The organism is Niastella populi, from assembly GCF_002078015.1.
GTDB classification, from domain to species: Bacteria; Bacteroidota; Bacteroidia; order Chitinophagales; family Chitinophagaceae; genus Niastella; species Niastella populi.
This window is the reverse complement of record NZ_LWBP01000189.1, coordinates 1-57,671: the sequence shown is the minus strand read 5'-3', so window position 1 is coordinate 57,671 and position 57,671 is coordinate 1. Positions and strand designations below refer to the sequence as shown.

The 57,671-nt window shown below is 45.8% G+C and carries 46 protein-coding genes and 1 tRNA gene (1 of these 47 running past the window's edge); 23 read left to right on the top strand and 24 right to left on the bottom strand.

Translation table 11 applies throughout. From position 1 onward, the window contains the following. A protein-coding gene (locus A4R26_RS18995; RefSeq protein ID WP_081166517.1) for a RagB/SusD family nutrient uptake outer membrane protein crosses the window boundary here: on the top strand, positions 1 to 806 show its 3' end. The gene continues 1,072 nt to the left of window position 1, outside the view; the window shows 806 of its 1,878 coding nt (coding positions 1,073-1,878); the start codon falls outside the window, past its left edge; its stop codon occupies positions 804 to 806. Between the two features lie 62 nt (positions 807 to 868). Here the strand turns inward: A4R26_RS18995 and A4R26_RS18990 are convergent, their stop codons facing one another. After that, positions 869 to 1,378 carry an anthrone oxygenase family protein gene (locus tag A4R26_RS18990; protein ID WP_081166513.1) on the bottom strand — a complete coding sequence of 170 codons (510 nt, stop codon included), beginning with the start codon at positions 1,376 to 1,378 and terminating at the stop codon, positions 869 to 871. 16 nt (positions 1,379 to 1,394) lie between these two features. Then, complete coding sequence (locus A4R26_RS18985; protein ID WP_133054728.1) at positions 1,395 to 2,372, bottom strand: hypothetical protein; 978 nt, start codon at positions 2,370 to 2,372, stop codon at positions 1,395 to 1,397. A gap of 413 nt (positions 2,373 to 2,785) precedes the next feature. Between A4R26_RS18985 and A4R26_RS18980 the strand changes: the two genes are divergently transcribed. Further along, positions 2,786 to 3,193, top strand: coding sequence for a cupin domain-containing protein (locus tag A4R26_RS18980; protein WP_081166506.1), 408 nt, complete (start codon positions 2,786 to 2,788; stop codon positions 3,191 to 3,193). Positions 3,194 to 3,387: 194 nt separating this feature from the next. Here A4R26_RS18980 and A4R26_RS18975 read toward each other — a convergent pair. Beyond that, positions 3,388 to 3,462: transfer RNA gene (locus tag A4R26_RS18975), tRNA-Val, on the bottom strand. 249 nt (positions 3,463 to 3,711) lie between these two features. On the opposite strand from A4R26_RS18975, the gene A4R26_RS18970 reads away from it, so the two are divergent. The 4 genes from A4R26_RS18970 to aat all read left to right on the top strand — a co-directional run bounded on the left by A4R26_RS18970 (position 3,712) and on the right by aat (position 6,835). Then, entirely contained in the window at positions 3,712 to 4,533 is an 822-nt protein-coding gene (locus tag A4R26_RS18970; RefSeq protein WP_081166502.1) for a helix-turn-helix domain-containing protein, read from the top strand. Positions 4,534 to 4,955: 422 nt separating this feature from the next. Continuing rightward, on the top strand, positions 4,956 to 5,504 hold the full coding sequence (locus A4R26_RS18965; protein ID WP_081166498.1) for a hypothetical protein: 549 nt from the start codon (positions 4,956 to 4,958) through the stop codon (positions 5,502 to 5,504). A 263-nt stretch (positions 5,505 to 5,767) separates the two neighbouring features. Next, complete coding sequence (locus A4R26_RS18955; protein ID WP_081166490.1) at positions 5,768 to 6,064, top strand: ATP-dependent Clp protease adaptor ClpS; 297 nt, start codon at positions 5,768 to 5,770, stop codon at positions 6,062 to 6,064. A 120-nt stretch (positions 6,065 to 6,184) separates the two neighbouring features. Continuing rightward, positions 6,185 to 6,835, top strand: coding sequence for a leucyl/phenylalanyl-tRNA--protein transferase (gene aat / locus A4R26_RS18950; protein WP_081166485.1), 651 nt, complete (start codon positions 6,185 to 6,187; stop codon positions 6,833 to 6,835). A gap of 68 nt (positions 6,836 to 6,903) precedes the next feature. On the opposite strand, the gene A4R26_RS18945 is transcribed toward aat, so the two are convergent. Together A4R26_RS18945 and A4R26_RS18940 are read right to left on the bottom strand one after the other, a co-directional pair. Further along, on the bottom strand, positions 6,904 to 7,398 hold the full coding sequence (locus A4R26_RS18945; protein ID WP_133054727.1) for a hypothetical protein: 495 nt from the start codon (positions 7,396 to 7,398) through the stop codon (positions 6,904 to 6,906). A gap of 288 nt (positions 7,399 to 7,686) precedes the next feature. Next, positions 7,687 to 9,057: an exonuclease domain-containing protein gene (locus A4R26_RS18940; protein WP_081166475.1), complete on the bottom strand. Its 1,371-nt coding sequence runs from the start codon at positions 9,055 to 9,057 to the stop codon at positions 7,687 to 7,689. 1,221 nt (positions 9,058 to 10,278) lie between these two features. Here A4R26_RS18940 and A4R26_RS18935 point away from each other — a divergent pair. Both A4R26_RS18935 and A4R26_RS18930 read left to right on the top strand, forming a co-directional pair. Beyond that, positions 10,279 to 12,957 (top strand): valine--tRNA ligase, encoded by a 2,679-nt coding sequence (locus A4R26_RS18935; protein ID WP_081166471.1) that lies wholly within the window; start codon positions 10,279 to 10,281, stop codon positions 12,955 to 12,957. A 118-nt stretch (positions 12,958 to 13,075) separates the two neighbouring features. Then, positions 13,076 to 13,597, top strand: coding sequence for a phosphatase PAP2 family protein (locus A4R26_RS18930; protein WP_242674954.1), 522 nt, complete (start codon positions 13,076 to 13,078; stop codon positions 13,595 to 13,597). Positions 13,598 to 13,739: 142 nt separating this feature from the next. On the opposite strand, the gene A4R26_RS18925 is transcribed toward A4R26_RS18930, so the two are convergent. Further along, complete coding sequence (locus tag A4R26_RS18925; RefSeq protein WP_081166461.1) at positions 13,740 to 16,556, bottom strand: TolB family protein; 2,817 nt, start codon at positions 16,554 to 16,556, stop codon at positions 13,740 to 13,742. Positions 16,557 to 16,928: 372 nt separating this feature from the next. Here A4R26_RS18925 and A4R26_RS18920 point away from each other — a divergent pair, with 372 nt between their 5' ends. Both A4R26_RS18920 and A4R26_RS18915 read left to right on the top strand, forming a co-directional pair. Continuing rightward, complete coding sequence (locus tag A4R26_RS18920; protein ID WP_081166457.1) at positions 16,929 to 17,666, top strand: PrsW family intramembrane metalloprotease; 738 nt, start codon at positions 16,929 to 16,931, stop codon at positions 17,664 to 17,666. Positions 17,667 to 17,678: 12 nt separating this feature from the next. Further along, a complete protein-coding gene (locus A4R26_RS18915) occupies positions 17,679 to 18,176 on the top strand; it encodes a GNAT family N-acetyltransferase (RefSeq protein ID WP_081166453.1) in 498 nt (165 codons plus the stop codon). 144 nt (positions 18,177 to 18,320) lie between these two features. Here A4R26_RS18915 and A4R26_RS18910 read toward each other — a convergent pair whose 3' ends face one another. Next, the gene (locus tag A4R26_RS18910; RefSeq protein ID WP_081166450.1) at positions 18,321 to 19,094 is read right to left on the bottom strand and encodes a queuosine precursor transporter; all 774 of its coding nucleotides are present in this window, start codon (positions 19,092 to 19,094) and stop codon (positions 18,321 to 18,323) included. 344 nt (positions 19,095 to 19,438) lie between these two features. Between A4R26_RS18910 and A4R26_RS18900 the strand changes: the two genes are divergently transcribed. Both A4R26_RS18900 and A4R26_RS18895 read left to right on the top strand, forming a co-directional pair. Further along, positions 19,439 to 22,075 (top strand): YfhO family protein, encoded by a 2,637-nt coding sequence (locus A4R26_RS18900; RefSeq protein ID WP_081166442.1) that lies wholly within the window; start codon positions 19,439 to 19,441, stop codon positions 22,073 to 22,075. Between the two features lie 49 nt (positions 22,076 to 22,124). After that, complete coding sequence (locus A4R26_RS18895; RefSeq protein WP_081166439.1) at positions 22,125 to 23,246, top strand: glycosyltransferase; 1,122 nt, start codon at positions 22,125 to 22,127, stop codon at positions 23,244 to 23,246. 14 nt (positions 23,247 to 23,260) lie between these two features. On the opposite strand, the gene A4R26_RS18890 is transcribed toward A4R26_RS18895, so the two are convergent. Together A4R26_RS18890 and A4R26_RS18885 are read right to left on the bottom strand one after the other, a co-directional pair. After that, positions 23,261 to 24,010: a LytR/AlgR family response regulator transcription factor gene (locus A4R26_RS18890; protein ID WP_081166436.1), complete on the bottom strand. Its 750-nt coding sequence runs from the start codon at positions 24,008 to 24,010 to the stop codon at positions 23,261 to 23,263. 22 nt (positions 24,011 to 24,032) lie between these two features. Then, the gene (locus A4R26_RS18885) at positions 24,033 to 26,948 is read right to left on the bottom strand and encodes a sensor histidine kinase (protein WP_081166433.1); all 2,916 of its coding nucleotides are present in this window, start codon (positions 26,946 to 26,948) and stop codon (positions 24,033 to 24,035) included. A 202-nt stretch (positions 26,949 to 27,150) separates the two neighbouring features. Here A4R26_RS18885 and A4R26_RS18880 point away from each other — a divergent pair, with 202 nt between their 5' ends. Both A4R26_RS18880 and A4R26_RS18875 read left to right on the top strand, forming a co-directional pair. Next, the gene (locus A4R26_RS18880; protein ID WP_081166430.1) at positions 27,151 to 27,837 is read left to right on the top strand and encodes an NAD-dependent epimerase/dehydratase family protein; all 687 of its coding nucleotides are present in this window, start codon (positions 27,151 to 27,153) and stop codon (positions 27,835 to 27,837) included. Between the two features lie 2 nt (positions 27,838 to 27,839). Further along, on the top strand, positions 27,840 to 29,033 hold the full coding sequence (locus tag A4R26_RS18875) for a glycosyltransferase family 4 protein (protein ID WP_081166427.1): 1,194 nt from the start codon (positions 27,840 to 27,842) through the stop codon (positions 29,031 to 29,033). Here the strand turns inward: A4R26_RS18875 and A4R26_RS18870 are convergent. From A4R26_RS18870 to rfbF, 8 genes are all read right to left on the bottom strand, one after another. Continuing rightward, positions 29,014 to 30,003, bottom strand: coding sequence for a glycosyltransferase family 2 protein (locus tag A4R26_RS18870; RefSeq protein ID WP_081166424.1), 990 nt, complete (start codon positions 30,001 to 30,003; stop codon positions 29,014 to 29,016). The genes A4R26_RS18875 and A4R26_RS18870 overlap by 20 nt on opposite strands. A gap of 6 nt (positions 30,004 to 30,009) precedes the next feature. Continuing rightward, positions 30,010 to 31,062 (bottom strand): glycosyltransferase family 2 protein, encoded by a 1,053-nt coding sequence (locus A4R26_RS18865; RefSeq protein WP_081166421.1) that lies wholly within the window; start codon positions 31,060 to 31,062, stop codon positions 30,010 to 30,012. Positions 31,063 to 31,074: 12 nt separating this feature from the next. Beyond that, positions 31,075 to 31,812: a cephalosporin hydroxylase family protein gene (locus tag A4R26_RS18860; RefSeq protein ID WP_081166418.1), complete on the bottom strand. Its 738-nt coding sequence runs from the start codon at positions 31,810 to 31,812 to the stop codon at positions 31,075 to 31,077. Continuing rightward, positions 31,805 to 32,662, bottom strand: coding sequence for an NAD-dependent epimerase/dehydratase family protein (locus tag A4R26_RS18855; protein ID WP_081166415.1), 858 nt, complete (start codon positions 32,660 to 32,662; stop codon positions 31,805 to 31,807). The genes A4R26_RS18860 and A4R26_RS18855 overlap by 8 nt, the downstream gene beginning before the upstream one ends. A gap of 132 nt (positions 32,663 to 32,794) precedes the next feature. Further along, complete coding sequence (locus A4R26_RS18850) at positions 32,795 to 34,021, bottom strand: class I SAM-dependent methyltransferase (protein ID WP_081166412.1); 1,227 nt, start codon at positions 34,019 to 34,021, stop codon at positions 32,795 to 32,797. A gap of 2 nt (positions 34,022 to 34,023) precedes the next feature. Then, positions 34,024 to 34,569, bottom strand: a complete 546-nt coding sequence (rfbC, locus tag A4R26_RS18845) for a dTDP-4-dehydrorhamnose 3,5-epimerase (RefSeq protein ID WP_081166409.1) — start codon at positions 34,567 to 34,569, stop codon at positions 34,024 to 34,026. Then, positions 34,566 to 35,672: a CDP-glucose 4,6-dehydratase gene (gene rfbG, locus A4R26_RS18840; RefSeq protein ID WP_242674953.1), complete on the bottom strand. Its 1,107-nt coding sequence runs from the start codon at positions 35,670 to 35,672 to the stop codon at positions 34,566 to 34,568. Before rfbG ends, rfbC begins: the two co-directional genes overlap by 4 nt. Further along, entirely contained in the window at positions 35,633 to 36,412 is a 780-nt protein-coding gene (gene rfbF / locus A4R26_RS18835) for a glucose-1-phosphate cytidylyltransferase (RefSeq protein WP_081166394.1), read from the bottom strand. The genes rfbG and rfbF overlap by 40 nt, the downstream gene beginning before the upstream one ends. A 370-nt stretch (positions 36,413 to 36,782) precedes the next feature. Here rfbF and A4R26_RS18830 point away from each other — a divergent pair, with 370 nt between their 5' ends. Further along, positions 36,783 to 39,212 (top strand): DNRLRE domain-containing protein, encoded by a 2,430-nt coding sequence (locus tag A4R26_RS18830; protein WP_081166390.1) that lies wholly within the window; start codon positions 36,783 to 36,785, stop codon positions 39,210 to 39,212. A gap of 97 nt (positions 39,213 to 39,309) precedes the next feature. On the opposite strand, the gene A4R26_RS18825 is transcribed toward A4R26_RS18830, so the two are convergent. Then, on the bottom strand, positions 39,310 to 40,071 hold the full coding sequence (locus A4R26_RS18825; RefSeq protein ID WP_242674952.1) for a menaquinone biosynthetic enzyme MqnA/MqnD family protein: 762 nt from the start codon (positions 40,069 to 40,071) through the stop codon (positions 39,310 to 39,312). Positions 40,072 to 40,131: 60 nt separating this feature from the next. Here A4R26_RS18825 and purB point away from each other — a divergent pair, with 60 nt between their 5' ends. Next, positions 40,132 to 41,478 (top strand): adenylosuccinate lyase, encoded by a 1,347-nt coding sequence (gene purB, locus A4R26_RS18820; protein ID WP_081166385.1) that lies wholly within the window; start codon positions 40,132 to 40,134, stop codon positions 41,476 to 41,478. Between the two features lie 190 nt (positions 41,479 to 41,668). Here the strand turns inward: purB and A4R26_RS18815 are convergent, their stop codons facing one another. From A4R26_RS18815 to A4R26_RS18805, 3 genes are all read right to left on the bottom strand, one after another. Further along, complete coding sequence (locus tag A4R26_RS18815; RefSeq protein WP_081166381.1) at positions 41,669 to 42,691, bottom strand: GNAT family N-acetyltransferase; 1,023 nt, start codon at positions 42,689 to 42,691, stop codon at positions 41,669 to 41,671. A gap of 103 nt (positions 42,692 to 42,794) precedes the next feature. Beyond that, positions 42,795 to 44,390 carry a peptide chain release factor 3 gene (locus tag A4R26_RS18810; RefSeq protein ID WP_081166378.1) on the bottom strand — a complete coding sequence of 532 codons (1,596 nt, stop codon included), beginning with the start codon at positions 44,388 to 44,390 and terminating at the stop codon, positions 42,795 to 42,797. 225 nt (positions 44,391 to 44,615) lie between these two features. After that, positions 44,616 to 45,248, bottom strand: coding sequence for an MgtC/SapB family protein (locus A4R26_RS18805; RefSeq protein WP_081166375.1), 633 nt, complete (start codon positions 45,246 to 45,248; stop codon positions 44,616 to 44,618). 39 nt (positions 45,249 to 45,287) lie between these two features. On the opposite strand from A4R26_RS18805, the gene A4R26_RS18800 reads away from it, so the two are divergent. Beyond that, positions 45,288 to 46,157 (top strand): aldose 1-epimerase family protein, encoded by an 870-nt coding sequence (locus tag A4R26_RS18800; protein ID WP_081166653.1) that lies wholly within the window; start codon positions 45,288 to 45,290, stop codon positions 46,155 to 46,157. A gap of 121 nt (positions 46,158 to 46,278) precedes the next feature. Here the strand turns inward: A4R26_RS18800 and A4R26_RS18795 are convergent, their stop codons facing one another. Further along, on the bottom strand, positions 46,279 to 46,671 hold the full coding sequence (locus A4R26_RS18795; RefSeq protein WP_081166372.1) for a group I truncated hemoglobin: 393 nt from the start codon (positions 46,669 to 46,671) through the stop codon (positions 46,279 to 46,281). A 225-nt stretch (positions 46,672 to 46,896) separates the two neighbouring features. On the opposite strand from A4R26_RS18795, the gene A4R26_RS18790 reads away from it, so the two are divergent. From A4R26_RS18790 to A4R26_RS18765, 6 genes are all read left to right on the top strand, one after another. Beyond that, positions 46,897 to 48,147: an ABC transporter permease gene (locus A4R26_RS18790; RefSeq protein ID WP_081166650.1), complete on the top strand. Its 1,251-nt coding sequence runs from the start codon at positions 46,897 to 46,899 to the stop codon at positions 48,145 to 48,147. 278 nt (positions 48,148 to 48,425) lie between these two features. Continuing rightward, positions 48,426 to 49,469 carry a tRNA (adenosine(37)-N6)-threonylcarbamoyltransferase complex transferase subunit TsaD gene (gene tsaD, locus A4R26_RS18785; RefSeq protein WP_207625786.1) on the top strand — a complete coding sequence of 348 codons (1,044 nt, stop codon included), beginning with the start codon at positions 48,426 to 48,428 and terminating at the stop codon, positions 49,467 to 49,469. A 181-nt stretch (positions 49,470 to 49,650) separates the two neighbouring features. Further along, entirely contained in the window at positions 49,651 to 50,364 is a 714-nt protein-coding gene (locus A4R26_RS18780) for a tRNA1(Val) (adenine(37)-N6)-methyltransferase (protein ID WP_133054726.1), read from the top strand. 105 nt (positions 50,365 to 50,469) lie between these two features. Beyond that, positions 50,470 to 50,667 carry a hypothetical protein gene (locus A4R26_RS18775; RefSeq protein ID WP_081166366.1) on the top strand — a complete coding sequence of 66 codons (198 nt, stop codon included), beginning with the start codon at positions 50,470 to 50,472 and terminating at the stop codon, positions 50,665 to 50,667. Positions 50,668 to 50,912: 245 nt separating this feature from the next. After that, a complete protein-coding gene (locus tag A4R26_RS18770; protein WP_081166363.1) occupies positions 50,913 to 51,824 on the top strand; it encodes a hypothetical protein in 912 nt (303 codons plus the stop codon). Positions 51,825 to 51,908: 84 nt separating this feature from the next. Beyond that, entirely contained in the window at positions 51,909 to 54,746 is a 2,838-nt protein-coding gene (locus tag A4R26_RS18765; protein WP_081166360.1) for a CHAT domain-containing tetratricopeptide repeat protein, read from the top strand. Positions 54,747 to 56,015: 1,269 nt separating this feature from the next. On the opposite strand, the gene A4R26_RS18760 is transcribed toward A4R26_RS18765, so the two are convergent. Together A4R26_RS18760 and A4R26_RS18755 are read right to left on the bottom strand one after the other, a co-directional pair. Then, positions 56,016 to 56,792, bottom strand: coding sequence for a tetratricopeptide repeat protein (locus A4R26_RS18760; RefSeq protein WP_081166357.1), 777 nt, complete (start codon positions 56,790 to 56,792; stop codon positions 56,016 to 56,018). Positions 56,793 to 56,798: 6 nt separating this feature from the next. After that, on the bottom strand, positions 56,799 to 57,401 hold the full coding sequence (locus A4R26_RS18755) for an RNA polymerase sigma factor (protein WP_081166354.1): 603 nt from the start codon (positions 57,399 to 57,401) through the stop codon (positions 56,799 to 56,801). Positions 57,402 to 57,671 lie beyond the last annotated feature (270 nt).

The following is a 57,671-nucleotide window of genomic DNA, read 5'->3' as shown; positions in this document are numbered from 1 at the left end:
TTGCCCCGGACGGTTACGGTTACCCGGTATATGATGCACGCGCAGTTGCCGATGGGTATGACGATGCGAACCCATACGAAAGCGTAAAACGCGATCCCCGTTTTTACCGCGACGTAATTTATCATGGTTCATCTTTCAGAAATGCAGTAAGAAATACAGCTACCGGTTCCGACAAAATAGGCGCTACCAATTCAACCACTACCGGATATTTTTTGCGCAAGTTCTATCGCGAGGATTACCGCCCCGGTAACGGCGTCTCCTTTCAAATTCATTATCCGCTGATCCGCCTGCCCGAGATCATGCTGATCTATGCAGAAGCCCTGAATGAGACCGGCGGTTCTGCCGACGAGATCTTTACCATGCTGAATACCATCAGGCAGCGGGCTTTTATGGCGCCGGTTCCGCCAGCGGTAAAAGGCGATAAAGACAAGACAAACGAATATATTCAACGTGAACGCCGGGTAGAATTTTTCTTTGAGAACAAACGCTGGTTCACAGCACGTTTATACCTGGAACCCAGCAGTACAACCCAGCTAACCCGGGAACAGGCCTGGCAATCGGCAGGGAGCGACAATGATACCCGCTCACGGAATTTCTGGCCCTATCCCAAATGCCAGCGCATGGTAAACGGCATGAAACCGGTTGAAGATCCCAATGGAAAAATAAACATAGGCGGAAAGACATACAGGATGGAACGGTTCTATGTGGCCACCTGGGTTTTTGTGTCGCCCACGCATTTTTTCTTTCCTGTTATGCAGGATGAGCTGATCAAAAACCCGGTATTGCAGCAGGCTCCGGGATGGTAAACATTGGGAATGAAAAATTAAGTATCAGAAATGTAAAGTAAAAACACTTGAACCAGAAGATGCTATTCTGGTTTAAGTGTTTCTGTTTTTACTATACATGCAAGCAAAACCAAAATCAAAGCGATGGCATTGGCAATTGTGCGAATGCTGTGCAAGCGGTTCCAGGGTTTTTCAAATAATTCTCTTTGCTGATGAAGCAGGCCGGCCGACGAAGACTGCAACTGAAAACCATCGAGCGCATTGTTCAACGGTACATTGCCCAGTACGGTAACCCCAAAAGTACCGATTGTATAAACCAGTGTTGCGGCCAGCAACAGGTAAAACCGGGTAGTTCCCTGATTACTGTATTGCAGCCAGGTGGCGGCGGGCAACAGGAACAATGTTCCCATAAAGCTCATAAAGAATAAGGGATTCAGGATCTCGCGGTTGATCGATTGCATAGCAGCCAGGTATCCGGCATCGGGCAGTTTGCCCAGTCCGGCATTTACCGAACAGGAATAGGAATAAAAAAGCCCGGCAATAAGTGCAGTAGTAAAAGCGGCGATCAGTAATGCGATATTTGCAAAAGTCATTGGACGTGGTTTTATATTATTGTTGAAAATATTTTTTTATCAGTGTCAGCGCTTCTGCATCGACGATGGTGGTGCCGATGCGTGGCATTCTTCCTTTTGTCATCAGGTTTATAATGCGGTATTTTTTGTTTTCAATGCGGGTATCGGCCAGCGGTATTTCCCAGCCAAAACGTACAGATGAAAGGGCGCAGGAACCTTTATCGTTATGACAATGCGCACAATTCATTTCCAGGTATGCCCGTACCCTTTCCGGGATAGTATGCTTTTCATTTTGCCAGTCGGGCAATGAAGAGAAAGCAGCCGGATCAACAGGGCTCAACACACCTGCATTCTGTAAATATTGTAATTGATTTAGGGTAGCATTATTCCGCACTACGTTCCGGTTGAGGTTCCGCATCTTAAATCCGGCCGGCAACAGCAAATTATTACTCTTATGACAGGAAGCGCAATCTTTCGGTGCTGGTATACGGTAAGTAATATTGCGGGTATTTGCATTTTCATCGATCCATGAAACAGCCGTTGTAGCGCCTTTGCTTACCAGCACGGCATCGGTTTGCGCTTCATTCCATACATAGGTGCCAGCCAGCCACTGGCCATTATATTTCACCAGCAGCCTGGTCTCGATAAGCCGTTTACCTTTGGAGATATTTCTTTTATCGTTAAAGTAATAGAACGTTTTAACCAGGATGGTACTATCGGGAAAATGGGGCAGCCCATCATTCACCGCTACGATAGTTTTACTGGCGGGCAGTTTTATCAGGCGTTGTTTTTCGGCATAATCGGTGAACAAACCGGTTGACAGTTCGTACAACTGAAAGCCATTACCGGGGATAAGCGCAACCGGTTCGCCTGCGAATATTTTATAATCTGAGATCCTTGGCAGCAACATGCGGTCGTATTGAGCGGTACTTGCGCAGTAGGCGCTTCCGGCGAGATATACAGCAGCTATAATGGCGGTTACAAGTAAAATGGTAACTATAATTATCCGTTTCATAATAGGGATGGTTATTATGAAACCAAAATTATATGGCCGAAAAGCCGGAAAATAGAAGAAAACCGACATGGGACGGGACGAGGCTCAATGATTTGTTTTTTAGAGGATTGGAAGTGTAAGGAAGTAATAATAAATGTAGATGATTTATTTTTTATTTCCCAAAAGAAACCAATTATTGAGAACTAATGTCATGGTTATTTTCATGATTTAATCTGCCTGGTGGCTAATGGTTACATTTCTTTAAATTTAGCAACTTCCAACATTCCTTTCTTACCGTTTTTTCACCTTTTATGGAACAAACTACCACCTGGAAGAAGCAAGATGCGCCAAAGAGTTTGCGTTTTCACGAACCTGTTACGGAGATATTGATGACATGAATTTTCTTTCGATAAATTTGTCTTTCAATACAAGAAATGAAACATAAAAATGACCAAACAGTTCCTATTGTTCTCACAAATGGACAAGGACGAGTTTACAACTGCGGAACGATGACTGCTATTTTTAAAGCAGACGAAAATGAAACCAGCGCAAAATATAGTATTTCAGAATGGTGGTTAGCGCCAAACTCCGACGGGCCGGGACCACATGCCCACGAAGAAAACGACGAAGTATTTTATGTGCTGGAAGGTACAGTGTCGTTCCTTGTTGGCGATCAATGGATAGATGCTGACAAAGGAACATTTTTAAGAATTCCTGCAAAAACAACCCATGACTTCAAAAACAAAACCGGCAATAAAGCTGGAGCATTAAATTTCTTTATACCTGGCGGCTTTGAAAGGAATATGCCTTCTATTGTGAAATGGTTTGAAGACAACAAATAACGGAAGAAAATAGCTTAATGAACTTCTGAAGTTATACCGATACTACAAAGTCTTTATGATGATTTTTACGACATCAAACTGCATATTTATAAGGCAACAATAAATATTTGCAATATGGCACTGGACATTCAGAGGTTCGAATATCTGGTAGAGATAAAAAAAAAGCCCTGCAATGCAGGGCTTTACCTATTCTGTGGGAGTTGACGGGCTCGAACCGCCGACCCTCTGCTTGTAAGGCAGATGCTCTGAACCAACTGAGCTAAACTCCCTTATAGTTATCTACTAACTTTCAATACTTTAGAGCTGTTTTCCCAAACTTTCCTTTCTCTTCGCTGCCCTTATTCCGTTTTGGGAGTGCAAAGATAAGGCTTGCCACATTTCCGCCAAATTTTTTTTCATTGATAATGAACATTTTTCCTCATTTTTTTGAAAGGAACCCGGCTCGGCTAAAAAGCTATAAATTGCATTAGCCCCGGAACGGGATCATTGTTACATCTTACCTGTATAAGCTTCCCAACATGGATTATCGTATTGTTCTTCCGCCTGAAAATTTGCGGCCTTTCGTCCGGTACTTTTGGGTACTGGAAAATAATGGTAATGCCGGTTCCGTTGAAACGTTCAGTCCCCTCGCCGATGGCAGTCCCGGTATCATGTTTCAGCCACCCGATAAGGGAACATTCTATCTGGAAGATCAAAAACAATTGCCTTCTGTTTTGTTGTACGGACAAACCATTCAACCGGCGAAGATGATCCTGTCGGGAAAATTGAACACGATCGGAATTTGTTTACAACCACATGCCCTGCAATCGGTTTTTGGCCTCGATGCAAATGAGCTTACAGGAACCTGTGTCGACATGGGCCTTGTTCAGCATAAAAAAGAAAAAAATTTACTGGAAAAGCTGATGGGCGCCACCACTATTGAAGAACAGATCAATTTATTTTCTTCCAGCCTTAGCAATTCTGTTCAACATACCGGCGATAAGCAGGATGCCATTACAAAATTTGCCGTAACAGAGATCTTCCGCGGCAAAGGAGCAGTTTCATTCAATGCGCTGTTGAAGCAATTGCAATTGAGTGAACGCACGCTCGAGCGCCGGTTCAAACAATCGATCGGGGTTTCTGCCAAATTATTTTCCCGCATCTGCCGCTTCCAGGAATCGCTTAACCAGCTTAGGAAAAATAACTATCAAAAGTTATCTGATATCGCTTACGAGAATGGCTATAGCGACCAGTCACATTTCATTCGCACGTTCAGGGAATTTACCGGCGTGTCGCCTTTCGATTATAAAAAACAGTTGAATGAAGTAGCCGAGAATTTTCCAAAGGTAAAAGAGGAATGACCTGAAAAGAAAAAAGGTCCTCTGTAGAAACAGCCGACCTCTAACGATTGCTTGCCATATGAAAAAAAAGGTAAAATCTGATTTGAAGTGAAGCATTTCGCTTCATGGTAGCTTCTGCGCTTTCTCTCTCTTTTTACCGTGCTACCGTTGTTGATGATGTAAAAGTACAGCGCGCCGGGAACATGGCATAACCCACTTTTACGCTTTTTTATTATGCCTAACCCTGCTATACAATTGCAAAACCCGCCACCAGAGCGATTTTCAGAAGATTTCATCAATGATCGCAACCGCTGCCGGGCAGGATGGTACAGGACAGCCTCCAATTGACCAAAAGGCAACAGACAATAGCCAATTTGAACACGCGTAAGATTCTATGCGGCTAAAACAGAAACTTTTATATTAGCCAACTAAAACCCCGTCATATGAATACAGCTGAATATATTGATAGCATCGTCTTTGATTATGTTGAAACCTGGAGCTTTAACCGGGAACCGGAAGAGAAGCAGGTGAACGCCGAATATGAACAGGTAAGATCAATTGAGGACATTGAAGAAAGGCTAACTGCTTATACCGTATTGGAGCGAAAATATGCTGTATTGATAAATGACGCGGGACAATTTCATCCTTTTGCGAAAAAAATAAACACATTCAAAAGCGATCACCCTCTTTCAGCCAGGTTAAAGCAAGTTTTACAAACACCAATTGAACAAAAATTCAGCTTGTTGTGTGCCCCGGTTTACCGTGATGCACTTGTATTTTATGATCATAAAAACAATGTGGTATCTAACCTTAATATCTGTTTTGCGTGCATGTACATGTATGCAGCGCCACATCAGGATATAAAGGCCGATTATAAAACCTATGACTGGCTGAAAACGCTGTTGCTTGAAAACGGGCATGAGATCGAAAATCGGGAATACTCTATAATTGCAGATGTTGAAAAGATGAAGCAGAAACTGAGAAAAAAATAAAAAAGGAAAGAGATCATTTAGCATTGCACCAGTGATGCGGTGAACCGCAAATACGCATGCCCATTGCCGGCAATCCGATGGCTGAATTACCATTCGTTGTTCCCGATTTAACAATGGCGCAATGGCACTTTTTTGTATTTCACACACTTTATTTATTCTATATGAATCATTTACGTAAAAACCACCCATTATTAAAAACCAATAAAAGCGCTTGCTGCGGCACGGGTATTTTTATAAATTTGTAACGGATTAAACCATAGTATATGGCTTTTGATGGATCTGTTAAACCACTTTACGAAGAGGAAACCGATGTGCTCACCACGCTGGATGAGCCATATAGCCTCATCGTATGGAATGATGAGGTGAATACGTTTGAATGGGTTATTGAAACCCTGGTTGAAGTATGCGGCCATTCTACCGAACAGGCTGAACAATGCGCTTACATCATCCATTTTCAGGGTAAGTACGCCGTTAAACAAGGCTCTTACGATGAGCTGAAACCTCAATGCGATGCCATTACCGACCGCGGCATCGGCGCCACACTGGAAGTACTTGCCTGAAAATTCAGCGCAAATTCCCGCTAACCTTTGCCTGCCATCTGCCCACAACAGTAATCGGGCGCTTTGACCCAAACCACATTTCTCTTTTTATTATTTTTACGGCAACCAACCACGCCCGGCATGCCTCTATTTGCTTTGGATAACGAGATCATTTTTCCCCCGGTTCACCTGGCTGAACCGGATGGATTGCTGGCTGTTGGCGGCGATCTTTCTACCGAACGTTTATTACTGGCGTACCGCCAGGGCATTTTTCCCTGGTATGAAGGTCAGCATATCCTTTGGTGGTGCCCCAATCCGCGTTTTATTTTAACGCCCCCCACCCTGAAAGTGAGCAAAAGCATGAAACAACTGCTCAAACGCGAAACATTTACTTTCACCATCGACAAAGCTTTTACTGAAGTCATCAATAACTGCAAAAGCATCGACCGGCCCGGACAAAGCGGTACCTGGATCACCAACCAGATGAAAGAAGCCTACATTCGTTTACACAAGCTCGGCGTTGCCCACAGTGCTGAAGTTTGGCAGAACGATGAACTGGTGGGCGGTTTGTACGGCATAAGACTGGGAAAGGTTTTCTTTGGCGAAAGCATGTTCAGCAAGGTCAGCAATGCAAGCAAATATGCCTTCATCAGCTACGTAAAACAACTGGAAAAAGATGATGTACAGCTGATCGATTGCCAGGTATATACCGAGCACCTCGAAAGCCTGGGCGCGCATATGATCTCAAGGGAAGATTTTGTTCAGTTACTGCAGTTGCTGATCGAAGAATAAACTAAAAAGGGAGGCCTCCTGTTGAAGACACTCCCTTTGCATAAATTCCCGGTTAATTACGTGTAGCCTTACTTTTCATAAGTAACTACCGTATAATGTTTCAGGGATGTAACTTTCAGCTGATCATTTTTCACATACACTTTTTTGTACTCCCGAAACTGATTATTGTTATCCATAAAACCTACGATACAGGAGTACTTGTCCTCCCCTTTTTGTATAACAGGTTTTGGCGTTACACCCATATTGGGCAAATACAATGTATCGTCGCCTTCCAGCTCTTCATACTTACATTTCATCAGGTACTGAAAAGTTTTAGGCGTTTCATACAGCTTTACTGAAAAATACCAATCGTTTAACGGATTGGACGTTTTTTCCTTATGCTCCGCTATTGGTTCCTCATTCACCGTTGTGCGATACAGTGGAATTTTTTCAACCGGTGGCGCCTTGATAGCGGGCGGCGTTTTTTCTGCCGTAGCGGCTTTAGCAGCTGCTTCATTGTTGGGTGCTGTCTCACGACACCCTGCTGCGAGCAAACAGCATAGTAACAGATTGCGTCTTTTCATAGTGTGGGTTATTTGTACAAAAAATATGTAAAAAAAATTACCTGAAAAAGAATGCCGCCAAATGTTTCACAACTTTAATACCAAAGTGGTTTAATATTGACCAACGGTCATATATATGTTGGAAATGTACGTAGCCGGATGGTAATTACCGAAGGAGGGAATGGTGAATGGTGAATGGGCAATGGGCAATGGGCAATGGGCTCGCGAAAATTCGCCTGTGCGAATATTGCGAAACCGCCTCAGGTTTTATATTTTCCCGTTCGCTGTATTCATTATCAAATTATCACATTATCCAAAATTCACCTTTTTACCAGGATACTTTTCTATGAATTGATATACCAATCCCCGTATATAATCATTTTCAGGATATCTTGTGAGGTAGGTTTTCAATTCTTCCCTGTTGGTAATGCCTACGCCGGCGGGAATATAACCCATACCATAAAACTTGCCTTTCTCCATCAATATGCAGCTATGTTCATCGCGCTCATTGCCGGCATCGACCACCGCAAAGGTAGGCAGCCATTCTTCCAGCCATTGCAATGCTTCATTCACCCGGTGGTTATACGTATCAACGGCTTCCTTATGCTCACAGGCGCCCAAACAAACCACTTCGCCACCTGGCGAGCACGGTCCCGGTGCGGTTTGCATAAAGCATAATTTCGGACAAAGATTAAACCGCTCTATCAACCGGTTGATGAGCCTATGCCCTTCTACCAGCAAATTGAACGTATACAACGGCGCCATGTGTTTTTTCTTTTTGTCGATAGCCAGCCGCATATAACCGCTGCTGTCTTCAAACATGTATAAACCGTAAGCATGTTCAAACCGCTTCTGACTGCTGTTGAACTGAGGCCATAACCGTTTTATCTCCACGCTTTCGAGAATGAATGCCATCAGTTCCGTACTGCACGACTGATACGTAATGCTGTAAATATTCCGCAGAAAATCCTGCCGCTGTTTACCCGATCCGTTATGTGTAAAATGACTGCTTACGCGGTATTTCAGGTTCTTCGCCTTGCCCACGTAAATAACCTTCCCGGTTTGGTTATGGAAATAATACACCCCGGGCGTATACGGCAATTGAGCCACCTGTTCCTCAGGCAAATTAGGCGGCAGCGATTGTTCCTTCGCCCCGCGTTTTATAAACTGTTGAATATGGGGCTTCGCATTATTTTGCAGTAAATGCTCGAGCAGGCGAACAGTGGCATCGGCATCGCCCCCGGCGCGGTGCCGGTTTTGAATAGTAATACCGAAATAACGGCAAAGGTTGCCCAAACTGTAAGATGGAATGCCGGGAAAAACTTTTTTTGAAAGCCGTACCGTGCAAAGTTTATTTGTAGTAAGCTCGTACCCCGCGGCGCTGAAATGATGTTTCAGAAACGAGTAATCGAAGTTTACATTATGGGCCACGAAGATCCTTCCCTGCAACAACTCATATAATTGCGGCGCCAGCTCTTCAAAGGAAGGCGCATCACTCACCATTTCATTGGAAATGCCCGTCAATACCTGAATATAGTATGGAATGGTACGAACCGGCCGTACCAGGCTTTCGAACCGGTTTATAACAGATTGCCCGTCGTGCAACACAATAGCGATCTCGGTAATATCGTTATTGGCAGCGTACCCCCCGGTAGTTTCTATATCAACTATAGCGTACATAGATTGATGGTAAAGTTACAAAGAACCACCGGAAGACGATGCCGGAAAACTAAAAAAAGTAGCAAGAAGCTGGAAGTAAGAAATCACAACCAATTGAATTTCTTTACTTTACTAAAAAACTTCCCATACCTCGCTTAGTTCATATTCCGACTTCGGTAATCCTACCCCATGAGTGTTTAATCCGACCCGCATTGTTAAACCTCAAAAAATCCGTTGACTATGCAAAAATTTAACTTGCATCAATCAGGGGAGAAACGCACCGTTGTAGCAGTAGTTGTTCTGTTCTTTGCTGCACTGGTACTGTTTTCTTACTGGTTCACACAGGGCTGATTTTTCGTTCCATCTGAAGTAGTTTCTTTAGTATGAAGCACGAAGAATACAGCTGAATAACAACGATATGCTAAAAGCCACCCTGTCAACCCCGGGGCCATCCTGCGTTTAGCCATATCGTGAGCACTCCTTCTTTTGTGCTTCATACTTTCTGTCACCTTTTCCCCATCCTGGCGACTAACGTTATAACTTTCAGCCCTTAATAGTGTATTTTTTACCCTCATGTACCCCCGTATTTTTCACATTTTTAACGCCGATATTTGCAGCTTTAACGGCTGTGTATTACATTTGTAGTGGCTATTATCAATTGCGTGGAATTTTATCTAACTGGTTTATATCCTTCCTGAATCACCACGGCTTTAGTTTACAATCTTTACAATACCCTTTACTTCGTAAGCCTGTGAAAACCGATTGCATGATCGTACTACGTACTTAACATTTAAAAAACAAACGTAGCGTATGAAAAAGTCAACACAACATTTCCATCTGGGCGAAAACGGTAAAGTTGCATTACTTGCATTAGGTTTTCTCAGCTTTATTATGCTGTTGTCATACCTGTACTGGTATGCCTAATTGCTGATTGCAACAAACCTTACATGAAACACAAAAAGCTTTCTGGTATCACAACAGATGTGGTATTGGAGTGAGAGTCATTTTGTAAGCATTCTGCGGAGAGGCGGGGTGCTTTTTTAATTAGCTAATGTGGCTAACGTGATAATATGCTAATGGAAATACAGCCTCGTACCGGGCATAGCTCACTATAAGTGACAAACAGCGGTACCCCGTATTCCATTATCCAATTATCACATTCATCAGCCAATTAGCACATTAGCAAATTAGCACATTCCTTTTCGTTACCTTTGCCCTCCCTTAAAGCAGATTACAAAATCTATGGAATTAAGCAAGAACTATCAGCCCGAAGCGGTGGAGGACAAATGGAGTAAGCATTGGAAATCAAAAAGATATTTCAACAGCACCCCCGATGACCGGAAACCGTTCACCGTGGTGATACCCCCGCCCAATGTTACCGGGGTATTACACATGGGCCATACCCTCAACGAAACGGTACAGGACATTCTGGTGCGTAAAGCCCGCATGAGCGGTTTCAACGCCTGCTGGGTACCCGGCAGTGACCATGCCTCAATTGCCACTGAAAGTAAGGTGGTACAAATGCTCGAAAAGGAAAAAGGCATCAAAAAAAGCGACCTCACCCGCGAAGCGTTCCTTAAACACGCTTTTGAATGGAAAGAAAAGTACGGCGGCATCATCTATCACCAGATAGAAAAACTGGGCTGTAGTGTTGACTGGGACCGGGTAGCCTTTACCATGGACCCCGACTATTACAAAGCCGTTATCAGGGTTTTTGTCGACCTCTATAATAAAAAAATGATCTACCGCGGCGCCCGTATGATCAACTGGGACCCCGCCGCAAAGACAGCCTTAAGTGACGAAGAAGTGGAGTATAAGGAAGTGCAGGGTAAATTATACTACGTAAAATACCTGGTAGTTGATGAGGCAGCAACCACAAACAACAAACCACAAACTACAAACTTCATCACCATCGCCACCCAGCGCCCCGAAACCATTATGGGCGACACCGGCGTGTGCGTTAACCCCAACGACGAACGTTTTGCCCACCTGAAAGGCAAAAAAGTGATCGTTCCCCTAGTGAACCGCGCCGTTCCGGTAATATTCGACGAGTACGTTGATCCTGCATTCGGCACCGGGGCATTGAAAGTTACCCCCGCTCACGATATCAATGACTATAACCTCGGCCTCAAACACAACCTGCAGGTGATAGATACCCTCAACGAAGACGGTACCCTTAACGAGGCCGCACAGGTTTGCGTGGGTATTGACCGCTTCGAGGCCCGGAAAAAAGTAGTGGAAATGCTGAAGGAACAGGGCCTGCTGGTAAAAGAGGAAGAATACACTACCCGCCTTGGCTTCTCGCAACGCAGCCTCGCCGTAGTGGAACCGCGCATTTCAACTCAATGGTTCGTAACCATGCGCTCCCTGGCCGATAAAGCCCTCACAGCCGTTACCAGCGGTGAAGTAAAAATTCACCCCGGCGACAAGTTCATGGCCACTTATAAATACTGGCTGGAGAATGTAAAAGACTGGTGTATCAGCCGCCAGCTCTGGTGGGGTCAACGAATTCCCGCCTGGTACGACGATAACGGTAATTGTTATGTGGCCGAAACCGAAGAAGAAGCCGTTCGCCTGTGGGCGGAGAATATACAGCCGTCAGCTGTTGGCTCAACCACCCATTCGCCCTATACCAACCACCCCCTGCGCCAGGATGACGACGTGCTCGATACCTGGTTCTCGAGCTGGTTATGGCCCATCGAAGTGTTCAAGGGTATTACCCACCCCGGTAACCCCGATATAAACTATTATTATCCTGGTTCGGTACTGGTAACCGGACAGGACATCATCTTCTTCTGGGTGGCCCGTATGATCATGGCCGGCATGGAGTACATGGATGTTAAACCGTTCAGCGATGTGTACTTCACCGGTATGGTACGTGATAAACTGGGCAGAAAAATGAGCAAACAGTTGGGCAACTCGCCCGATCTGCTGATGCTGATAGAAAAATTCGGCGCCGACGCCGTACGTTTCGGCATCATGATCTCATCCCCCGCCGGAAACGACCTGCTGTTCGATGAAACCTCACCCGAACAGGGCCGCAATTTCAATAACAAGATCTGGAATGCGCTGAAACTGGTGAAGATGTGGGAAGCAAAGGTTAGCACAACTTCCAGCGGCGAAACACCTTTTGCCGTGACCTGGTTTGAGAACAGGCTGCAACAGGCTAAAGCAGAAATTGAACTGCACTATAAAGACTTTAAACTGAGTGAAGGGTTAAAAACACTTTACTCCCTTATCTGGACCGACTTCTGCAGCTGGTACCTCGAGTGGGTAAAACCACCGATGGATCAACCTATCGACAAAGGCGTGTACGACAAAACGGTTGCGTTCTTCACCGAGCTGATGCAACTGTTGCATCCATACATGCCGTTCATTACAGAGGAAATTTACCACCTAATAGCTCCCCGCACGGAAGACCTGTGCGTAAAGCAATTCACAGCTCCACAACAATCCGATGCAATTGTATTGAAAGAAGGACAATTGTTACAGGATGTTATCAGCGGATTGCGCGATGTTCGGGTAAAGAACCAGATTAAACCAAAAGAACCCATCAAACTGCATATTCAGGCCGAGAACAATGAGCTGTACAAAGCCATTGAAGCCATCCTGAAAAAACAGGTAAATATCGAAGAAATTCTTTTCGTTACACAGCCTGTAGGGCAAACCATTACAGCGGTGATCGACAAGGACAAGTTTTACATTGAAAGTGAACGTCCTGTAGATACCGGTGCGCAAAAAGAACAGCTGTTGAAGGACCTGGATTACTACAGGAAGTTCCTTGAATCAGTTAACAAAAAGTTAAGTAACGAAAGGTTCGTACAATCTGCAAGGCCGGATGTCGTTCAATTAGAGCAAAAGAAAAAACTGGATGCTGAAGAAAAGATCAGGGCTATCGAGGATAGCCTCAAAAACCTCTAAAGTAGCGACGCCCCTTTCATACATTTTTAAAAGCACACTGCTCATTGCGGTGTGCTTTTCCTGTTTTAAGCCTTGCCGGGCGCAAAAACTGAACTTCGACCAGCGCATACTGGTGAATATGATGGAGACCCGGCGTGAGGGGGTTACAAAAGTGATGCGGGGCATATCAGACTACACGCAGGAAATATCGTTTCTTATTCCCGCCACGGTTACAGTGGTTGGGCTTATCGACAATAATAAAATGACCCTGAAAAAGGGGTTATACCTGGCCGAATCGGCCGCAGCAGCCACGTTTATCACCTATGGGATGAAATACTCCTTTAAGCGGTCGCGGCCCTATATGAAGATTGACGGGCTATCCGCTGCCGGCACAGGCAACAGCCCCTCCTTCCCCAGCGGGCATACTTCAGTAGCATTTGCCTCGGCCACCTCGTTGTACCTGGCCTATCCCAAATGGTATGTAGCCGTTCCGGCATTTACGTATGCCGCGGCGGTAGGTTATAGCCGCATGTACCTCGGCGTGCATTATCCCAGCGACGTGCTGGCCGGCGCCGTTATCGGGGCGGGAAGCGCATGGTTGATGTATAAGGCCAATAAATGGTTATTTAAGAAGAAACCGAGTGTAATTCCAGCTTTATAGGATATAACGGCAGGCTGAAAGCTGAAAGCCGAAAGCCTAAAGCAGAAAACCTAATGCCTCAGGCCTTCAACTGTATTTGTATTTGCTTTCAGCGTTAAGCTTTTGGCTTTTAGCCCTTCCCTATATTCAATAAGACATAACTTTATCTCCCAAGCAGGTTTACAGGCAGTATAAACTCCCACTGGTTCGCCCCCAGCCCCATCAACTCCCCATCCATCAACCGGCTGTAACGAATACCGAAACTAACCGGGTATTCATTCCACCATTTGGTATCGAAGAACATTTCTGCGCCTGCAGACCGGAACTGCAAATGCGCGTCACCGCGATAATATTTAAGATCGGTATAATCGTAAAAACCATTGGTGCGCACCCGCTGGAAATAAACAATATTCCCAATGCCAACATCCGGATACAACAATGGGAAATGATAGTTCACCCCCACCTTGTACATTTCGGGCCACCGGTAATAGTTTATGCCCAAATACCCGCGCGACATGGGAAAGCTGTTGCTGAAGCTATAGTCAGTTAACGTATCGCGTTTTTGATACGCCGCATTCAAAACCAGGTTATGCGTAGGGAATGCACCCGGCAGGTACAACGAAGCGCTCGTTAACCACTGGTATCCGCTGTACGTGGTAAGTATGGTGCGGTACCGCGAAAACAGGCTGATGCCGAAACGCGGGTAAATATGCTGCCGCGCAACCTGCGACTGCATGGTGAATGACACCGATGCATCTGCAAATTCAAACTGTTTATCGGCAAACCTGTTCTTTGAGCCCAGCGTATAATTTACCTGGTGATGATTGAAGCCGCCCGATAAACTCAGCCGCCGGTAAAAGCGGCCGCCATTGAAAGTAAAGGGAAACTGCAAACCAAAACGGCCGTTAAATTCATTCCATGTGCGGTTGGGAGTATCCGACTCACGGCGGTCGAATGTTTCTGAAACGCCCAATACCAGGTAAGGAAAATAGCCGCCATAAATGGCTGAAACACCCAGCTCTTTATACTTCTCGTCGGTATTGTAATTGAAATAGATCTCCGTCTGCAACGTGTTCAGCACATTCTCGCCCACCAGTGAAAACGTATAATCGGGGTCGGAAATGTAAGGCCGCCAGCTGTGAAAATTGATCAGGTTAAATGTTTTACGGTAACGGCTGATGCGGTACCGGCGGCTGGTATCGACAGGTATCGGCTGGTCCTGTTTCAAATTATCCAAACTATATTCAAACAATGGCGCGGTAAACGCTTCAGCGCTCACCGGCTGCCAGCTTTTACCTGACAGGTCCTGTTGCACCAGATGATAACCCGCTGCCGTAAAGGCCGAATAAACCGCTTTATTATTATTCGTGCTTAACTGGTAATTGCCAGTACCGGTATTATCGGGCGTTGGCAAACGATACAATTGTTTGTTCACCAGCGAAAACAACTCATCTCTTTGTTCCCAGGCAGCCGTAAAAGTAATGGTATCGCCCTGTACCGCCGGGAACCCGACGGCGCGCATCGACCATGGCAACAATTCCTCTACCGTGCCGTCATCGATGTTCACCTTTACCAGTGTATTGGCGCCGGTTGTTGTACGCACCGCAGCCACTACCGACTGCCGGTCATAAAATTTGGGCTGGCTATAGAACAATTGCTGTGGATTGGGTATTTTTTTCAAAACGGCGCCTGAAGCGGCATCTACTATATGCAGGGTGGCAAAACCGCCGGGCTGTACATCTACCGCCACAATGGTTTTTCCATCTGCAGCAATATCGGGCGCAAAATAACTCGACCGGTGCGTGATGGTGTGCTGTTGTTTTGTTTCCACATCGAGCACCTTCAGCACGCTGTAATCTTTCCAGTTCCACCGGGTATCGGCTTCATAAGCGGCATATACAATTTTTCCGTTGCGGTATGAGAAGTAGTTGTCGAGCGAAATATCTTTTGTGCGCAGGCGCGTATCGTTACCGGTACTTATGTTACGCAGGTAAAAAGCCGGTATCTTTTTATAACTGCTTTTTACCAGCACAACGGTGTTATCGTTTATCCATTGGGCAAACTCTTCATCGCCTGCAAAATGCGACTGCCTGCCTGCCCAGTTGCTGACGCCATCGCCGCCGACCGAATCGGCATATGCGCGGAAATATTGTATGGCTTCCCGGCGAAAGGTTTTATAATCGGTATTGCTGTATTTTTTGATGGCGCGCTGAAATGGGTAAAACACTCCGTTAAACCTGGCTGCATCGTCGGTCACTTTTTTCCAGAAACCGGCTCCGTATTTTTCACGTCCGTACGCCACCTGCATATAACCGAGGCGATAATGATCGGGTACAAAATCGCGCAGCGAACCGTTGCGCAGTTTCATCCATGAATAATTTTTATTGGCAAGCCATAAAGAGCGGTAGTCATTAAAGAAAAATGGCAGCCGTCCCCTGCCCTGCCGGCTTTTCAGCGTTTCCTGGTAAACGGCATCGCCTTCCCAAAACCAGTTTGGGATGGCGGCGCTATTGGCCATGGCAAGGCCTTCCTGTCCGAACAAATAATAAGCCACCCGCGATAGCCCTTTGCGGAAATTATTGTATTGCTGTATGTGCCTGTACTCGTGTAGTGCCAGGGCATGGTACCAGGGTGTGGTGCCGAGGTCGAAGGCGCTTTGCGGCGGCATCAGGTAGAACTCGCTGCGCCAGGGGCCCAGTGCCACATAGGCATTGGAGATAGTGGTGCGTGGCTGCAATACGATGCTCACCTTCCGGATGCGATCGCCGATAGTGGGCAAAGTTTGCACACCGAGGCGTTGTATGGTGGCGGCAATATCCGCAGCCTGTTTTTCCAGTGCGAGATTGGCCGGAAAAATAAGCCGCAGCGTATCGTTATTGATCTGGTTCCATTTTGTAGAAGGGGGATGTCCGCCAAACTGCTGCGCCTGTAATACATTCAACACAGGCAGGCAACATATAAAAAGAAAAAGTTTTCTCATTACTAAGTATTATAAAGTACGCTCCTTTCCACCATGCTGTTATATAAACCTGAAAATAAAGCCTTTTTTCTATAAACAAACAAGAAAAATCGACAGTGGCCTGGCGTGAATCGGCAGAGGGTGAAGGGGCAATGGGCAATGGGCAATGGCCTCGCGACTAGTCAGATCTTATTACGAACTTGCGCCGCTCGAATTTCGAGCGATTGTCGTGAAGGCCGCGCTAAGGTCTGCCGTCTGCCGATTGCCGTTTCACGTCTCCCGTCTGCCGCCAGCAGCACCAGTGAACATACAATTGCAGAAAGTGTAACTGAAGTTGTATCTTGGCCCCTGTACCACTTCTGTATCCCCCAGGAAAAAACACATTAGAAACCCATGCTTTCCTTATTAGCACTGGCCATAGCACCCGGCGCTGCCATTACGTTGTATATTTACTCAAGGGATAAATACGACAGGGAGCCGCTGAAGCCTTTACTGATCTCCTTTTTGCTGGGCATGGTTGCCACCGCCCCGGCCATTTATATTCAAAACGGTTTGCGGCCGGTGTTGTATCTGCAGTTCCCCGATTTCACTATCTGGTATTACTTTTTACTCTCATTTATTATTGTTGCCGCCAGTGAAGAAGGCTGCAAATACCTTATGCTTCGCTCCTATGCCTACCGCAACAAGGCATTTAGCGAACCTTTCGATGGCATCATCTATTCGGTAATGATCAGCATGGGATTTGCCACGCTCGAAAATATCGGTTACGTATTGAATTATGGTTTCAAGACCGGTATTCTGCGTATGTTCTTATCGGTTCCCTCCCATGGCGCTTTCGCCGTTCTGGTGGGTTATCATGTAGGTTTGGCCAAATTCGATAAACCCCACTCCATTCAACATTCAGTAAAGGGTTTGCTGCTGGCCATCTTTTTTCACGGGGCGTTCGACTTCTTTCTTATGTTGCAGAACAGCTCACAGGTAAAACGCCATGTATCGAACGGATTGCTCATCAGCGGTGCACTGGTGATGTGGTATATCGCTATCAGGATATCGATCAGGTCGATCAGACTGCATGAAGAACTTTCGCGCCAGCACTATCATAAAAGCAATGGATCAATCACCGAAGTATAATATTTTTGCGGCATGGTAAACATCCGAAAAGCGAACGTTGATGACATTGTTACGGTAGAAAGGCTGGCCCGGGAAATATGGCCGGGAACCTATGGTGAAATACTTTCCCGGGAGCAGCTCGACTATATGCTCGACCTTATTTATGACCAGGCCCTGCTGCGCGACCAGATGCTTAATCAACAGCATACTTTTTTAATGGCCGAGCTCGATGGCGAACCGGTGGCGTTTGCGGTTTTTTCAACCGTTGAACCCGGTGTTTGCAAACTGCATAAGATCTACGTACATCAGAAAACACAGGGCAAAGGCATTGGCAAACTACTGATCGATCATATTGTGAACATACTGCAACCCGCAGGCATGCACACCCTGCGCCTGAACGTCAACCGCCAGAACAAAGCCCGCTTTTTTTATGAAAAGCTGGGATTCAACATTGTGAAGGAAGAAGATATCGATATAGGCAATGGATATTTTATGGTCGATTATGTGATGGAGAAGCCAATACACAATTAGCAAATTAGCAAATGTGAAAATGTGCAAATGAAATACAAGGTTGCAGAGTGCTTACGCGTGAGCTTTGGAAATAAAAGAACCGTCAGCACAGAAGCATTTGCACATTTTCTCATTTTCTCATTTTCCCATTTGCACATTTGCCCATTAGGCTTCCTGTCCCATGGCTGACAGTTTCATCTTCCTGGTAAGCTCAGGACCAAAGTAAATTTCTATTCTTTTTTCAACAAGGTAAATAACCGGTGTAAGTGCAAGGGCCATAATGAACTTGTAGGTATAGTTCATTATACCGATGGCCAGGATCTGCTGCCAGGTAAAGATGCCCGAAAAAGCTATGAACAATACAATGTAACTATCAACCAGCTGAGACACTACGGTTGAACCGGTTGCCCGCAACCATACATGTTTTTCACCTGTGCGTTTCTTTATTTTATGAAATACAGCCACATCAACCAGCTGGCTTACGAGAAAGGCCACCAGGCTACCCACTATGATCCGCATCCCCTGTCCGAACACGCCATTGAAAGCGCTCTGCATATCGGGAATGCCTTTGTCCTTTCCACTGCCTATCCAGAAATCGGCCGCCGGCACATGAATAGCGAGGTAATACATTACGAAGGCATATGAAATAAGAATTACCGCAATGATACTGATGCGGCGCACGGCTTTGGGCCCATAATACTCATTGATTATATCAGTCATCACAAACTCCAGCGGCCACAACAAAACCCCGCAGGTAAGGGTAAAGGCAAGGCCCGACTGACCAAACAGGGTAAAATTAGCGGGCGGAACGCCTAAGAGTTTTTCGAGGGAAAACAACTTTGTGCCAATACTTTCCGCAATCAGGGCATTGGCTACAAAAAAAGCGCTGAAAAATACAAAGAGCCGGGTAGGTTTATCCTTGATAATAGATTGGATCATCGTAAAAAAAGTATTATCTGGGGCAATAAAAAAAGAAAATTAGCAATTATAAGCCAGCCCGGGAAATGTTTCCAAACGGGCCTGCGCCGCAAGATAAATACAAGCAGGAAAAGGTTCACTATTATATTCAGCGCAAATGCGAATAAAATGCCCAGGATAAGCACCAGCGAAACCGCATCGGAAGGCCGCCCCTCCTCCAATACAGGATAATACCGCATTACCCACACCAACACAAAGCAAACATTACAAATAAAAGCCACCCGACTGAAAAATATTAAACTTTGCATATAGTCAACTTGCTGTAAAATTGCATTATTTTGCCCAACTATTAATTATTTGCAATAATGAAGAAAACACTCTGGCAACAGGTAATGCCACATCTGATATCCGTTGCTATCTTTCTGATAGTAGCCCTTATCTTCTGTAAACCCGCGCTGGAAAGCGATACCGTGATGAAGCAGGGCGATATTATGAACTGGCAGGGCATGGTTCACCAGTCAGACATTTACAAGGAAAAACACGGCCATTATCCATTATGGACACCGAGTATGTATGCTGGTATGCCTGCTTACCAGATTGGCATGGATGGTCCCTGGACGCCGACATTTCTTGTGGACACAATATTAAAACTGGGTTTACCCAAGCCCATTAACATATTTTTCCTGGCCTGCATTTGTTTTTATTTTCTTTGTATTTGCCTCCGTATCCGGCCCTGGGTGGCTGTTATTGGCGGACTTGCGTTTGCCTACAGTACAACCTTTCCTATTTTTATAACCGCGGGGCACGACACCCAGATGCTGGGCCTGGCATATGCACCGGCGGTATTGGGTGGAGTTATCCTGTTGTTCGAGAAAAAATATATCGGCGGATTTATTGCCACTGCATTATTCTCTGCATTGCAAATAGCAGCAGGTCACCAGCAGATAAGTTACTATATGTTCCTGGTGATCGGCATTATGTCACTATTCTTCCTGATCCGGGCTTTCCGTTCCGGAGAGGGGATTCCTAAATTAAAGGCAGCTGGCCTGGCAATAGTAGCCTGCACATTGGGCATCCTGTTCAATGCGGTAGTACTATTGACCGTGTACGAATATTCGAAAGAATCGAAACGCGGCGGTCAGTTGGTGATTGATAAAAAAGAGAACACGAAAGATGTGGTGGAAGGCAGTAAAACAAAAGGATTGAGTAAAGATTATGCGTTCCAGTGGAGCTACGGGTGGACGGAGTCACTGACCCTCATGTTTCCCGGCGTTATGGGCTATGGCCAACATTATGCCGAACGAGATGGCGATCAGTTCATGTATCCCAAACTCGATGAGAATTCACATGTGGCCAAACATCTGCAGGAAAAACTAAACCTGCCCGAAGAGCAGGCTACGAATATAGCCTTTCAGTTAAGCGGCAATTTATACTGGGGCGATCAGCCGTTTACAGCAGGCCCTATTTACCTGGGCGCAGTAGTATGTTTGTTGTTCATATTTGCCATGGTCTACCTCGATGGGAAACACAAATGGTGGATACTGACAGCGGCCGTACTGGGAATATTACTGGCGTTGGGGAAACATTTTCCTTCATTCAATTATTTCCTGTTCGATTACCTGCCATTCTACAATAAGTTCAGGGTACCAACCATGGCGCTGGAAATTACCGGAATGGTAGTGGCCATTGGCGCTGCCCTCGGTTTGGAGAAGCTGGTATCGACAGGCAGTGTCGATCTTAAAATAATGAAGCAGGCCGCTATGATAACCGGCGGCGTATTCCTGGTGGCTGCAGGCATATATTTTTCGGCAGATTACGCCAATGAGAATAAAAAACGTACTTCTGCCGTAACCCAGGTAATGAGCGGTGGCATGACCCCATCAACGATGGCAGCCCTCGACTCCATTAACCGCGCGTTTCCCGCACTGGCAGATAACAGGATATTTGAAAACTTTTTATTTCAGGCAAAAGCCGATCCTGCCGTTGCACGTGGCATAGTCACCGCTTTGCGGGAAGACCGTCAAAAGGCCTTTGGCGAAACAATACTCCGCTCCCTGATCTTTGTGCTTATAGGCCTGGGCATTTTATACCTGTATGCCTTAAAAAAGATAAACGCAATGATGATGCTGGTGGGTATTGGATTGGTAACGGTCATCGACCTGCTGATCATCGATAGTAAATACCTGAACAGTTTCAGTTTCGGCAGCAGGGAAAATTACGAGGCGTCGGTATTTCCGCTTACACCTGCCGACGAGGAAATACTGAAAGATACCGATCCCAACTTCCGGGTTTATAATACAACGGCAGGCGATCCGTTCCAGGGTGACTCCCGCACCTCATATTATCACAAGTCAATAGGCGGTTACCACCCCGCCCGGTTAGGCATTTACGATGATTTGATGACCTACCAGTTGATGAACGGGGAAAACCAGGCGGTGATCAACATGCTCAATGTCAAGTACCGGATCGAGCAGAATCGCCAAACCAACTCGGTTGATGCGGTGCCCAATCCCAATGCACTGGGCAATGCATGGTTTGTCGAAAATGTAAAATATGTAAATGGTCCCGTGGAAGAAATGACTGCCCTTAACAATTTCAATCCGGCAACCGTAGCTATCGTCGATAATTCCTTCAAACCGCTTTTAACCGGAGCAGTTCCTGCCGACAGCAGCGCGTCTATTAAACAGGTAGCCTTCGACTTCGAGAACATTAAATACGAAAGCAACAGCAATGCGCCCCATGTAGCTGTGTTCAGTGAGATCTACTATAAGGAATGGAAAGCCTACATCGATGGTAAACCGGCGCCAATTGCCAAAGCCAATTATGTGTTACGCGCCCTGTTGATACCCGCCGGCAAACACACTATTGAATTTAAATTTGAACCAACCGCATACAATACCGGCAGCACGATATCTGCCATTACAGGCTGGTTATTGACCTTGCTTCTGGCAGCTTATATTGGCTGGCAGATATGGCTGGGCGTCAAAAAAAGCAAGCAGTAGATTAACATATTATACCCGTTGCTATCGGTAGCAACGGGTATTTTCTTTTATGAAAGAGAGTGAGATACATATTGCTTCCCTCGTTTCCTATAAAATTTTTCCACCGGTTATGGGTGGGCAAAGGGCCATTGCATTATTCAACAAATACCTGGCCCGGCATGTACAGTTCACCTGTATCACTACCCGGAACAATGATCCCGGGCAGGCCGAAGGGTACCAGTTAATTACGGCTTGGTCCAATTCGCCGCTCCGGTATATCAATCCCTTCACATTCTTTACCATTCGAAAGGTCATTCGCCGCCGGCACGTCACACATGTTCAACTGGAACATCCTTATTTGGGCTGGCTGGGCCTGTTATTAAAACGGTTTACCGGTGTAAAATTGATTATAAGGTCGCATAATATAGAAGGTTTGCGATGGAAGATCCTGGATAAATGGTGGTGGAAACTATTGTGGCATTATGAAAAGTTTATACACAAACAGGCGCACTTCAATTTTTTCATGCAGGATAGCGACCGCCTGTATGCTATTGAACACTTTAATTTGCAACCTCACAGGTGTTTAACCATTACCTATGGCATCGAATGGCAAACGCCTCCCGCCATTGAAGAAAAACGGTTTGCCCGGCAAATCCTGCTTAGCCGGCATGGCATTCCTTACGATCATTGTATTTTACTATTCAATGGCGCCTTCGGTTATACGCCTAATTTGAATGGCCTTGAAAGGATCATTCATGATGTATTGCCTTCCCTGCAAAAGAAGGGGTCTTTTAAATACACCATGCTCATCTGCGGTAAAGACATCCCGCCTCCAATTAAGCAGTTAAACCAGCCTCATTTAATCATTGCCGGTTTTGTAGAAGACATTACAACCTATTTTAAGGGAGCCGATATTTTTTTAAATCCCATTTTCGAGGGAGGTGGCATTAAAACTAAACTGGTAGAAGCACTGGGAAATAATTTGAATGCTGTGTCGACCAGCCATGGCGCCATAGGAATTGATACAGCCATTTGCAATGGCAAGCTTCAAATAACCGATGACACCATAGATGGTTTTGCCGAAAATATCATTCGGCTTTCAACCTGTAAAAATGATATACCGCCAGCCTTTTTCGATCACTTTTATTGGGATAATATTGCTAAAAAAGCAGCCTTATTTATTGAAAAATAACTTAGCACGGTTTATTACTTTATACCAAACCGGGCTAAAAATTCATCTTTACGCCGCGTGGCTACTTCTATTAATGCATTGTCGTTCATTTCAATTAACCCGCCCCTGCCCTTATGGTATTTCTTTACAAAGTTCAGGTTTATGATATGGGAGTTATGGATGCGGAAGAAAATCTCGGCGGGCAGAATCTCTTCGTACTCTTTAATGATCCTCGATGAAACGTATTTCTGATTTTCGGTTGTATGCACATAGGTATAACCGCCTCTGGCCTCAAAACGAATGATCTGCGCCAACTGAACGAATACCAGCCCATCGTTATTGGGCAGGGCAATTTTTTGCAGGTTGGAATTCGGTTTGTTGATATTGAACATCAGGTTTTGCAATTGCACGTTGATGTTTTTGAAACGGATGCGTTCTTTGGCTTTCTGCACCGCCGTTTTCAATTCATCTATGCTCACCGGTTTTAGCAGGTAATCGAGCGCACTATATTTGAATGCCTTTAACGTGTAGGCGTCGAAGGCCGTAATAAATATGATCTCGAAATCGATCGGCATTATCTTGTCGAGCAGATCGAAGGCGTTTCCATGCGGCATTTCAATATCGAGAAATACCAGGTCGGGACGGGTTTCGGCAATAAGGGGAATAGCCGTTTCAGCACTAACGGCTTCGCCTATTATCCGAACTTCGGGACAACTTTCGTTCAATAACCCACGTAAAATGCGGATGTTCTTGGGTTCGTCATCTATAATCAGGGCGTTAATCATACAGCAAAGAAAAATAAATATATTATAAAACCGGAAAACTTATTGTCACTCTGGTCCCCAGGGAATTGTGAAAATTATCCTCAAGGTCCTCAATGGTCATATTTATTTTTTCATTATGCTCCTTGTTGAACATGGCAATACGGTCGGCGGTTAATGATAGCCCCTTACTCTGGTAATTGATAGGTGAAATACTTTTATACTGCATAGCCGCTTTCCGGCCCACCCCGTTATCTTCCAGCACGCATATCAGATGGTTTCCTTCTCGTTTTACGCTGATCGTTACAACACCGTTTTTATCACGCCTAAACCGCAAACCATGCCTGACACTGTTTTCTACAAACGGTTGCAATATCATCGGTGGTATGTAGTATTCGGCCGGGTCAACAGCAGGGTCTATCTGCATCGACCAGGAGAAAGCATCTTCCAGCCTTGTTTTTTCAATATCCAGGTAATTGGTGAGATAATCGAGTTCCTCTTCCAGACTTATTTCAGGCCGCGAGGAAAAATCGAGCGTTTGCCTTATCAGCCGCGAAAACCCGGAAATGAATTTATTGGCGCCGGCTACATCGGCGTCCATTACATATTGCTGTATGGAATTAAGGCTGTTGAAAATAAAATGCGGGTTCATTTGCGCTTTGCGCGACAGTTGCTCCAGATCGCTGATCCTTTTTTGAAAGCTGGTTTTTTCCTGCTCACGCCTGCGTACACGGCGAATGAAGATCCATGTTATAAAACCGGTTACAGCCAGGAATACCATGACAAACAATATCCGGAACCAGGTTTTCTCGTACAACAATTTTTCTATGGAAAATGCCGTGGTAAGCAGGTTACTGGAAACATCGAATTTGTTGATGGCCTGCAACTGCAACTGGTAATTGCCGGAAGGTAGTGTGGGATAGCTCACAAAAGTTTCCCGGGTTTCATGCCAGGTGCTGTCGAGCCCGAGCAACCGGTACCGGTATCGAATATCGCCATTTGATTTATAGGAAATACCTACATAATTAAACCTGATATTGTTCTTCTCGTGCGCAATCACCGTAGGGGCTTCGCCGGCATGGAAGGTTTCTCCTTCAATTGTGATGCCGGTAAAACGCAGATCGCATCGGGACTGCCGCGCCATTTTCCCTTCGTCAAAGAGCGAGACACCCTCCGGACCTCCAACATATACTTTATTATCATTTACGAAAATCGTATTGATAACATCCGATAACAGCCCATCATTGGTAGTATACTTTTCAATCGGAAAGCCGGGCAATAATACATGTACCTTATTCAATCCTGTATGGGTGCCTACCCAAAGATTCCCTTTATCTAAATAAAGGGTCCGGCAAATACTGCTGGTTAATCCATTATTACGGGAAATACGTTTAATCAGCTGGCCATTCTTCCAGGCTATCAAACCATCGCCGGCAGTAGCTACCCATAGTACATGATTGGCATCTTCACGAACGGCAACGATGCGGCCCTGCAACTCTTTCAATGCAGCCCCCACGAAATGTTTTTTTCTGTCAGGATCGAGCCGGTATAAACCATTCTGTGTACCTATATAAATGGTATCGTTATTTGAAAAAACACAGGTGGCCCGGGAATGCCATAACGTATCGATCACTTTGAATGTCAGCTGGTCAACAGAAAACACGCATTTTTCAGAGGCTACCAATAGCGCATTCCGGTGCAAACAGAAATCCTTAACAGTAAACCTTTCCAGCTTTGAAGTAAAATGAGTAAGGTCTGGCGACAATTTTGCAATGTAAGAATCACTTCCGACGATGACACAGCTATCGCCAACTGAGGTTACGATTATTTTTGAACCCTGACTGGGATGTCTGAAAACCTGCCGGTTTACCATTTTTGCCGCATTAAGCGGAAAACCATGAATGCTATTCAATGTAGTGCCGGTCAGCAACCAGTCTTTATACTTTAAAATTGATATTACCCTAAAATCCTGCCGGTCTTTTGATGGAAATTGCAGATTCAATGCAACGGCTGAGTTCAGCCGGAATACGCCCTTTCCAATTGTGCAAAACCACCAGTTGCCTTCCGAATCTTTAAACATGTTCAAAACCGAAATGCCGGGAAGGTACTGCTGCACACTATCAGGGTTATTCACACACCAAACCCAGGCGCCATTTTGTGAGCAGTTGGCTATATACTGATCATCGATTGCTGCAGTATTAATATATTGGTGATTTTCAGCTACCAGATGAAATTTTGCCATTTTGCCATTGTGCGTAGAAATTGCAGACAATTCGCGGGGGGTATTTCGCCACATCAACAAAGCGCTCTTGCCTGCCGTATAGTTATAATGTTTCACCTGGAATTCAACGGTTTTCCATAACGTAAACCCATTATCTTTTAAAATATAGAATTTATCATTCAGCAGCACCCAGAATCCTCCTTCAGGGCGACTACTGATCAACGATAAATAACCCAACGGTTCATTACCATTTTTCATAATGGTGGTAACTTCCCCGTTCGTTTTAATTAAATGTAACCTCGAAAATTCCTGTAACAGTATATTCCCCTCCCGGTCTTCTGCAAACCGCAATACATGTTCATGGATCGTTAGTTTCTTCAATAGGGTATCGTTTTCGCTATTGAAAATTTTCCCTTTATAATAATAGCAAATTGATTTATGAAACGGCGCCAGCCACACCCGGCCTTTTGAATCGGCAAACAGTTGTATAATATCATTGTCGGGAAGCCCGTCTTCCCGGGTAAAATTTTTAAAATGAGTGCCATCGAAACGGCTTAACCCGGTTTCGGTACCAAACCATAAAAACCCCTCTTTATCCTGCGATATACAAAACACCGTAGAGCCGGCCAGGCCGTCCCTGGTATCATAACGTGTATAACTGAATTCCTGGCTACGCACAACGAAAGGCCATACGTACAGAAATAAAAAAAACAGTAAAAAAGAAAGTCTTCTGCCAATCATAAGGCCAAAAAGTTTAAAGCAGCCCCGGTTCAGAAAAGTTGCCCGTCATTTTACCTATTACCGATCTGCTTGTTTTTTATACATCCATGAAAATACAGAATTTTGCAAGTTGCTGTAAAATTGCATTATTTTGTCTACCTTTTTAAGGGAACGACGCTCCGGAAAGGGCGCCGTATCGAGCAAAACATTTTAAATCGGATGCATGGTTATTGGAAATGGTATGATCGCACAAAGATTCGGGAACTATGGGACAAACAATGACTATACCATCTTTGCCTCAGGCGTATCTGATTCTACAACAATAGAAGCTGCTGCTTATTCAAGAGAAGATAACCTGTTAAGGCATACGATCGAAGCTAATCCGGAAAAAACACTGGTATATTTCAGTACCTGCAGTATCTATGATCCCTCTACGCGTCAATCCGCTTATGTTTTACATAAGTTAAAAATGGAGGAGGTCATTACCACAAACGCAAAAAAATATCTCATATTCAGGGTATCTAATCCCATAGGCAGAACGAAAAATACACACACTGTCTTTAATTTTTTCATTCAGCACATTCAGGAAAAAAAGCCATTCGCTATCTGGAAATATGCATCCAGAAATTTACTCGATATAGACGATATGTATGCCATTTGTGATCATATTCTTAAAAACGGGCTTTTTCGCAACAGCATAATAAATATCGCCAATCCGGTCAACTATCCGGTCACTACGATCATCGCAGCCATCGAAAGCCACTTTCACACCAAAGGTGTTTACACTTTTGAAGAAAAAGGCAGTAGTCCGGTAATAGACACAACGGCCATTGAACCCCTTTTCAACGAACTGAATATTAGTTTTAATGAATTATATTTGCCAGGCCTATTGCACAAATATTTTAATTAATAATGATTTACAAAGAGGCAAAAAGAAAACTTTTACTTGAGCGTATAGGTATGTTCCCATTTGTGCTGCTGGGCAGGATCTGCGGATATATTTTCCCTTTAAAAACGAAACACCGTATTTTTCTTTTTTTTCCAAACACCGATATCGGGGGCTCTCCAATGGTCAATATAGATCTGACCAGGTGTGTAAAAGACCAACAGCCACTTATTATCTTTTCCAAAAAACCTCAAAACGGACTTTTCAAAGATAGATATGTAATGGAAGGTGTAAGAACATTGGATCTTCACCGCCTCATCGATTACAAATTGATACATTTCGTTAATTTCTTTTACCGGGGCCTGCTGGCAACATGGATAAATAAGCAGAAGGGAGCGATAGTTATTGGCGGCGAAAGCCTGTTTTTTTATAAAGTCATTCCGCACCTCAGCAAAGAGATCAGGTGTGCGGAAATTTGTCATCTGGCCACCTGGCTACCTTACAGTATTGGCTTTATTGACCGCATCGACGCGAGGATATTTAGTACTGAAGCGTTGAAACAGCAGGTAGCGCAACAATACAGCGACAACAAACTGGCGGAACACTACTATAAAAAGCTTTATTTTATAGATAATGCCATCGATATCCCACAATACACCCCAACCGATAATAACAATTTGGAGGTTTATTTTATAGGCCGGGGCGCTCCACAAAAAAGAGTTCACCTCGTAGCGGCGATTGCTGAAAAAATAAACAGTAAACAGCTGCCAGTAAAATTCAATCTTGTTGGAGATGTAAGAAATGTCATTGATCCATCGAACTATCCTTATTGCAAGTTTTATGGCAATGTAAAGGATGATGCGTTGATGGAAAAAATATATGAACATGCCGATGTGCTGATCCTGACTTCGGCCTATGAGGGTTTACCCATCGTAGTTATGGAAATGATGGCCAGGGGAAAACCTGTCATCTCAACGGCAGTGAATGGCATTCCCAACTACATTCACCATTTAGAGAATGGCCTGCTGATACAGTCAACTGATGAGCAGGAAATAATTGCAGAAGGCTGTAAATACGTAGAAGAGTTATTGAATAACAAGCCGATGCGAATTGCACTCGGTGAAAGGAGCCGTGCTATCGCTATCGAGCGCTTTAGCAGGGTGGAATTCTGCAGATCATACAGGCAGCTGTTGCAATTACCTATGGAACCAGCTTTTTGAATACTTTGAACAAACTTCTTCCCAAAAAAGACCGGTCTAACAGCATCGCAATCCTGATCCTGAATACATCCAGGGGCTGAAAACGCTCACCCGGAATGATCTCTGCGGCGAGCGTTTCACATCTTTTTATAAATTCACCCACGCGCAGGCTGCGCTTTGAAACAGGCGTCTTCAATAACCTGTGCGACATGCTTTCACAATAATACAGTAGAAATTGTTTACCATACCTGTCAATCACCTCATTTATCGTTGAATATTCCAGCCTCACTGTTTTTAAAAACTGCATGTATTTCATAAAAGCGTCCTGGTACAACATACCATTCGTAGTAGTGGAAACGCTTTGATGCACCCGGTAGCAGAAACAATTCTTCAACGAGGTAGCTTTATACCCGCGGCTCATTAATTTAACCCACAGCTCATAATCTGAAAAGATCAGGTTAGGATAATTAACCGGCATCCCCCCTACTGCATCAAAATCAGCGGAACGCATCATGTAACCGGTACCGGTACTATCAATTGTTCTTGCAAACTGGCAGGCAATAAATTCACTGGCGTATTGCACTTCGTCCATTGGCAAACATGGCCTTACCAATTCCCCTTTTTCATCAATATAATTGAAATGCGTTTGGTATAAGCTGGCGTGTGGATGCCTGGCGATCAGGGTATCCATTTCCTGCAGGTAATTCGGAAGTAACACATCATCATGACCGATCATGGTCATGAACTCGTTTTTAGGCACTTCTTTTATTCTACCCCAGTTTTCTTCGATGGTCAACGATCTTGCCGAACGATAGATAGTGATCCGTTCATCGCCCAACGCTTCAATCCATTCAGCCGTTCCGTCAGTACTGCAATTATCAAGCACGAGGAGATTAAAATCCATCCCCCCCTGCTGTAAAATGCTTCGAACACATTCTTTCACATATTCTCCGCCATTGCGTACAGGTAATATAATGCTGAATGAAAACATGATTAATTATCGTTTACGATCAAACATCCTGCGTTTTGCCTCGATCAACAATTCAAATAAATTCGGAAACCGTACAGCCAGCAGGTATTTCATTTTCCATTTACGCAGGTAAGAAATCCTGAATATCTTCCTGACGAATTTGTTGAAGTTATCGTTTGTTAACTTTTTATCATTCAGGTATCTTTTTATGGACATGGCATAAGCCACAACCCAGCGCCCGGTATATTCTTCCATCAGCTTTTGCAAGCCCGTATAATCATTCTTTTGGGGTAACCGCTGCTGTATCCACGCTATCCAGGCCTCGGGTACTATGTAAAATTTCTCAAAATCAGATTCGGTAAACCCATAATTGGCCCCATGCACCACCTGATGTCCCAATGCTCTATTCAGCAAAACAACACCTTCACGGGCGCCACAAAGCACCATATACCCGAAATCGGTATTATAGGGCGAACCGAAATCGGGCATACCGTCAACTGCCAGCGCAATTTCCCTTTTTACGATACCACACGACCACAACATATGGCCTGTTTCACCTGAAAAGAAGGCAAAAGGGAACTGCTGCCCCGAAAAAGTACGAACAGTATCGATCGGCAGATCGGCCAGGCATGAATTCATTCCCACTTTCCCCCTCGATGGTTTGGCCACCTCCGGATTATTATACATGATATTACAACCTCCATAATACATACCAAAACCGGGATATTGAATGGTAAGGTCATATACCGTTTGCAGCATATCAGGATACACCGGGTCGTCATCCGTTATCATTACCACATATGGCGAGGTAGCGCGCGCCAGGCTTCTGTTGAAGCTTTTAACCATACCAAGGTTCTCTTCATTGGTAAAGTACTGTACTCTTGGATCGTTAAACGATTCTACTACACTTTTTGCACTGGCCGTTGTATCGTTATCATGTATGATTATAGCAAAATCAGTGAACGTTTGTTTAAACAGTTCATTGATCTGATCTCTTAAAAAATCAGGACGCTTATATGTAGTCATACAAAAGGTAACCCAGGGACTGGTGTTATGCTTTTGTTCGTTGCTGCTGCTCATTTTATTCCTGGTTTATTTAATACGTTTCAAATAACCATCCGGTGCAACACTTATCAACAGCTTATTATCTATGGCAGCGTCTATTTCAAATTTATTGTTCTGCTTCAGGAATTTCCACACCGCGGTCTTTGGATTATTTCCAATGCCCCAGGGGCGTTTTTCCTTAAAATACCCTTCCGGCAGATCTTCAACAATGGTATCGAACACCACTATGTAAGAACCCAGGGTAACAAAAGGCGAATACAACTCCAATTCCTTCAGCACATGATCCTCGGTATGATTTGAATCAAGCACAACCAATACGGTTTGTTTTCCTTTCGCCACTTCCTTCACCTGTTCAACAAGCTGCTCGTCTATTGCAGATCCCTGGATCATTTTAATACGTTTGAACATGGGGTGTGCTTCAATTTCCCTGCGGTTGTGCTCGCGGATATCGATATCGATGCCCAGCACTTCGCCTTTACCGATCAGTTCAAGCAATGAAGCATAATAGATCAAAGAGCCGCCATGGGCAATGCCTGTTTCAATGATGAGGTCGGGTTTTATTTCCCAGATGATCTCCTGCATGGCGATCATATCCTGCGGGTATTGAATGATGGGGCGGCCCATCCATGAAAAGTTATAAGAGTACTGGCTTTTGTTCGACTCTATATTGAACGCCTCGGCCGCCTGCTTCAATTTATCGTTATTACCATTGGTATCGACGCGTTGTTTTCTTTCTTCAATAAATGCCTTGATCGGGTTATTCATTAGTCAGAATGTTTTTTAGTTTCGTATTATCGCCCCAGAAACGCATGGGCTCATAATCAGGGTACGGATAGTGCCCCAGATTAAGCGCAATCTGTTGGTTTTTCCGCGCCAGATAGTTTTTTACAAAGTCTTTGACAGTGACCGGTTCCCCACTGCAACAATTGATGATACCAGTAACCTGCTCCTGCAATGCGATCTTTACAATATATTCGGCCACTTTTTCAACCGGTAAAAAGTCGCGCACCTGCTCTCCCCCACTCATGTTAAATACCGGTTCACCGGCGGCCAGCGCCGCATCCAACTGCGAAAGTAAGGATTTCGGGTTTTGTCCTTTTCCATACATATAAAAAAGCCGTATCCACTTAAGCATGAACGGGGTTTGCCGTTGTAACTGTTGCAATTGCAGCCGAAGCTCATTCTTGGCCCGGGCATATGCATTATCGGGGCGCGCCTCGAGCGCTTCATGTAAACACCCTTCCTGCATGCCATACTCGAAACAGGTGCCGGTTACAGCCAGGTTGGTAAGCCCATGCTGCACCAGGTTTTGCAGAAAAGTGAAATGGCGCGGTAAATTAATATCGGTGTGAAAAGATGACTTATAATTGGGCAGCCCTTCCCAGGCAAGGTGTATCATTACATCGGGTTCATTGAAGAACCGGTAATAATCAACGGCCGGGTCGGCGTCTTCCAGTTTAAACGGAATGTACTGTACCTGGTTGTACCATGAAAAAGTGCCGGCTTTTTGCTCATTGGCGGAACTGGCAATTACGGCGCATCGCTGCTGCACCAATTGCTGAACCACATAGTTCCCGATAAACCCGGTAGCACCGGTAACCAATACTTTTTTCATCTGAAAATACTTATTGGGTGTTGGCGAGATGCCCGCCCGGACGACCCGTTCGAACGGGGAACTTACTATAGCTAAATTTTCATTTCCTTATGTGTCTCAATGAAAACTTTGCCATGGACGTTTCATAGCACCTTATACAATTTCCACTTTAGGAATGGGCACAATAAAACGGCCGCCCCAATCTTTTATATAAGCCAGTTGCCTGGTGATCTCCTCTTTCAGGTTCCAGGGCAATATGATCACATACTGAGGTTTTGTTTGTTTTAAATGCGCCTCATTCACAACCGGAATATGGCTGGCCGGCAACCATTTCCCCTGTTTATGCGGATTGGCATCTACTACAAAATCGATGAGATCGCTCTTGATTCCGCAATAGTTCAACAGGGTATTACCTTTGGCGGCCGCCCCGTAGGCGGCTACTGTTGCCCCTTCGCGTTTTAGTTTTATCAGCAGTTCGGTAAGGTCGAGTTTAACCTGTAGTGCTTTTTGTTGAAAGTTATCATAATAAGCAAGGCTGTTCATGCCCTTGCTTTCTTCCTTTTGCAACAATCGCTCTACTGCCTCACCAATGGGTTTGCCGGCATCTTCTGCGTGTTTGGCGTATATACGCAATGAGCCGCCATGCGTTGGCAGTTCTTCCACATCGAACAACCCGAGCCCCTGTGCAGCAAATATTCTTTTAACGGTGCTGAACGACAGGTAAGAAAAATGCTCGTGGTAAATGGTATCGAACTGGTTATTTTCTACCAGTTGCATCAGGTGCGGAAACTCCATGGTAATGACGCCCTGTGGTTTCAGCGCCAGCTTCAGGCCTTTTACGAAATCAACGATATCGGGCACATGCGCCAGCACGTTATTACCCAGTAACAGATCGGCCTGAATGTTCTTCTTTTTCAGTTCGCTGGCCAGCCGTACCCCAAAGAAATCAACAACGGAACTGATACCTTTCTCAATGGCCACTTTGGCCGTGTTGGCAGTGGGCTCAATACCCAATACCGGAATATTTTTCTGATGGAAATATTGTAACAGGTACCCGTCGTTGGAGGCAATTTCAATCACCTGTGATTGGGCATTGAAACCAAACCGGGCTACCATTTTGTTGGCATATTCGCGGGCATGCGCCAGCCAGGTAGTGGAATAAGAGGAGAAGTATACATAATCGCTATTGAATATAGCGTCTGATTTCTTGTATTCGTCAACCTGCACCAGATAGCATTGATGACAGGTGAACACCTTTAACGGATAAAATGTTTCGGGCTCGTTCAATTGTTCGGCTGTCACGAATGAATTGGAAGCAGGTGAATTGAACAGATCGATAAAAACATGCTTCAAATCGGTTTTACAAAATCTGCATTGCATAGTTAAATTCCTTTAAAATCATCAGTAAGGTACGGGTGCGCGCCATCTCTTGCAGAAAGCACGCCTGCAGGCAGGGGCCACTGAATATTTACCATAGGATCATCAAAACGAATTCCCCCTTCTGCATTCGGGGTATAAAACTCGGTATGATGATAAATGAGCTCACAATTATCGGTGAGGCATTGAAACCCATGGGCAAACCCCTCGGGTATATACAACATGTTTTTGTTTGCAGCTGATAATTCAGTGCCGAACCATTGTAAAAAAGTAGCCGACCCTTCTCTGATGTCTATTATAACGTCGTATACCGCTCCGGCAATACAACGAACCATTTTTATTTCACGATACGGGGGCAGCTGGTAATGCATGCCCCTTAACGAACCTTTTGCATAGGTGGTTGAATGGTTCATCTGCACCCAATTTCCGGTATGCCCTAAACGCTCAAATTCTTTCTCACAATAAAAACGGGCAAACCATCCCCGCTCATCGGTGAAAGGCTCAAGACCTATCACATAACTCCCGGTCAATGGCGTTGGGGTAAAGATCATCTGGCAAAGTAGGCTTTGATTTGTTGAAATGTAAATTCGGCCCGTTTGCCCGCATCCTGTTTATACCAGTTAATCGTTTGCTGAATGGCCTGTGCGGCATCCCATTGGGGCTGCCATCCCAATTCAGTTCGGGAACGGGTAATATCGAGCTTCAGCAACCCTGCTTCATGCACCTGGTCTGGTTGCGACATATCTTCCCAGGAGCCGCTTCCCCATACACCGATCGCTTTTTGCACCAGGTCCTTTACCGTAAGGTGATCGTTGGGCAGCGGCCCGAAGTTATAGGCTTTTGAAAATTGCAGCGGCGCCCCGTTCAATAACCCGCCCAATAACAAATAACCGCCAATTGGCTCCAGCACATGTTGCCAGGGTCGTACGGCATGCGGGTTGCGTACCGGAATGATTTGCTGCTTTTGCAGTGCGCGCACGATATCAGGCACAATACGGTCGCGGCTATAGTCGCCCCCGCCGATCACGTTACCGGCGCGTACGCTGGCCAGGGCCTTCAGATGTTTATCGTATTCTGCCGTATTGAAAAAAGAATTCCTGAAAGCACTTACCACCAGTTCGGCGCAGGCCTTACTGGCGCTATAGGGGTCGTAACCGCCTAAAACGTCCTGCTCGTTATATAAGATATCTTTTTCCTTGTTCTCGTATACTTTATCGGTGGTAATAACGATCACCGCGCATTTACCGGGCAACCCCTTCACCGCTTCCAGTACATTGGCCGTACCGGTCACATTCACATCGAAGGTTTCCGCAGGAATTTCGTAGGAGCGTTTTACCAGGGGTTGGGCGGCGAGGTGAAATAGATAATCGGGCTGAAAGGCTGAAATCTCTGCAACCAGCTTTTGTTTATCCCTGATATCGGCAATTACGCTCTCCCCTGTCTTATACGGCTGAAGCAGATCGTACAAACCGTTTTCATAATCAGGCGCCAGCGCATATCCTTTTACAACAGCGCCTAACGAATGAAGGGTAGCTGTTAACCAACTGCCCTTGAACCCGGTATGCCCGGTTACAAAAACTTTTTTGTTTTTATAATAAGTCGATAACTGCTGCCCTATTTCCAGATTTTCCATTTTGCCTGATTGTTTTGCCATAATGCTTCCAGTTCCAGTTTATCGCGCATGGCATCCATACATTTCCAAAACCCATGATGTTTAAAAGCCATCAACTGGCCGTCTTTTGCCAATTGCTCCATGGGGTCGTCTTCCCACATGGTATCATCGGCATCATCCTTCAGGTATTTGAAAACCTCAGGACGAAGCACAAAAAAACCACCGTTTATCCATTTGCCATCGCCTTTGGGTTTTTCTTTAAAAGTATTTACGATGCCATTATCACCGATCTCCATTCCTCCAAAGCGGGCTTCGGGCTGAATGGCGGTTACCGTAGCGCTCTTGCCATGCGCTTTATGGAATTTTACCAGTTCGGGCAGATTAACGTCAGAAACGCCATCGCCGTACGTAAGCATAAAATCTTCGTTGCCGATATATTTCTGAATGCGTTTAAGGCGGCCGGCGGTTTTGGTGCTGAGCCCGGTATCTACCAGGGTAACTTTAAACGATTCTGAATTGGTATAATGTACATCGAGTTTGTTGCTGCCAAGCTCAATGGTAATATCAGAATTATGCAGGTAGTACTGCATAAAATATTCCTTTATCAAAAAACCTTTATAACCAAGGCAGATAATAAAATCATCGTAGCCATACTGGTCGTAAATTTTCATGATGTGCCAAAGAATTGGTTTTCCGCCAATTTCAACCATTGGCTTGGGACGGGTATCTGTTTCTTCCGCAATGCGTGTACCCAGCCCACCGGCAAATATGACAACTTTCATAACGCTTAAAAATTGCTGCAAAACTAACTGTATTTCAGTTATTTTGCACAATTAAAACCCTTAAATTAAAAAAAATGGACGGCCAGAAATAAGTTTATATTATATTCGTTATCAATACTTTCAAACGAATATTCCCGGGCAGTTCAGGTCACATTGAATACCCAGATAACCTTGCGCTTCTCCCTTCAGTCATCATTGCTTTCGCGATGCCCGGCGAGAAAGTACAGTTATCAGCGGTTTCCCGTTTCACATCTATTGCCCAAAACTGCACGAATTTGGGCCAAAACTGCACAGATATCAATTTTTGAATACAGCAACAGAAATTGTTGATACCTTACTTTTTGAATATTGTGTTAACTAACTTTTTAAAATGAAATATTTTTACTTATTAATTGCATTAACCAGCATTTTCATTAATGGCTTTTCACAAACCTCCTGTGTTACCATTCGTGGCAATGCAAAAAGTGGAAAATTCAAACAGCTACTGCTCGATACCAAGGGCCCCTACCAGTCCGACACGTCGCAACCTGAAATCGTTGCCGCTGCCTGGACCTGTGCATCGGGCGGTTATAGTACCTGTAATTTCAGGGGGCTGTTCTGGTACGATGTAAGCAGTGTGCCAGCTAATGCAACAGTTGTCAGCGCCAAACTACATCTGTTTGCGAAAACCAATGCGATCAATGGTTATTATGGCTCCCCCACATACGGTTCAGCCAATACCGCACTGTTACAAAAAGTAACGACCAGCTGGACGGTGGCAAACACGGGCTGGCTTAACCAACCTGCCGCTACTACCACCAACCAGAAAACATTACCTCAAAGCACCAGTCAGGCTCAGAATTACGTCGTAGACGTAACCGATTTTGTGCAATCATGGGTAGGCCAGCCCAATACCAATTATGGAATGCTTTTACGTTTGCAAAACGAAAGCTATTACAATAGCATGATCTTTAACTCGGGACAGGCTACAGATTCAACCCTGCAACCCCGGCTCGAAATCTGCTACACGGAACCGGCGCCACCACCAACCTGCAATAATTCCTTGGTTATAAAAGGAAATCCTTTCAGCGGAAAATTTCAACAGGCACTTATGGGAACCTCGCACCCAACCGCATCCGATACCGCACAGCCCGAAATTGTTGCCGCTGCATGGACCTGTTCCGCCGGTGGGTTCCCAACCTGTAACTTCAGAAGCATGTTGCGGTACGATGTTAGCAGCATACCAGCCGATGCAGTGGTGTCCAACGCCAAACTGTACCTGTATGCAAAAACCAATAACATCAATGGCAATCCCGGCAATCCAACCTTTGGTACAGCCAATACCGCCCTGCTGCAAAAAGCAACATCGGCCTGGAACCTGGCAACCGTAAGCTGGAATAACCAACCGGCGGTATCAACAACCGGTCAGAAAACCCTGCCGCAAAGCACCGGCACTGCCCAGAACTATGTAGTAGATGTAACCGATTTTGTACAATCCTGGGTGAACAAACCCGATAGCAATTATGGCATGATGCTGCGTTTGCAGGCCGAGAGCTACTACAATAGCATGGTATTTAACTCGGGGCAGGCTAAAGATTCAAGCCTGCAGCCCCGCCTTGAGATCTGCTACACGGTTCCCGTAACTGGTACAGACAGTTGCCGCGGCAATTTCACCGACTCACTTATTGAAAACAACCCGCTAAAGAAATTATTCGTCGCCCACACCTGGAACTCGGGGAATAAAAAACCGGTACTGATCTGCTGGAACTTTGGGGATGGAAAAGATACCTGTATAAGTTACACTTCATCCAATACAAATTACAGCATCACACATAATTATTCTACCCATGGCAATTATGATATCTGCGTTACAATAAAATATGAAGGAGGTTGCGAAAGTTCATACTGCAGAAAGATCACCATTTTTGGAACACCGTCAACCACACCAGCCTGTACCAACAGCAAATCGTTGATTGTAAGAGGCGACAGAGTCAGCGGCAAATTCAAACAATTGTTCCTCGACAGCAACGCACCGTTTGCATCAGACACCACCCAACCAGAGCTGGGCGCTGCGGCCTGGACCTGCAATGCCGGAGGTTATCCGATCTGTGATTTCAGATCACTGTTCCGTTATGAGTTGAGCAGTTTGCCCACCCATACAAGAATTACAAGCGCTAAACTGCACTTATACGCCAAAACCAACAACATCAATGGAGTATACGGCAGTCCAACATACGGCAGCAATAATACCGGTCTGTTGCAAGAGGTAACGGCACCGTGGACAGTAGGCGGCACCGGCTGGAACAATCAACCGGCAACCACAACCGCACGGCAAAAACAATTAACGCAAAGCTCGTCTACGGCTCAAAACTATGTGGTTGATATAACAGACTTCGTACAAACATGGGTGAAACATCCTGAGCAGAACAATGGTATGTTGCTGCGTTTGCAGTCTGAACAATACTACAACAGCCTTATCTTCAATTCAGGCCAGGCGCCCGATTCGCTGAAGCCCCGCCTCGAGATCTGTTACCAGATCGAAGATGCCGACAGCAACAATGTAGAAGTAAAATTATATCCCAACCCAACAACCGGACCATTGCTGGCATGGGTATATACCAACAGCGCTCAAAAAGGGGCTGCCAGCCTTTATGATCTGCGTGGCAATCTGAAGCAGGTGCTCAAACATTCGATTTCTTATTATGTGGGTGTGAACGTAATAACCTTTAATATTAACCGGGTTAGCGTTCCGGCCGGTCAGTATTATGTGAAAATACAAGTAGGCGGCACCATTAAAACGTTTAAAATAATGGTACTGTAACCGGAATATTCTAAATAAAAAACCGCCCCCGTAACTAAGGGCGGTTTTTTTATTTATACCCAAAACATTTCGTTATCAATTAAACTATTTTCACCTGTTATCCGTGGGTTTTTATAATACTTTCATAAGCACAAAACCCCAAAAACTTATCCAGCCCCTTCCTCTTCTCCGCCGTTAGCTCATAGCTGATGTTCTGCCGGTAATAGGTTTGCAGGTCGTAAATCTCATAAGGATGCTCAGCCACTGCCCGGTCAATGTTTTCAAGCCCGATCTTATTGGCTTCATTAAACGCAGCAATAAAATCTGCCGGCAGAGGTTTGTTGCTCACCCACGCAGCAAATACAAACGGTAAACCGGTAAAATCTATCCAGGCGGCGCCGAGGTCGTACAGGTAGGTACTCACTTTGCGTTGTTCCAGCGCGCGGTCGCCAATGACCACGCCGGCGGTAGTGCCTTTGATAGAAGCGCGGTAATCGGCCTTTGTGTCCACCAGCTTCGGTTCTGTTTTCCAGTATTTGCGCAGCAACACTTTAGCCAGCGCCACCGATGTGCGGCTTTGATAATCGAGTAGTACTTTTTCTACCTTTTCAATAGGAACTTCACTAAAAATGGCCACCGAGGCCACGGCTCCGGTACAACCTATGCAGTAATCGGTAATAATATGGTGCTCTTTCAGGTGCGGGATCACCGCCACGGGAACCAGGCCCACATCAATTGTTCCCTCCATCAGCATCCGCGCAACATTAGCGGGATAATCCTCTACCAATAACAACTCACCTGCCACCGGCGCATGCTGAATTCCAAATATTAAAGGCTTCGTATTGAGATAATTAACAATTCCAACCTTAATCTTATTCAATTGATTTAATTTTGCGGGCACAAAGGTACTCTGACGTGCCTCAATAAACAACAATTGTTCATGGAACTAAACGCACTTACGGCCATTTCACCTGTAGACGGACGCTATCGTCATCAGGTTCAGCACTTAGACGATTATTTTTCAGAGTTCGCCCTCATTAAATACCGGGTACTGGTAGAAGTAGAGTATTTGCGGTTCCTGGCCGATAAAAAATTCTTCGCCCTCAGCGCCGCCCAAAAAAAAGGCCTGCAGGATATCTGTGAGAATTTCACATTAGAGAACGCCCAAAAGATAAAGGACACAGAAAAGATCACCAACCACGACGTAAAGGCCGTAGAATATTTTCTTAAAGAAAAATTAGCCGCCATGGAAGCCGAAAACATCCAGGAATGGGTGCACTTCGGTTTAACTTCCCAGGATATCAATAATACGGCTATCCCGCTTTCCTGGAAACATGCCATCGAAAACGAATACCTGCCTGCCCTGCTTAATTTCAACCGGCAGCTGGAACTGCTGGCTACCGAATGGAAAGAAGTTCCCATGCTGGCCCATACTCACGGTCAACCAGCCAGCCCCACCCGGCTGGGCAAGGAGATCATGGTGTTTGTAGAACGCATCACCAACCAGGTTGAGCAGGTGATCAATGTGCCGGTCACCGCCAAATTCGGCGGCGCTACCGGTAACTTCAATGCCCATGCCGTTGCATTTCCTGAAAAGGACTGGGTGCAGTTCGGGAATGATTTCGTAGAAGGCGTGCTGGGTTTGCAACGCCAGCAGTTCACCACACAGATCGAACACTACGATAACCTCGCCGCGCATTTCGATGCCATGAAACGCATCAACAACATCCTGATCGATCTTTGCCGCGATATGTGGACCTATATTTCCATGGAGTATTTCAAGCAAAAGACCGTGAAGGGTGAAATAGGTTCCAGCGCCATGCCGCATAAAGTAAACCCCATCGATTTTGAAAATGCCGAAGGCAACCTGGGTATCGCCAATGCATTGCTTGAGCACCTCGCCGCCAAATTACCGGTGAGCCGCCTGCAACGCGACCTTACCGATTCAACCGTTCTGCGTAACATCGGCGTTCCGTTCGCTCATATCATTCTCGCATTGAAATCAATAGAAAAAGGCCTTGGCAAACTGGTGCTTAACAGTAACGCCATCAATACCGACCTTGAAAATAACTGGGCGGTAGTGGCTGAAGCCATTCAAACCATCTTGCGCCGCGAAAATTATCCGCAGCCTTACGAAGCGCTGAAAGAACTCACGCGCGGTAAAAACGGCATCAACCAGGAAAGCATGCACGAGTTTATCGACGGACTGAAAGTTTCATCGGCCGTGAAGAAAGAGCTGAAGAAGATAACTCCGCAGAATTATACAGGGGTGAATCCTGAGTTTTAAAAATATCGAATGCTGAATATTGAATGCTGAATGTCGAATGTCGAAGTGAGGGAAATGAGAAATGAGAAATTAAAAATGAAGAATTAGGAAGTTGAATACAATGTCGAAGTAAAAAACGGATTGGCTGTATTAACTTCGACATTCAATATTGAACATTCGATATTCGACATTTGCATTTCCCTTTTGCATTTCATACGATCTTTTTCCACCATATCATTTCACCCTGTTTGGTGAGCGGTATGAATCCGTTCTTCTCGACAACTCTTATTGAAGGAACATTGCTTGCATGTGTTTCTGCGAGTACCAGTCTAATATCCCTGCGGCCAGCGGTCCATTGCAACATGCCATTTACCGCTTCGGTCATATACCCTTTGCTTTGCATGGCCGGCATGGTGCCATACCCGATCTCTACCCTGCCCCCATCAACGGGCGGCCCTTTGAAACCCATCTCCGCCACAATCACCCTGCTTTGTTTGTCAACTACCAGCCAGAATGTATAGAAGAGGTAATCTTCCGGCATGGCTTCATAGATCTTCGGCAGCGTGAACTTTGTAACCATATCCCTTACCTGCGGTGCAACGGTGCGGCCGAACGGCGTTAGCCCCAATTCTTTTTCCAACCCGTCATTCCCTTTCAGGTATAATTCAAGTTGAGCTAATGTAAGTGGAAATAAATGAAGCCGTTCCGTTTCTATTACGTTAGGATTGCGGCTGGTAAAATAACAAAGCGGTTTATTGCCTTCGTGAATATTGGCCTGTTGAATGAAACCGCTTCGAAGCAATACTTTTTGCGAAGCGAGGTTGGCGGTTTCTGTAATGGCAACGATCACCGGCAGCTTCATGATGTCGAAGGCATACTGCCGCCCCGCCCGGGTTGATTCAGTTGCATACCCCCTGCCCCAGTGTTCTTTTAATAAGGCATAGCCCAATTGTATTTCTGTATGGCGGCTGCGATCGGTTGTTTCAACGGGAATAATGGCAAAGGAACCAACAAATGCACCGGATGCTTTTTCGATCATGGCCCAGCGGCCCATCAGCGGGTTTTGCTCATAGAAAGAAAGGTTCCGCTTTAAAAAGATAGTACATTCCTGCCGGCCCTTGGGCTCGCGGATGTACTTCATTACCTCCGGGTCGCCATTCAGGCGGAAAAAATTCTCTTCATCGGCAAGTGTATATTGACGTATAATTAAGCGCACTGTTTCAAAAATAACCATGTCAGATGTTTGTGGTTTGTAGTTTAAGGTTTGTGGTTACAATAAACTGTCCCTGCAAAACCAGGAGCCCCAACGACAAACTACAAACAACAAACCACAAACCTTATACTGCCTCTTTATGTATCTCACTCGTAAAGTGAAACTCGATATCAGGATTGTTTGTTCGCTCGGTATTCAGGAACCATTCGCTTTGGGCCAGGTAAACCAGGTGCCCGTCTTTATCGGTAGCGATGTTATTCGATTTAAAACGGGTGAACTCATCCAGCTTTTTGGGGTCGGCGGCCGTTATCCAGCAGGCCTTGAAATAAGGTAGTGCCCTGAACTCGCACGAAGCGCCGTATTCCTGCAACAGGCGGTACTGAATCACTTCAAACTGCAGGTCGCCTACGCAGCCGATGATCTTTTTATTGCCGCCAAACTGGGTGAACAACTGGGCCACCCCTTCATCGGTCAACTGTAAAAGTCCCTTCTCCAATTGTTTGGTTTTCATCGGGTCTTTGTTGATCACCTCTTTAAATATTTCAGGAGAGAACGACGGAATGCCGGTAAAGAAGAAATTCTCGCCCTCCGTTAATGTATCACCGATCTTGAAGTTTCCGGTATCGAACAAACCAACCACATCGCCGGCATATGCTTCTTCAATTACATCCTTATCGCGGGCCATGAAGGTATATGGGTTGCTGAAACGCACATCTTTATCGAGGCGCACGTGGTGGAAGTATTTGTTCCGCTCGAACTTACCGCTGCACACCCGCAAAAAGGCAATGCGGTCGCGGTGTTTGGGATCGAGGTTGGCGTGGATCTTGAAAATGAAACCGGAGAACTTGTCTTCCGTTGGCGGCACATCCCGAACCGAAGTGGCGCGCGGGCGGGGCACCGGTGCAATGCGAATGAAGGTATCGAGCATTTCCTTTACCCCGAAGTTATTGATGGCGCTGCCAAAGAAAACGGGCGCCACCTTACCCGACAGGTAGTCGTTCACGGGCAGTTCGCCATAAACGCCTTCGATCAGCTCGGCATCTTCACGTAAAATAGAGGCGTCTTTGTCGCCTACTTTTTCGTCGAGCAGGGGCAGGCTGAGGTCAGAGATCTGCACCACATCATCATCGGCCGCCTTGGTATTGGCGGTGAACAGCAACAGGTTTTTATCGTGCAGGTTGTAAACGCCCTTAAAGTCTTTACCGCTGTTGATAGGCCAGGTCATCGGGTGCAGGGAGATCTTCAGTTCATTTTCGATCTCTTCCAGCAGGTCGAACCGGTTCTTGCCATCGCGGTCCATTTTGTTGATGAACACGATCACCGGGGTATCGCGCATACGGCAAACCTCCATCAGGCGGCGGGTTTGGTCCTCGACCCCGTTCACGCTGTCAACCACCAGAATAACGCTGTCCACGGCCGTAAGGGTGCGGTAAGTATCTTCCGCAAAGTCCTTGTGACCAGGGGTATCGAGCAGGTTAATTAAAATATTTTTATATTCAAAGCTCATCACCGACGTAGCTACCGAGATACCACGCTGGCGCTCAATTTCCATAAAGTCACTGGTAGCGTGTTTTTTGATCTTGTTGCTTTTTACCGCGCCGGCCGTTTGAATGGCGCCACCGAACAGCAGGAACTTCTCGGTAAGGGTGGTTTTACCGGCATCGGGGTGCGAGATAATGGCAAAAGTGCGTCGTTTATGAATTTCGTTGTTGTATTTCATTGTTTTATATCGAGTTGTGCCTTCCTGGCAATAGCCATTTAGCCGCGCAAAGGTAACGCTAAAACGCCAATGTGATAATGTGATAATTTGCTAATGTGATAATGGAATACAATTTTGAGAATGCATACGCGTGGGCCTGATGATAATAGGAACTGCCCGCAATGAAAGAATTATCGAATTATCACATTATCGTATCATCACGACTTGTCCCGACTTCAGCCGGGATTAGAATTCAAACTTCAGCACCGATTCATCGGCCAGCATCTGGTGAATAAACGCATCATGGGCTTTCTTTGACCCCTGCGCCTCCCAGGTGGTTGATGCAGTTTGACGATCGCGGCATTGCGGCCCCCTGATAAATTTCAACCGGTGCTGTTTCATCAGGGTTTCGTATTGTTCAAATACCCTGTCATGGTACGCACAGGTAATCTTATAGGTGTGAGAACTGTTTAACCGCTCCATCAAGGCTTCAATAATGGTAAACGCCTGTAGTATACCTACCAGAATAACACAACCTATAAGGGATGCGTACTGGTGACCCGCGCCCACCCCCATACCCAGCGCGGCCGTTACCCAAATGGTAGCCGCCGTGGTAACACCGTTAATTCCGGTACCGCCCATAAAGATCACCCCTGCGCCCACAAAACCGATACCGGCAACAATACCGCCGGCGATCCGGTCGGGCGAACTTTCCCTGCCAATTTCCATGGAAAATATAGTGAACAGGGTTGACCCCAGACAGATCAGCATCAGGGTTCTCAATCCGGCCGATTTATTGTGGTATTCCCTTTCGGCGCCGATGATGCCGCCTATTATAACGGCGCTTAGCAATTTGGATATAATATCTACTGTATCCATTTTGGTTGTTGGTTTTTACTTCTTATGTATCTTGGCAGTATGTTTACCATAGAAAACACACAGATCAAAGCAGTTATCAATGCCAAAGGCGCCGAATTGACCAGCCTGGTACATAAAGAAAATCAACTCGATTACATGTGGCATGGCGATCCCGCAGTGTGGGGCAAACATTCGCCGGTATTGTTCCCGATAGTAGGAACATTAAAAAATAATACCTACATCCACAACGGCCAGTTGTACCAGTTGCCGCGGCATGGATTTGCCCGCGACAAACAGTTTGCAGTGGAAGAACATAGCGCCGATACCATTACTTTCCTGCTTCGCAGCGATGCCGATACGCTTGCTGTTTTTCCCTTTACTTTTGAGTTCCGCCTCCGGTACACGTTGTTCGAAAACTCGCTGGCAGTTGCCTGTGAGGTAGTGAATACCGGCAGGGAAATGATGTACTTTTCCGTAGGTGCCCACCCCGCTTTTAAATTACCGCTGGCACCCGGCACCGGGTATACCGACTATTATTTACAGTTCAACCAAACCGAAACAACGCCGCGCTGGCCTATTTCTGCTGATGGACTGATTGAACAATCGCCCATTCCCCTGCTTGAAAATACCAACCGGCTGAACCTGAGCAAAGACCTGTTTCAGAAAGATGCGCTCGTATTGAAAAGCATGGCCTCTACCATCGTCACCCTGGGTTCAAACAAAACACCGCACGGTTTCCGGTTCGACTATCCCGGATTTCCGTTCCTCGGCATCTGGGCCGCCAAAAACGCCGATTTTGTATGTATAGAACCCTGGTGCGGCATTGCCGACAGCGTAAACACAAATCAACAATTGAGTGAGAAAGAAGGGATCAACAAGCTGGAACCGGAAGAGTCGTTTACGCGCACCTGGACAGTGACATTGTATTAGATGACAATTTGCAAAGCAAACCGGGCAATATTTTCAGCCGCCCGGTGCAAACCTTATATAAAAAACCGGAGCAGGCAGCTGTGAGAAATCCCGCCTGCTCCGGTTTACTTTTTCAAATCTCTTATTGCCTCAGGATCCCTTCCTTCAACGAATACAAAATGGCCAGCACGTCCTTACGGGTATCTTCATCTATTCCATGTTCTGTCAGCACTTTCAAAATGTCATCTATCGTAGCCATATATTCCGCCTCATTGATATTCATTCCACGATGAGTTGTCGGCATATCCCTTCCCGTATAAACCGCAGGCCCGCCGCTTCCTGCATCAAAAAAATCAACAACATGTTTTTTGATCTGGATTAGCTGATCGGGTTTGTCTTTGTAGGGAAGAAACCGCGCCTTAATAACCGGATTGCTCATATGGGCTTCAACTATTTCGTCAACCAGATCGTGGATCCCTTTTGTTCCACCAAGGCGTTCATACAGGGATTGTTGCTCAACATCTGCTGGTTTCATGATTATGTGTTTTAAGACGGTGAAGAATAAACTTTTGCCACGTTCAAACAATTATCATGGGGATGGGAGGAAAGAAATGCATTATAAAATTAACTTATTTGAACAGAACATCGATCGAACATTTTGAAATGTGCCAAACAAATAATACTTGCCCCTCTTCAGCCGGCATTACCATTTAACACACAGGCTTTTGGCGTATCAGCGGCTTCATATTATATTTACTCCATGCGCCGCGTATTGGAAATACTGGGCAGTAGCCTCAACTTAACATGGCAGGAATTCAAAAGCCATAAAATTCGCACCTTGCTCTCATTGACCGGGGTGGCCTTTGGCATTTTTTGTATCATCAGCGTGCTGGCAACGGTAGACAGTCTCGAATACCAGGTACAAAAAGACATCAAGGCCCTTGGCACCAATACCGTTTACATCGATAAATGGGTATATGCCGGCGGTCCCGACTATCCCTGGTGGCGTTATGTAAAACGCCCCGCCCCTACCTACGAGGAAATGCAACTGATTAAACAGAAAGTGCCGGCAGCCACCAATGTAGCCTTCAATATCAGCAATAACAGCTATGTGGGCTTCGACGACGACGTCATCAACAACGTCAATTATTACGGCATAACTGAAGAATTTGTAAAAATTCAACCGATAGATATTGAACTGGGCCGTTACCTGCAGCCGGCCGATTACGACTTTTCGGCCAACGTGGTGGTAATGGGTTATGCCATTGCCGAAACCCTGTTTGGCAAAGCGGAAAAAGCACTGGGCAAAACCATCATCCTGAAATCGGGCAAACGCGCCCAGGTGGTGGGATTGATCAAAAAACAGGGCAAAAGCATTGTGAACGGCTGGGAATACGATAACTGCATCCTGATGCCCCTGGGTTTTATGCGGGAAATGTTCCGTGAAAAGAACGCCAACCCCATCATCATGGTGCAGGGCGGCGAATCGGTGGCCATGGAACAGCTGCGCGATGAACTTACCGGCGCCATGCGTTCCATACGCAAACTGAAACCTACAGAGGAAGACGATTTTGCACTGAACGATATCGACGCCTTCAGCAGTTTCGCCAGCGAAATTTTTGGCGGCATCAACAAAGGCGGCTGGGCCATTGCCATTCTTTCACTCGTGGTGGGCATGTTTGGCGTGGCCAATATCATGTTCGTAACCGTTCGCGAACGCACTTCGCAAATAGGGCTGAAAAAAGCCATCGGCGCCAAACGCTCCGTCATTCTTACCGAATTCCTGCTCGAAAGCGCTTTCCTTTGTATTATGGGCGGATTGATGGGTCTTTCGATCGTGTTCCTGCTCACCCTGGCCTCCAAAGCCATTTTTGGGTTTGCGGTATTCATAGCTCCCAACATACTGATACTCGCCATTTCCATTTGTATCATCGTCGGCGTACTGGCGGGTATTATACCTGCATCGATTGCAGCTAAAATGGATCCGGTAGTAGCTATCAGAAGCAAATAATAACCAGAAAAAACTTCAGCCTGTATTGAACTTTATAGAGCTATAGGTATCAGTTTGTTGTTTGTTGTTTGTGGTTTGTGGTTTATGGTTTGTGGTTCTTTATGCGAACAGTCGCTGTTATCCGGAACCTCCCGGCCATTCCTGAAATTAAGTGATCTGAAAAATTATAAACACTTCTCAAAGCGCGGCAGCAACCACAAACAACAAACCATAAACCAAAAACTGTTCAATAGGAGTACGCAACACCAATAATTCTTTACAGTAACTATATTTGTGGTGTGAGTATTACCATCTTAGCAATCGAGTCTTCCTGCGACGAAACATCCGCCGCTGTCATCCGCGACGGGGACATTCTTTCGAATTTTATAGCCAACCAAACCGTACATGAACAATACGGCGGCGTGGTGCCCGAACTGGCTTCCCGTGCGCATATGCAAAACATTGTACCGGTAGTGCATGCCGCCCTGCAAAAAGCGGCCGTGCAGGCAGGCGAATATGTGAACGATGCATCTGTGAACACCATGCTGCAATCGGTAAATGCGGTGGCTTTTACCCAGGCGCCCGGTCTTATTGGTTCCCTGCTGGTAGGCGCCCAGTTTGCGAAATCGCTGGCGCTGGCGCTCAATGTGCCGCTGATTGGCGTACATCACATGCAGGCACACGTGCTAGCCAACCTCATTGAAGATCCCCGGCCCGAATTCCCGTTCCTTTGCCTTACCGTAAGCGGGGGCCATACCCAGATCGTTTTGTGCGAATCGCCGCTCTCGCTGAAAGTGATTGGCGAAACCATGGACGATGCCGCAGGAGAAGCTTTTGATAAATCGGCCAAACTGCTCGGACTGCCGTACCCCGGCGGACCGCTTATTGACAAATACGCCAAAACCGGCGACCCCAACCGGTTCAAATTCCCTGAACCGCAGATGCCGGCACTGAACTTCAGTTTTAGCGGACTGAAAACCGCCATCCTTTATTTTCTGCAGGAGCATACGGCTGCCAATCCAAAATTTGTAGAAGAGAACCTGGCCGATATCTGCGCCTCCATTCAACACCGCATCGTAAGTATTTTGCTGAATAAAGTAAAGGCCGCAGCCCGCACTACCGGTATCGATCAGATCTGTATCGCCGGCGGCGTATCGGCCAACAGCGGATTGCGCCAGGCCTTTACCGAAATGGGCCAAAAGTATAAATGGCAAACGTTCATCCCCGCCTTTCAATATTGTACCGACAATGCCGCGATGATCGCCATCACCGCTTATTATAAGTTCCTTGAAAATGATTTTGCAGATCTGGGCACCGGGCCGACTGCGAGGGCGGAATTTTAATCAGTTTATTGTTTATTGTTCTTTATGCGCAGCAGTAGCTGGCTTCCGGCACATTACTTTTTGCAGCAGTTATTGACGTAGCGAGTTTTGAAATAAAGAAGAATATTCGAATGAAGGAACCATAAACTATAAACCAAAAACCATAAACTGAACGGCAACCCAAAATAGTTAATTTAATCAGGTGGCTAACTCTTATTTCCAATTCAAACAATTCACTATACACCAGGACCAGGTAGCAATGAAAGTATGCACCGATGCGTGTATCCTTGGCGCCTGGTTCTCGGCGAAAATTCCGCAGTACGCCACGGTGCTCGATATCGGCAGCGGAACCGGTTTGCAAATGATGATGCTCGCACAACGCTCCCAGGCCGAGATCCACGGCATTGAAATAGACCTGGCCGCATTCAGGCAGTTAAAGGAAAACGTCAGCCAGAACGAGTGGAAAGAGCGCCTGAGGGCATTTCCCGGCGACGTACGCAGCTTCCATTTCCCCCTGCAGTACGATTTCATTATCACCAATCCGCCCTTCTTCGATAATGACCTGCAAAGCACCGACGACCGCGAACAGGTTGCCAAACACAGCAAACACCTTTCGCTCGAGGAATTGATGGAAGCCATCGCCGCCAACCTGCAGCCGCATGGCGCCTTCGGCATCCTGCTCCCCTTTCACCGCTGGGAGCATTTCAACAAACTGGCCGTACGATCGGGTTTTTCGCTTATCGAAAAACTCGATGTAAAGCAAACCCCCAAACATCCTCCCTTCCGGGCCATCCTGCATTACGCCCGGAACCACGACGAATTCGCCCCTTCCTTTGAACTAATCATAAAAAACGAAAACAACGGCTACACCCCCGAATTTGTGGAATTGTTAAGGGATTATTACTTGTACCTCTGAGATGTACTTTGTACATTTCGCCGCAGAATCCTTAAACTATGAACGAGCGCCGCAACTCCTATGTAAAGATCTTTCCCCTGGTATTCTCGCCGGCCTGCTAACGGCATGAAGAATGCGTATGGTGTTTATGGTTACCGGTCACCCTCCAGTTTATTCGATAATGGAATGACCATGTGGTACCTGGCAGGATTTACCCTGGTACAATATGTGATCTTATTACCTGTGTTCCACCTCCATACCATGAAAACGGTACAGTCAGCATACCGTGAGCCCGAAGAAACGCCGGAACTGGCGGCAGGTTAAAACAGCTATTCCCGTACGGACATAAGTAAGTAATCCTAATATTTATAATAAGTCAATAAAAATAACTACCTTTTAATCACTGTAAATCAGTATGATAAATAAGACAGTAATATATATTCGTGTATTATTAACTAAAAATCGAATATTTGTTCATCCGTATCCGTTGAATTACGGTGATATACGCTGGTACAGGAAACCAAACCTTGTCTGATCAATGGATTCCCGCGTTAAAAACCGAAACTTACATGAAAAGCAAACAGAGTTCTGGCATTTCCCTGCTGTCGTTCGTATTGCTACTTCTTGCCATTGCGTGCAACAAAGCCGATCATACAGACAGTGAGAGTGAAGATATAACTAAAGGAGAAGAAGTTATTAATGCGACTCCTTTAACAGGAACCAACCCCACCTGTATGTATGCCCCCAATTACGGGGACACCATCCTTTTTACAAAACCTACTACGGGCGGCGATTTTTTCGTTAACCCCGTAAACAATAGCGGCGTACAGGGTACGTATTTAAGCTGGCCCGATGGGCTTATGCTGAACCGCACAACAGGCGTCATCAACCTTTCACAAAGCGAAACCGGTGTACGGTACAAGGTGGCTTTCGTTAAAAAAGGCACTACCGATACCTGTACAAGTCAGCTGGTCGTTGGCGGTATGACCTACCTCGACCATATCTATGCGCTCGACCAGAACGACACCCTCGCCAAACCCGTCTTCAATGCCGATCCTTTCGGTCCGTCGATTTGCGATGCCAGCGACGATACCGACTATCCCGATAATAACAGCAGCGGCAATAACAGGTGCCAGTTCGATAATGCGGCCCCGGGCTCAAAGGCCAATGATCAAAAACTGCGGGTACGTACAACCAGCGGTATCATCAACCTGAAGAAATCAATGGCCGATGGTATGTTTGGTCCTAATTTGAGGAACGGCGATTTTAAAATGATCCCCATTTTGTACAAACTGAACGATGCCAGTAATAATGCCACGCAAACAATAACCGTACAGGTTATGTACTTCGATAAAGTGTCGAGCATACCGCAAAACCTGCAACTGGAGGTGGCCAGTAAAAACTTCAGCATGTTCAACTACCAGATAGTGAACGGCAAGCCACGTCCGCCATTGCTGATCATTGCCGGTTTGTCGAGATAACTTTTCCCACCCCCTCCGTAGAGGGGGTAATATATTTTACTGACTCTTATACCTTATTCCTTTAACCATTTATCCTCCCTGCTCATGGTTAAATTAATGAGGCTTACTATCGATTGCATTTTATGGAAAGGCTGGCTGCCGCTGGCCGCCTGGCTGTTTTGCTCCTACAATACCGGTGAAAGCGTAAGACCCGCCACCATCCGCGACCTGTATCATAAAGCAAACAGGTTGTTCCGTTTGCCCAACCCCACCGACGCAACCGACAGTGTTGCCCTTGCCACCTTTGAACAGGTGATCGACCTGGCTGCAAAACACGGCAATGTGCCCGATACCCTGTTGTTCTTTACTCATGTGAACAAAGGCATTTTGCTCGAAGTGCAGGCCAGCTATGCGCAGGCCATTGAAGCCTACCTGCAGGCCCACCGCATAAAACAACGCAACAGGAACTGGAGCGATTCGCTGTTGTACGACGTAAGCGAGCATACCGGTACAACCTATTATCATCTCAATAATTTCGATTCGGCCAGTTATTTTTTGCTGCAGGCCGAAATGCTGGCGCAACGTTTTCCCGGAGTGCCCGAAAAGGAAAGATTGTATAACGACCTCGGCGTTCTATACTATGAGAACGGAAATTATTTACAAAGCCGCAACTATTTCACCCATGCGCTCGAGATCATCAATAAGAACCCCGAAAGAGATGCAAGCTGGGTAGTGAATATCGAAAACAATATTGCCGCATCCTGTTACAAACTGGGTTTGTATCAGCAGGCCATCGCTATATACCAGACGCTCTGTTCGCAAAAGGTTTTTACCAGCCAGATCTTCCTGAACATGGGGCTTGCCTACAAGGCCATGGGCAATTACCAACAGGCGCTGCACTGGTTTCACCGGGTAAACGCCACTACCCTGCCCCGGGTGTACAACGAGCTGGCGCATACGCACCTGTTGCGGAACAATACCGATTCGGCCCAGCATTTTCTGAACCGGTTCGAACCGGCGGTGCTGGCAGGTACAACAAAAACCAACAGCATTTACTACGGCATGCACCATTTGTACGAAGGCGAAGTACTGCTGAAAAGAGAACGATATGATGCCGCGCTGCGCGAAATACAACAAGCCATTATCATTTTCAGCGGGCATTACAACAATCCCGATCCGTTAACGAACCCTGTAAGTTTTACCGGTACATTCACTTCCTTTCGCCTCTTCGATGCCCTGTATAAAAAAGCTACCCTGTTTGAAACGCTTTATTCGGTACAGAAAAAAGAAATACACCTGCAAACAGCGCTGGCAACCTATAACAGCGCCATCGCCCTCTTACGCTATATTGAAAAAAGCTACGACACCGACGACGCCAAATTGTTCCTGAAAAACAATAACCAGCAGGTACACCAGCAGGCGGTGCAGCTATGTTTACAGTTACACGATTTGCATCCCCGTGCAGGTTACGCGCAGCAGGCCTTTGTACTGGCCGAACGCAACAAGGCCTCGGTAATGTTTGGCGGCCTTGCCGAGAAAAGCTTTCGCAAACTGCCGGGCATCGATCCTGCGCTTATACAACAGGAGAGAAATATAAAATATAATATCGCCCGTATCAGCATCCGCGGCGATCAAACAACCGACAGCGCCAGGCTGGCTGCGCTGGCCGGCGAAAAAGCGACCTTTGAAATTCAACTGGCGCAGGTACAACATGCCATAGAGCAAAACAGCGTGTACTATCAGCATAAGTACAACGATGCGTATCCCCGGCCCGATTCCATACAACAATACCTCAATGCACAGCAGGCGGTCATTAGTTTTTATGCCACCGGCAATGCGCTGCAGGTTTTTGTAATTACAAAGAACGATTTCAAACAAACCCGCATCGATTCATTTCCCGTTTTGAAGCAGGCCATAACACAATGGCTAACCGCTTTACAAAATACGGAAAGCGGGCGCCGCTTCAAAGGCGGGCCCTGGGGCGAACAAATTTACCGGCACCTGATAAAACCTGTTCAGGCGCTGGCCGGTAATAAGTTCGAATGGACCATCATTCCCGATAACATCCTGTACTATCTGCCATTTGAATCGTTGCCGGCCGCAGACGGGCCCAATGCCAGGCTATTGCTTGAAACAAATGAGATCAGTTACCAGTTCGGCGCACGTTTTTTTGTAACGCAGGCTGCGCGCACACAAGCGCCGCCCGCCGTGTTTTCTACCCTGGCCATGGCGCCCTTTTCGCAAAGCGGCATGCAATACCCGCATCCGCATTATGATTACATGCAACAACTGCCGGCATCGGCAAAGGAAATTGCCGGTTTAGCCGGAAAGTCGTTTACGGGTGAAGAGGCAACCAAAGAAGCCTTCCTGCAACACCTGCAGCAATACCCCGTTGTGCACCTGGCCACGCATGCCATAGCCGATACGGGCAATAGCGCCGCCTCGTTCATTACCTTCTACCCCGCCACACAACAACCGGCGCAGGATGCCCTGTACCTCGAGGAGTTGTATGGACTGAATATGGAAAATACCCGGCTGATGATCATCAGCGCCTGTGAAACAGGAAATGGTCATTTGGTGAATAGTGAAGGCGTGTTAAGTATTTCGCGGGGATTTGCCTATGCCGGCTGCGCCAGTGTGGTGAATAGCTTATGGAAGGCCGATGATGAAGCCACAGCCGCTATCTTACATCGATTTCATATTTACTTACAAAAGGGATATACAAAATCCAAAGCGCTGCGACAGGCAAAACTCGATTACCTGCACAGCGATGCGGTGAACAGGTCGCCTGATTATTGGGCGCATTTACTCCTGACCGGCGATACCCAGCCGCTGGTAAAAACACCCGCTTCATACTGGTATTTGCCGGTTATAGGCGTAATGATGACAGCCCTGGCGGTAATGTTGATGATACTGCGAAAAAGAAGAAAAAAGTCGACGTAGTTAACACAAGTATACGGATTAAATATTGCTCTGATGTGTGTACTCCGGACTAGCATATTCTGCGTTATCCTTTGATCAAACGTCGACTTTTATAAGTTGTATCCCATACTATATATAGGGATGAATTATCTGGATTGATCTAATTACAATTATTGGTCAGTTTGTGGTTTATGGTTTGTGGTTTATGGTTCATTCATTCCGAATTCTTAACAAACTGTAACCTCGCCATAAGTAATGTGCCGGAAACTAATGCCTGTTGCACATAAAGAACTATAAACCATAAACGATAACCTAAAAATGGTAACCGGGCGACTTTGAGGCCTGCCCGATTACCAACAGAAAACTAAATCATTAATTCAAATCAGGTCCCGTTTTCCAGGGGTGTAATAGAAAAGTTAGGGTTTAGCGGGCAAAACAAGTTAAAAAAAATGCATTTGACCACATGACTGAATCAGAAAGCATACGATGCCTGTGTGGGAGCAACGCATGCATGGAACTACATTAGAAAACTATAAAGGTATGTGACTTAATCCACCAGGTGGCGGATACTGAACGCCACAAAGGATAATAAAAAAAATTCGTGAAGAAGAGACCATCCAGGTTTCTCTGTCTCCCGGGCAGTGCCGGGATCAGGTTTCCGATATCATGATCTGGTCCTCACGAATGCGAGGCTAATATCCGTGAAGATGGAACCACACAGGTTTCTCTGTCTTCCGGTCAGGCCGGAATCAGGTTTCCATATTATTGATTCAGATCCTCACGAATGTGTAGGGATATTCGTGAAGACGGAACCACACAGGTTTCTCTGTCTCCCGGTCAGTGCCGGGATCAGGTTTCCGATATTATTGATTCGGATCTTCACGAATGTTATAAATGTTCGTGAAGACGGAATCACACAGGTTTCTCTGTCTCCCAGGCAGTGCCGGGATCAGGTTTCCGATATTATTGATTCGGATCTTCACGAACGTAGAAAGATGTTCGTGAAGACGGAACCACACAGGTTTCTCTGTCTCCCAGGCAGTGCCGGGATCAGGTTTCCGATATTATTGATTCGGATCTTCACGAACGTAGAAAGATGTTCGTGAAGACGGAACCACACAGGTTTCTCTGTCTCCCGGTCAGTGCCGGGATCAGGTTTCCGATATTATTGATTCGGATCCTCACGAACGTGAAAGGGAATTATTTAAAAGAGCTGGTTCTATTAATTAGTAAAAGCTGTTGAAAAGAACGTAACCGCGAATCGTAACTTTTTTTAAAAATTATTTCAAATTAACGGCTCGCCTTGAATTTCAATATCTTCAGATCGAGATCACCGATCTTTCCGGCTTGCGTATGATACTTATGGCCTTTATCGGCCCGGATCTGTTGAAATAATTTCACGGCCTGTTGGGTATTGTTACCGCCCAGTTCGCTCAGCGCCAGGTAATACTGCGCTTCATCGTGATACAGGTCATCGCCCGCCTGCTTATTGTTTTGCAGCACCTGCTCGAACAACATACCTGCTTCTGCATATTGTTTCAATTGCAGATTGGCCATGCCGGAAAGGAATAAGGCTTTATTATCTTTTAAGGAAAGTTGGTCAATGGTGGCAATAACAGCGTTCCAGTTCTGAAGACGGTACGCTTTTTCTGTTTCGGTAATGGTTGCCTGACCTCTGTCAGTTTGTAGTGTGTACCCTATGAACGCCTGTTCATAGACGCGTGTTGCGTTAACGGTAAAAAATTTATACGCTCCTGCACCTACCATCAGCAACAACACGGCAGCTGCTACGCGCAACGCCCTGCTCATGCGAAAAATACGTGCAGGTCTTCTGTTAGATGCCTGTAATACCTCAACGGGTTGTATGTTCCTGAAGTTTTCCCTTACCGACGCTACCTGGTCGTAAATTGCCGAATATTCAACGGCATCAACGGCCAGTTGCAAAAACTGCCATTGTTTACGTGTTTCCGGATCGCTGTTGATCAGCGCTTCCATCTCCCGCATTTCCCTTTCTTCGAGGGTTCGGTCGAGGTAATTAATGAGTAAATGTTCGTTGCGGTCTTCCATAAAAAACTAATCAGACTGTTTATTTACCAGCTTTGCGATAACGGGATTTTGCTTTACCAGTTCCGTCAGCGACTGCAGGCATTTGTATTTTTTGTTGCGCACCACCTGTTCATTTTCGTAGGGCAAATGATGGGTGATGTCTTTCATTGACAGATTCTCATAATAAAACAGGGTAAGCAGTTTTTTACAGGGCTCCCCCAGTTTGCTCAATACTTCAACAAACTGTTGTTTTACTTCCCGGTCGGCAATGTATTCGCTCACATCCATTTCAGTAAGGTCGCGGCTCGTTTCGAATGCTTTTTCGCGAACTTCGCTCCGTTGTCTTTTCTTCAATTCATTCAGCCACAGGTTTCGGGCAATGGCTGCCAAAAAAGTTTTCACGCTGGCTTCACCTCTGAACTTGTCCTTTTTAACCAGGTCAATAAAAGTGATTACCGTTTCCTGAAATATATCCTCGGCATCTGGCGGCGTACCGCTGTTGGCCAGGATATAAGACTGGATGGTAGAAGAATACTGCTCGTAAATGTAAAAAATGGCGTTATTCATCTGATCACCTCTTCCGATCGCAGCAATTAATTCCGCATCGGAGTACATATTGCCCTTTATCATGCTCGGTATTAATAGTAAACGCCGGTGTTCATTTCGTAACCGGCGAACTCACTTTTTAATGAAAATTAGAAACGCTTGGCAAAGTTTGCCGCAAAATTAACGCACGGGCAGTTATATTATGGTTAGAATTTGTAGAATAACCCAGCAAATTGACAATTGTCAACAAAAACCGGCCAATTGATAGTAAGAAATACTTAGGAATACCCAAATACATGAATACAGTTTTAAGTTTTAAGTTCTAAGTGTCGTATAGCATAACATAGGATACAC

Bases quoted from the DNA above. Each gene is read 5' to 3' on its own strand.
- A4R26_RS18990 (WP_081166513.1), bottom strand. From the start codon at position 1,378: ATGACTTTTGCAAATATCGCATTACTGATCGCCGCTTTTACTACTGCA.
- A4R26_RS18985 (WP_133054728.1), bottom strand. From the start codon at position 2,372: ATGAAACGGATAATTATAGTTACCATTTTACTTGTAACCGCCATTATA.
- A4R26_RS18980 (WP_081166506.1), top strand. From the start codon at position 2,786: ATGAAACATAAAAATGACCAAACAGTTCCTATTGTTCTCACAAATGGA.
- A4R26_RS18970 (WP_081166502.1), top strand. From the start codon at position 3,712: ATGGATTATCGTATTGTTCTTCCGCCTGAAAATTTGCGGCCTTTCGTC.
- A4R26_RS18965 (WP_081166498.1), top strand. From the start codon at position 4,956: ATGAATACAGCTGAATATATTGATAGCATCGTCTTTGATTATGTTGAA.
- A4R26_RS18955 (WP_081166490.1), top strand. From the start codon at position 5,768: ATGGCTTTTGATGGATCTGTTAAACCACTTTACGAAGAGGAAACCGAT.
- aat (WP_081166485.1), top strand. From the start codon at position 6,185: ATGCCTCTATTTGCTTTGGATAACGAGATCATTTTTCCCCCGGTTCAC.
- A4R26_RS18945 (WP_133054727.1), bottom strand. From the start codon at position 7,398: ATGAAAAGACGCAATCTGTTACTATGCTGTTTGCTCGCAGCAGGGTGT.
- A4R26_RS18940 (WP_081166475.1), bottom strand. From the start codon at position 9,057: ATGTACGCTATAGTTGATATAGAAACTACCGGGGGGTACGCTGCCAAT.
- A4R26_RS18935 (WP_081166471.1), top strand. From the start codon at position 10,279: ATGGAATTAAGCAAGAACTATCAGCCCGAAGCGGTGGAGGACAAATGG.
- A4R26_RS18930 (WP_242674954.1), top strand. From the start codon at position 13,076: ATGATGGAGACCCGGCGTGAGGGGGTTACAAAAGTGATGCGGGGCATA.
- A4R26_RS18925 (WP_081166461.1), bottom strand. From the start codon at position 16,556: ATGAGAAAACTTTTTCTTTTTATATGTTGCCTGCCTGTGTTGAATGTA.
- A4R26_RS18920 (WP_081166457.1), top strand. From the start codon at position 16,929: ATGCTTTCCTTATTAGCACTGGCCATAGCACCCGGCGCTGCCATTACG.
- A4R26_RS18915 (WP_081166453.1), top strand. From the start codon at position 17,679: ATGGTAAACATCCGAAAAGCGAACGTTGATGACATTGTTACGGTAGAA.
- A4R26_RS18910 (WP_081166450.1), bottom strand. From the start codon at position 19,094: ATGATCCAATCTATTATCAAGGATAAACCTACCCGGCTCTTTGTATTT.
- A4R26_RS18900 (WP_081166442.1), top strand. From the start codon at position 19,439: ATGAAGAAAACACTCTGGCAACAGGTAATGCCACATCTGATATCCGTT.
- A4R26_RS18895 (WP_081166439.1), top strand. From the start codon at position 22,125: ATGAAAGAGAGTGAGATACATATTGCTTCCCTCGTTTCCTATAAAATT.
- A4R26_RS18890 (WP_081166436.1), bottom strand. From the start codon at position 24,010: ATGATTAACGCCCTGATTATAGATGACGAACCCAAGAACATCCGCATT.
- A4R26_RS18885 (WP_081166433.1), bottom strand. From the start codon at position 26,948: ATGATTGGCAGAAGACTTTCTTTTTTACTGTTTTTTTTATTTCTGTAC.
- A4R26_RS18880 (WP_081166430.1), top strand. From the start codon at position 27,151: ATGGTTATTGGAAATGGTATGATCGCACAAAGATTCGGGAACTATGGG.
- A4R26_RS18875 (WP_081166427.1), top strand. From the start codon at position 27,840: ATGATTTACAAAGAGGCAAAAAGAAAACTTTTACTTGAGCGTATAGGT.
- A4R26_RS18870 (WP_081166424.1), bottom strand. From the start codon at position 30,003: ATGTTTTCATTCAGCATTATATTACCTGTACGCAATGGCGGAGAATAT.
- A4R26_RS18865 (WP_081166421.1), bottom strand. From the start codon at position 31,062: ATGAGCAGCAGCAACGAACAAAAGCATAACACCAGTCCCTGGGTTACC.
- A4R26_RS18860 (WP_081166418.1), bottom strand. From the start codon at position 31,812: ATGAATAACCCGATCAAGGCATTTATTGAAGAAAGAAAACAACGCGTC.
- A4R26_RS18855 (WP_081166415.1), bottom strand. From the start codon at position 32,662: ATGAAAAAAGTATTGGTTACCGGTGCTACCGGGTTTATCGGGAACTAT.
- A4R26_RS18850 (WP_081166412.1), bottom strand. From the start codon at position 34,021: ATGCAATGCAGATTTTGTAAAACCGATTTGAAGCATGTTTTTATCGAT.
- rfbC (WP_081166409.1), bottom strand. From the start codon at position 34,569: ATGATCTTTACCCCAACGCCATTGACCGGGAGTTATGTGATAGGTCTT.
- rfbG (WP_242674953.1), bottom strand. From the start codon at position 35,672: ATGGCAAAACAATCAGGCAAAATGGAAAATCTGGAAATAGGGCAGCAG.
- rfbF (WP_081166394.1), bottom strand. From the start codon at position 36,412: ATGAAAGTTGTCATATTTGCCGGTGGGCTGGGTACACGCATTGCGGAA.
- A4R26_RS18830 (WP_081166390.1), top strand. From the start codon at position 36,783: ATGAAATATTTTTACTTATTAATTGCATTAACCAGCATTTTCATTAAT.
- purB (WP_081166385.1), top strand. From the start codon at position 40,132: ATGGAACTAAACGCACTTACGGCCATTTCACCTGTAGACGGACGCTAT.
- A4R26_RS18815 (WP_081166381.1), bottom strand. From the start codon at position 42,691: ATGGTTATTTTTGAAACAGTGCGCTTAATTATACGTCAATATACACTT.
- A4R26_RS18810 (WP_081166378.1), bottom strand. From the start codon at position 44,390: ATGAAATACAACAACGAAATTCATAAACGACGCACTTTTGCCATTATC.
- A4R26_RS18805 (WP_081166375.1), bottom strand. From the start codon at position 45,248: ATGGATACAGTAGATATTATATCCAAATTGCTAAGCGCCGTTATAATA.
- A4R26_RS18800 (WP_081166653.1), top strand. From the start codon at position 45,288: ATGTTTACCATAGAAAACACACAGATCAAAGCAGTTATCAATGCCAAA.
- A4R26_RS18795 (WP_081166372.1), bottom strand. From the start codon at position 46,671: ATGAAACCAGCAGATGTTGAGCAACAATCCCTGTATGAACGCCTTGGT.
- A4R26_RS18790 (WP_081166650.1), top strand. From the start codon at position 46,897: ATGCGCCGCGTATTGGAAATACTGGGCAGTAGCCTCAACTTAACATGG.
- A4R26_RS18775 (WP_081166366.1), top strand. From the start codon at position 50,470: ATGAAGAATGCGTATGGTGTTTATGGTTACCGGTCACCCTCCAGTTTA.
- A4R26_RS18770 (WP_081166363.1), top strand. From the start codon at position 50,913: ATGAAAAGCAAACAGAGTTCTGGCATTTCCCTGCTGTCGTTCGTATTG.
- A4R26_RS18765 (WP_081166360.1), top strand. From the start codon at position 51,909: ATGGTTAAATTAATGAGGCTTACTATCGATTGCATTTTATGGAAAGGC.
- A4R26_RS18760 (WP_081166357.1), bottom strand. From the start codon at position 56,792: ATGGAAGACCGCAACGAACATTTACTCATTAATTACCTCGACCGAACC.
- A4R26_RS18755 (WP_081166354.1), bottom strand. From the start codon at position 57,401: ATGATAAAGGGCAATATGTACTCCGATGCGGAATTAATTGCTGCGATC.